This window comes from Flavobacterium chryseum, from assembly GCF_004362015.1.
Classification (GTDB): Bacteria; Bacteroidota; Bacteroidia; order Flavobacteriales; family Flavobacteriaceae; genus Flavobacterium.
This window is the reverse complement of record NZ_SNWW01000001.1, coordinates 346,028-403,698: the sequence shown is the minus strand read 5'-3', so window position 1 is coordinate 403,698 and position 57,671 is coordinate 346,028. Positions and strand designations below refer to the sequence as shown.

General features: G+C 32.3%; 50 protein-coding genes and 1 tRNA gene (2 of these 51 running past the window's edge). 24 read left to right on the top strand and 27 right to left on the bottom strand.

Annotated elements, in window-relative coordinates; genetic code table 11:
• The 5 genes from EV143_RS01745 to EV143_RS01725 form a co-directional block, all read right to left on the bottom strand.
• Positions 1-1,765: the 5' end (the start) of a PorP/SprF family type IX secretion system membrane protein gene (locus EV143_RS01745; protein ID WP_133506266.1), read on the bottom strand. Its footprint begins 3,275 nt before the window's first position; 1,765 of the gene's 5,040 nt are visible here — the first part of the coding sequence; the start codon lies at positions 1,763-1,765; its stop codon lies off the left edge, out of view.
• Position 1,766: 1 nt separating this feature from the next.
• Positions 1,767-3,233: a gliding motility protein SprC gene (gene sprC / locus EV143_RS01740; protein WP_133506265.1), complete on the bottom strand. Its 1,467-nt coding sequence runs from the start codon at positions 3,231-3,233 to the stop codon at positions 1,767-1,769.
• A complete protein-coding gene (locus EV143_RS01735) occupies positions 3,230-3,640 on the bottom strand; it encodes a hypothetical protein (RefSeq protein ID WP_133506264.1) in 411 nt (136 codons plus the stop codon). Before EV143_RS01735 ends, sprC begins: the two co-directional genes overlap by 4 nt.
• A 102-nt stretch (positions 3,641-3,742) precedes the next feature.
• The gene (locus EV143_RS01730) at positions 3,743-5,035 is read right to left on the bottom strand and encodes a hypothetical protein (protein WP_133506263.1); all 1,293 of its coding nucleotides are present in this window, start codon (positions 5,033-5,035) and stop codon (positions 3,743-3,745) included.
• 208 nt (positions 5,036-5,243) lie between these two features.
• Positions 5,244-5,696 (bottom strand): hypothetical protein, encoded by a 453-nt coding sequence (locus tag EV143_RS01725; protein WP_133506262.1) that lies wholly within the window; start codon positions 5,694-5,696, stop codon positions 5,244-5,246.
• A 436-nt stretch (positions 5,697-6,132) separates the two neighbouring features.
• Here EV143_RS01725 and EV143_RS01720 point away from each other — a divergent pair, with 436 nt between their 5' ends.
• From EV143_RS01720 to recA, 4 genes are all read left to right on the top strand, one after another.
• Positions 6,133-7,281, top strand: a complete 1,149-nt coding sequence (locus EV143_RS01720) for a DNA polymerase III subunit (protein WP_133506261.1) — start codon at positions 6,133-6,135, stop codon at positions 7,279-7,281.
• A 7-nt stretch (positions 7,282-7,288) separates the two neighbouring features.
• A complete protein-coding gene (locus EV143_RS01715; protein WP_133506260.1) occupies positions 7,289-7,672 on the top strand; it encodes a DoxX family protein in 384 nt (127 codons plus the stop codon).
• Positions 7,673-7,782: 110 nt separating this feature from the next.
• Positions 7,783-8,292, top strand: a complete 510-nt coding sequence (locus EV143_RS01710; protein WP_133506259.1) for an acyl-CoA thioesterase — start codon at positions 7,783-7,785, stop codon at positions 8,290-8,292.
• A 175-nt stretch (positions 8,293-8,467) separates the two neighbouring features.
• On the top strand, positions 8,468-9,475 hold the full coding sequence (recA, locus tag EV143_RS01705; protein ID WP_133506647.1) for a recombinase RecA: 1,008 nt from the start codon (positions 8,468-8,470) through the stop codon (positions 9,473-9,475).
• 550 nt (positions 9,476-10,025) lie between these two features.
• Here recA and EV143_RS01700 read toward each other — a convergent pair.
• The gene (locus EV143_RS01700) at positions 10,026-10,781 is read right to left on the bottom strand and encodes a lysophospholipid acyltransferase family protein (RefSeq protein WP_133506258.1); all 756 of its coding nucleotides are present in this window, start codon (positions 10,779-10,781) and stop codon (positions 10,026-10,028) included.
• A 187-nt stretch (positions 10,782-10,968) separates the two neighbouring features.
• Between EV143_RS01700 and trpS the strand changes: the two genes are divergently transcribed.
• A complete protein-coding gene (trpS, locus tag EV143_RS01695; protein ID WP_133506257.1) occupies positions 10,969-11,943 on the top strand; it encodes a tryptophan--tRNA ligase in 975 nt (324 codons plus the stop codon).
• A gap of 78 nt (positions 11,944-12,021) precedes the next feature.
• Here the strand turns inward: trpS and dprA are convergent, their stop codons facing one another.
• Positions 12,022-13,122, bottom strand: a complete 1,101-nt coding sequence (dprA, locus tag EV143_RS01690; protein ID WP_133506646.1) for a DNA-processing protein DprA — start codon at positions 13,120-13,122, stop codon at positions 12,022-12,024.
• A 255-nt stretch (positions 13,123-13,377) separates the two neighbouring features.
• On the opposite strand from dprA, the gene EV143_RS01685 reads away from it, so the two are divergent.
• Together EV143_RS01685 and EV143_RS01680 are read left to right on the top strand one after the other, a co-directional pair.
• Positions 13,378-14,346, top strand: a complete 969-nt coding sequence (locus EV143_RS01685; protein WP_133506256.1) for an HU domain-containing protein — start codon at positions 13,378-13,380, stop codon at positions 14,344-14,346.
• 129 nt (positions 14,347-14,475) lie between these two features.
• Positions 14,476-14,937, top strand: a complete 462-nt coding sequence (locus EV143_RS01680; RefSeq protein ID WP_133506255.1) for a hypothetical protein — start codon at positions 14,476-14,478, stop codon at positions 14,935-14,937.
• A 41-nt stretch (positions 14,938-14,978) separates the two neighbouring features.
• Here EV143_RS01680 and EV143_RS01675 read toward each other — a convergent pair whose 3' ends face one another.
• From EV143_RS01675 to EV143_RS01640, 8 genes are all read right to left on the bottom strand, one after another.
• The gene (locus EV143_RS01675) at positions 14,979-15,737 is read right to left on the bottom strand and encodes a hypothetical protein (RefSeq protein ID WP_133506254.1); all 759 of its coding nucleotides are present in this window, start codon (positions 15,735-15,737) and stop codon (positions 14,979-14,981) included.
• 110 nt (positions 15,738-15,847) lie between these two features.
• Positions 15,848-18,127 carry a helix-turn-helix domain-containing protein gene (locus EV143_RS01670; protein WP_133506253.1) on the bottom strand — a complete coding sequence of 760 codons (2,280 nt, stop codon included), beginning with the start codon at positions 18,125-18,127 and terminating at the stop codon, positions 15,848-15,850.
• Positions 18,128-18,229: 102 nt separating this feature from the next.
• Positions 18,230-18,808, bottom strand: a complete 579-nt coding sequence (locus EV143_RS01665) for an OmpH/Skp family outer membrane protein (RefSeq protein ID WP_133506252.1) — start codon at positions 18,806-18,808, stop codon at positions 18,230-18,232.
• A 247-nt stretch (positions 18,809-19,055) separates the two neighbouring features.
• The gene (locus EV143_RS01660) at positions 19,056-19,904 is read right to left on the bottom strand and encodes a class I SAM-dependent methyltransferase (RefSeq protein WP_133506251.1); all 849 of its coding nucleotides are present in this window, start codon (positions 19,902-19,904) and stop codon (positions 19,056-19,058) included.
• A gap of 97 nt (positions 19,905-20,001) precedes the next feature.
• Positions 20,002-20,466 carry a hypothetical protein gene (locus tag EV143_RS01655; protein WP_133506250.1) on the bottom strand — a complete coding sequence of 155 codons (465 nt, stop codon included), beginning with the start codon at positions 20,464-20,466 and terminating at the stop codon, positions 20,002-20,004.
• Between the two features lie 204 nt (positions 20,467-20,670).
• Positions 20,671-22,542, bottom strand: coding sequence for a tRNA uridine-5-carboxymethylaminomethyl(34) synthesis enzyme MnmG (gene mnmG, locus EV143_RS01650; protein ID WP_133506249.1), 1,872 nt, complete (start codon positions 22,540-22,542; stop codon positions 20,671-20,673).
• Positions 22,543-22,853: 311 nt separating this feature from the next.
• Positions 22,854-23,273, bottom strand: a complete 420-nt coding sequence (ybeY, locus tag EV143_RS01645) for an rRNA maturation RNase YbeY (RefSeq protein WP_133506248.1) — start codon at positions 23,271-23,273, stop codon at positions 22,854-22,856.
• On the bottom strand, positions 23,270-26,677 hold the full coding sequence (locus EV143_RS01640; protein WP_133506247.1) for a DUF4175 family protein: 3,408 nt from the start codon (positions 26,675-26,677) through the stop codon (positions 23,270-23,272). The genes ybeY and EV143_RS01640 overlap by 4 nt, the downstream gene beginning before the upstream one ends.
• A gap of 232 nt (positions 26,678-26,909) precedes the next feature.
• Between EV143_RS01640 and gltX the strand changes: the two genes are divergently transcribed.
• Positions 26,910-28,403: a glutamate--tRNA ligase gene (gltX, locus tag EV143_RS01635; RefSeq protein WP_133506246.1), complete on the top strand. Its 1,494-nt coding sequence runs from the start codon at positions 26,910-26,912 to the stop codon at positions 28,401-28,403.
• Between the two features lie 205 nt (positions 28,404-28,608).
• Positions 28,609-29,589 (top strand): SPFH domain-containing protein, encoded by a 981-nt coding sequence (locus tag EV143_RS01630; protein ID WP_133506245.1) that lies wholly within the window; start codon positions 28,609-28,611, stop codon positions 29,587-29,589.
• 22 nt (positions 29,590-29,611) lie between these two features.
• On the opposite strand, the gene EV143_RS01625 is transcribed toward EV143_RS01630, so the two are convergent.
• The 5 genes from EV143_RS01625 to EV143_RS01605 form a co-directional block, all read right to left on the bottom strand.
• Positions 29,612-29,866 carry a DUF6327 family protein gene (locus EV143_RS01625; RefSeq protein WP_133506244.1) on the bottom strand — a complete coding sequence of 85 codons (255 nt, stop codon included), beginning with the start codon at positions 29,864-29,866 and terminating at the stop codon, positions 29,612-29,614.
• Between the two features lie 3 nt (positions 29,867-29,869).
• Positions 29,870-30,220, bottom strand: coding sequence for a competence protein (locus EV143_RS01620; protein ID WP_133506243.1), 351 nt, complete (start codon positions 30,218-30,220; stop codon positions 29,870-29,872).
• Between the two features lie 75 nt (positions 30,221-30,295).
• Positions 30,296-30,622 (bottom strand): YtxH domain-containing protein, encoded by a 327-nt coding sequence (locus EV143_RS01615; RefSeq protein ID WP_133506242.1) that lies wholly within the window; start codon positions 30,620-30,622, stop codon positions 30,296-30,298.
• A gap of 91 nt (positions 30,623-30,713) precedes the next feature.
• The gene (locus tag EV143_RS01610) at positions 30,714-31,193 is read right to left on the bottom strand and encodes a hypothetical protein (protein ID WP_133506241.1); all 480 of its coding nucleotides are present in this window, start codon (positions 31,191-31,193) and stop codon (positions 30,714-30,716) included.
• 895 nt (positions 31,194-32,088) lie between these two features.
• The gene (locus EV143_RS01605) at positions 32,089-34,206 is read right to left on the bottom strand and encodes a glutamine--tRNA ligase/YqeY domain fusion protein (protein ID WP_133506240.1); all 2,118 of its coding nucleotides are present in this window, start codon (positions 34,204-34,206) and stop codon (positions 32,089-32,091) included.
• Between the two features lie 107 nt (positions 34,207-34,313).
• Here EV143_RS01605 and folB point away from each other — a divergent pair, with 107 nt between their 5' ends.
• Entirely contained in the window at positions 34,314-34,673 is a 360-nt protein-coding gene (gene folB, locus EV143_RS01600; RefSeq protein ID WP_133506239.1) for a dihydroneopterin aldolase, read from the top strand.
• 104 nt (positions 34,674-34,777) lie between these two features.
• A tRNA-Cys gene (locus EV143_RS21395) sits at positions 34,778-34,848 on the top strand.
• 389 nt (positions 34,849-35,237) lie between these two features.
• Here EV143_RS21395 and EV143_RS01595 read toward each other — a convergent pair.
• Genes EV143_RS01595 through rnr form a run of 3 tightly spaced genes read right to left on the bottom strand, consistent with a single transcriptional unit; the run spans position 35,238 to position 38,806 of the window.
• Positions 35,238-35,918 (bottom strand): LysE family translocator, encoded by a 681-nt coding sequence (locus tag EV143_RS01595; RefSeq protein WP_133506238.1) that lies wholly within the window; start codon positions 35,916-35,918, stop codon positions 35,238-35,240.
• Positions 35,919-35,933: 15 nt separating this feature from the next.
• Positions 35,934-36,602, bottom strand: a complete 669-nt coding sequence (locus EV143_RS01590; RefSeq protein ID WP_133506237.1) for a head GIN domain-containing protein — start codon at positions 36,600-36,602, stop codon at positions 35,934-35,936.
• Positions 36,603-36,625: 23 nt separating this feature from the next.
• On the bottom strand, positions 36,626-38,806 hold the full coding sequence (gene rnr, locus EV143_RS01585) for a ribonuclease R (RefSeq protein WP_133506236.1): 2,181 nt from the start codon (positions 38,804-38,806) through the stop codon (positions 36,626-36,628).
• 197 nt (positions 38,807-39,003) lie between these two features.
• Between rnr and EV143_RS01580 the strand changes: the two genes are divergently transcribed.
• Both EV143_RS01580 and rpiB read left to right on the top strand, forming a co-directional pair.
• A complete protein-coding gene (locus tag EV143_RS01580) occupies positions 39,004-39,237 on the top strand; it encodes a DUF2007 domain-containing protein (RefSeq protein ID WP_133506235.1) in 234 nt (77 codons plus the stop codon).
• Positions 39,238-40,035: 798 nt separating this feature from the next.
• A complete protein-coding gene (gene rpiB / locus EV143_RS01575; protein WP_133506234.1) occupies positions 40,036-40,467 on the top strand; it encodes a ribose 5-phosphate isomerase B in 432 nt (143 codons plus the stop codon).
• Positions 40,468-40,553: 86 nt separating this feature from the next.
• Here rpiB and EV143_RS01570 read toward each other — a convergent pair whose 3' ends face one another.
• Positions 40,554-40,823 carry a DUF1294 domain-containing protein gene (locus tag EV143_RS01570; protein ID WP_133506233.1) on the bottom strand — a complete coding sequence of 90 codons (270 nt, stop codon included), beginning with the start codon at positions 40,821-40,823 and terminating at the stop codon, positions 40,554-40,556.
• Between the two features lie 116 nt (positions 40,824-40,939).
• Between EV143_RS01570 and EV143_RS01565 the strand changes: the two genes are divergently transcribed.
• Positions 40,940-43,063 (top strand): Tex family protein, encoded by a 2,124-nt coding sequence (locus EV143_RS01565; protein ID WP_133506232.1) that lies wholly within the window; start codon positions 40,940-40,942, stop codon positions 43,061-43,063.
• 71 nt (positions 43,064-43,134) lie between these two features.
• Here the strand turns inward: EV143_RS01565 and EV143_RS01560 are convergent, their stop codons facing one another.
• Positions 43,135-44,529 carry a glycosyl hydrolase family 8 gene (locus tag EV143_RS01560; protein WP_133506231.1) on the bottom strand — a complete coding sequence of 465 codons (1,395 nt, stop codon included), beginning with the start codon at positions 44,527-44,529 and terminating at the stop codon, positions 43,135-43,137.
• A 116-nt stretch (positions 44,530-44,645) separates the two neighbouring features.
• A complete protein-coding gene (locus EV143_RS01555) occupies positions 44,646-44,828 on the bottom strand; it encodes a Sec-independent protein translocase subunit TatA/TatB (protein WP_059115465.1) in 183 nt (60 codons plus the stop codon).
• A 196-nt stretch (positions 44,829-45,024) separates the two neighbouring features.
• On the opposite strand from EV143_RS01555, the gene EV143_RS01550 reads away from it, so the two are divergent.
• The 7 genes from EV143_RS01550 (at position 45,025) to EV143_RS01520 (ending at position 53,497) form a co-directional block, all read left to right on the top strand.
• On the top strand, positions 45,025-45,528 hold the full coding sequence (locus tag EV143_RS01550; protein WP_133506230.1) for a peptidase: 504 nt from the start codon (positions 45,025-45,027) through the stop codon (positions 45,526-45,528).
• Positions 45,529-45,537: 9 nt separating this feature from the next.
• Positions 45,538-47,034 (top strand): GH3 auxin-responsive promoter family protein, encoded by a 1,497-nt coding sequence (locus EV143_RS01545; RefSeq protein WP_133506229.1) that lies wholly within the window; start codon positions 45,538-45,540, stop codon positions 47,032-47,034.
• A 101-nt stretch (positions 47,035-47,135) separates the two neighbouring features.
• Positions 47,136-48,815: a DUF6909 family protein gene (locus EV143_RS01540; protein WP_133506228.1), complete on the top strand. Its 1,680-nt coding sequence runs from the start codon at positions 47,136-47,138 to the stop codon at positions 48,813-48,815.
• A gap of 7 nt (positions 48,816-48,822) precedes the next feature.
• Positions 48,823-49,815, top strand: coding sequence for a hypothetical protein (locus tag EV143_RS01535; protein ID WP_133506227.1), 993 nt, complete (start codon positions 48,823-48,825; stop codon positions 49,813-49,815).
• A 26-nt stretch (positions 49,816-49,841) separates the two neighbouring features.
• On the top strand, positions 49,842-51,146 hold the full coding sequence (locus EV143_RS01530) for an MATE family efflux transporter (RefSeq protein ID WP_133506226.1): 1,305 nt from the start codon (positions 49,842-49,844) through the stop codon (positions 51,144-51,146).
• Positions 51,147-51,156: 10 nt separating this feature from the next.
• Positions 51,157-52,221, top strand: coding sequence for a hypothetical protein (locus EV143_RS01525; protein WP_133506225.1), 1,065 nt, complete (start codon positions 51,157-51,159; stop codon positions 52,219-52,221).
• A gap of 130 nt (positions 52,222-52,351) precedes the next feature.
• The gene (locus EV143_RS01520; RefSeq protein ID WP_243739774.1) at positions 52,352-53,497 is read left to right on the top strand and encodes an O-antigen ligase family protein; all 1,146 of its coding nucleotides are present in this window, start codon (positions 52,352-52,354) and stop codon (positions 53,495-53,497) included.
• On the opposite strand, the gene EV143_RS01515 is transcribed toward EV143_RS01520, so the two are convergent.
• Entirely contained in the window at positions 53,466-54,542 is a 1,077-nt protein-coding gene (locus tag EV143_RS01515; protein WP_133506223.1) for a glycosyltransferase, read from the bottom strand. The genes EV143_RS01520 and EV143_RS01515 overlap by 32 nt on opposite strands.
• A 172-nt stretch (positions 54,543-54,714) precedes the next feature.
• Here EV143_RS01515 and EV143_RS01510 point away from each other — a divergent pair, with 172 nt between their 5' ends.
• The 3 genes in view from EV143_RS01510 to EV143_RS01500 are tightly spaced (at most 18 nt apart) and all read left to right on the top strand, a layout consistent with a single transcriptional unit that may run on beyond the window.
• Entirely contained in the window at positions 54,715-55,698 is a 984-nt protein-coding gene (locus EV143_RS01510; protein ID WP_133506222.1) for a UDP-glucuronic acid decarboxylase family protein, read from the top strand.
• Between the two features lie 18 nt (positions 55,699-55,716).
• Positions 55,717-57,084: an undecaprenyl-phosphate glucose phosphotransferase gene (locus EV143_RS01505; RefSeq protein WP_133506221.1), complete on the top strand. Its 1,368-nt coding sequence runs from the start codon at positions 55,717-55,719 to the stop codon at positions 57,082-57,084.
• Positions 57,084-57,671, top strand: the 5' portion of a protein-coding gene (locus EV143_RS01500) for a glycosyltransferase family 2 protein (protein WP_133506220.1). 180 nt of this gene lie beyond the right edge of the window; the window shows 588 of its 768 coding nt (coding positions 1-588); its start codon is at positions 57,084-57,086; its stop codon lies off the right edge, out of view. The genes EV143_RS01505 and EV143_RS01500 overlap by 1 nt, the downstream gene beginning before the upstream one ends.

Genomic DNA, 57,671 nt, shown 5'->3' with positions numbered 1-57,671 from the left:
CAGCTGGTTTAGCAGTTGTTCCGGTTTTAGCTTTTGTAGCTTCGGCATCAGCTTTTGATTTATCCGCAGCTAATTTTAATTTTAAAGCTTCTGCATCTGCTTTTGATTTATCGGCAGCTAATTGTGCTGCTGTTTTTTGAGTTGCTGGAGTATTTGTTGCAGCAGCTTTTGCTTTTGCAGCAGCTTCAGCGTCGGCTCTTGATTTGTCAGCGGCTAATTGTGCTGCTGTTTTTTGAGTCGTAGTTGCTGGATTATTTGCAGCAGCTTTTGCTTTTGCAGCAGCTTCTGCATCTGCTCTTGATTTGTCAGCAGCTAATTGTGCTGGTGTTTTTTGTGCTGCTATTGCTGCTTTGTTTGCAGCGGCTGCTTGTGCTCTCGCAGCGGCAGCGGCATCTACTCTGGCTTTATTATCTGCAGCTAATTTTATTCTGCGGGCTTCAGCGTCGGCTCTGGCTTTATCTGCAGCTAATTGTGTTTGTGTTTTTTGTTCTGCGGCAACTGCTCTGTTTGTAGTTGCTGTTTGTGCTCTTGCGGCAGCTGCAGCATCTGCTTTAGCTTTAGCGTCGGCGGCTAATTTTAATTTTTGTGCTTCTGCAGCATCAACTTTTGCTTTATTATCAGCTAAGAGTTTTGCTTGTTTCGCTTCTGCATCTGCTTTCGCTTTTTCTGCGGCAGCTAATCTTGCTTCTTTAGCTTCTGCATCTGCTTTGGCTTTGGCTTCTGCAGCTAATTTTGCTTTTTCAGCTCCATCAACTCTGTTTACCGGAGTTGTAGATGTTGTCTTTTTAGCTAATACCGCTTTTGGTTTAGAAGGATCTATAAGCGAACCTTCTTCTTCATCTCCATAATAGTAATTTCTGTTTTTGAATTTGTAAGCAATTGCAAATTCATGAGAACCTCCCAAATTGGTGAAATTCCCCATTCCTCTTTCATAGTTGTATTCTATAGCAATACTTGGTGTAATATTAAAACCAAGTCCTGCTGAAACTCCATATAATGTATTATATCCGGCCTGTGCCCATACTCCTTTTGGAACAGAGATCATAGCAAGTCCTGAGATAACTGTTTTTTCAGATTTAATTTCTGTTTTTACTATGGCAGAAAATTTACTTTGTTCAAAAAAACCGTAGCTATCAATATATCCTGTATACATTGCGTGCAATTCGATAGCTCTTTCCGGATCGTCTTTTACTACTCCTGAACCAAAATTGTAAAGGATTAAGTTGTTTACAGATGCTCCGAAATCCAGAAAAGCAGTTCCGTAATTAATTCCGGGATTTACAGTAAGCATTGTGTTTGACGGATATTCACCAGTCAAAAGAGTTTCATCATCAGATATTATTTTTCCTTTGTCTAAACCACTTTGGTAGGCACCAACATTTAAACCAAAAGTTAAATTACTGTCTTGTTGTAAAACGATATTATGTGCAAAATTGGCAACTCCGCCAAAAACGGTCATTAGACCATAGTTTTGTTGGAATAGCCCAAAAGCAAAGGCTTCATTTTCTCTAAAACGACCTGAATAATTGAATAAATACGTATTTGGTGCGTCCTCAAACTGCACCCATTGTCTTTTATTATAAAAACTTAAATAAGCATTTTGCTCACGAACAAAACTAAATGCCGGGTTAATTAAATATCTATTAAACTTTAATGAATTTCTGATAGGTAACGAAAACGAAACAACTCCATTCTCAGTGTCCTGGGAATAGAGTAAATTTGAAAAACCGTAAAATAAAGTTATGAATAGTAAAATTTTCTTCATATTATCTTATCACAGTTATTGATCCTTTTTTCTCACCTGCATCACCTTTAATGACATAGTAATATACTGGATTTACATTTTTAAAATCTATTGTGGTCTGGGGCCAATCGCCTTGATAATCGACGACATCCAGAACCATATCACCATTTGAACTTATTATCATTACCTTGGTGTCTGCATTTTTGTATTCATTTGGGATATTCCAGTATGGATTTAAACCGCTTAAACTAATTATATTTGGAATTACTGTTGAAGTACCTGTTCCTCTAACTATAAAATTAAATTCTTTAGTCGCTATACATCCGGAAGCCTGAGAAATTTTCACTTTGTACTTACCTCTTACGGCTATCAGATACGTTTCTGATGTTGCACCAGCAATTAGATTATCATTCAAATACCATTCGAAAGTAGGAGCTGTAGCGTCTGTTGTTACGGAAACGTTTATAGTTTGTCCTTCAGCAATATCTGTCTCTTCATCAATGTCTATACTTGCGTTAAAACCATTACTACTAAGGTTTATATTTCCTGTCGCTTTACAACCGCCGAAATCAATATCAACTGTATAAAGTCCTGACTCATTTGTTGTGTAGCTGCGTGTTGTAACTCCATTAATTTCAGTTCCGTCTTTAAACCATTTATAGGAATTTCCTGAAGTTGCAGTTAAAACCGTTCCGGTTCCGTTAGAACAAAAGGGATTTCCTAAACTTGAAGTGATTGTACCTGAAGCTCCAGAGTTTGAACTAGTAACAGTAACACGGTTTGAACTAAAGTTTTCATCAAGACATCCACCGTAATCTATTTGTGCATAATAAACACCAGGAGCATTAACAACTAACGTTATACCACTTTGTCCTGCAATTACAACATCATCTTTAAACCATTTGTATTTTAGATTTGAAAAATCTCTGGGAGATGGCGACGTTGGGGTTGAATTATCAACTGAAAGACTCATACTTCCACCTGAACAAAAAGAAGCCGTCAGACTTTTATCATTAATTGTGAATGACTCAACATACGTCCTGTAATAAACAGGAAATTCTGTTACATTTTGAGAATTTCTAAACTTAGAACTAGGAGAAGCAGTTGCCAGACTACTTATTATGCGGACACTATGAGTGTCAGACCCCTTTAGATTAGTTGGAATAGCAAACTTTATAGTTTGTTGTTGCAAAGTTGGGTTATCTACAAACGAAATTTTTGTAGTACTCACAGGAGTAGTAAAACTTCCTAACTCATCTGAAAGTTGTACTTCAAAAGTAGTTCCAGCAGGAAAATTTACATAACTAAAGGTGGCATTATATTCGTTAAATGGAGCACCATTAACAATAAGACCAGCACAAATTCTAGGAAAAGAAAGTGTCTGTGGTACAATCGTTGGTGGTTGACCATACAAACTTGGTTCAGCAAGTAATAATATGCTAAATAAAAGTAAAAATTTAGTAAAACTTAGAGTAATTTTTTGAATCATATAGTGCGTTTACGGGCTAAATCTATATTTTCAAAAAACAAAATATCAATAAACGTTTCAGAAAAATCATATCTATAGTTCTCAATTATGTCCTTTGCAAGGGCAGAATAAGAACCAGCCAATGATGTTTCATCACATTCTGAAGTCGTCGTTTGATTGTTCAAACCAGCTGCCATAGCAAGGCTACCTTTGGGGATAGATAGCCCTACTATAAACTGATTAGAATTATCTAATTTGCTGATACGTTCATCAGCTATATCATTCTTTTGGTTAAGAATAGACGTAGTCGTTTCGCAGTTAGAGTTAACAGAAACTGTAGGCTTTACTGTGCTCTGTGCGTATAGACATGACGTTATAGGCGAAACCAAAAATATCGTATAAATAAAATATTTTTTTATTGGGGCCATTATATTTTGATCTTTATTTAGTCCGTTTTAGATACATAAATTGTGTCTGGGGACTTTATTAATAAAATTTACGCTCTGAAATAAAAATCTAAATCTATTTATCTATCTGTTTCCGCTAGATGCTGTAATTTTTCCTAACTGTAATCTGAAATCTGGTTTTTTAGGATTGTAGATGTCAATGAATGTTTCTTTGTTATCACTTTGTGACATAACATTGAAAAACACAGGGTTTCCGTACCAGCTCTCTAAATCTTCATTGTTAGAATTGTATTCTGTAAAGATATTTCCTTTACATAGGTTGAAATACATTTCTTCAATTTTGATTTTCTTAAGATTAGCATCGTTAATCTCTGTTTTACTGTCTAATAAAACAGCAGGATTAAATCCAGAGATTACACTACGTTTCATTTCTAGTGAAGCAGTTTCAGCAACATAAATTGCCTCTTTTACCAAACCAGCTTGAATATCTGCATTGATGTTTTCACTATCATTAAGCATTGTAATGTTTGTTGCAACAACTAAAGTAGTTTTTTTAGTAAAATCTGTTTCAGCTTTCTTTTCGTATGTTTTTACTTCCAGACAACGAGAGCCATCTTTGTTACTAGATAAGTAAGAAGATCTAACAGCTAAAGAGTTATATAAACGACATTGTACACCTTGTGTAAATTTGTAATCGTCGTTGATTGACTTGTAAGAAACTAATTTTGTAGCATTCAAATCACCACCAAAGAAAGCATATGAATCACCACCAGAGTAGCTTACCATAACATTTTCAAGTATTGTTTTGTTTCCAACACCACAAGCAGTTAATCCGTTAAAAGGTTCAAAACCTTTAACTTTTTTACCAGCAAATTCAATTCTAACATATCTTAAAATACCTGAATTTCCTGCAACATTGTCACCACCATAAGTAGTTAGTGTAGGATCAAGGTCGAAGTTGTAAGAACCAACATTACCAAATTTATTGATTGGAGCGTCACCTAAAAGTACAATTCCTCCCCAGTCACCAGCTTTTTTCTGGCTACGGTTAGAAGTAAATACAATTGGGTCAGTCTCTAAACCATCAGCAATAAGCTGTGCACCTTTTGTAACTACCAATGTTCCTTTAGTTTCAAAATCACCAATAATTAAAGTTCCCGGCTCGATTGTTAAAACAGCATTGTTTGTAACATAAACGTTTCCTTGCAAAACATAAATGTTTTTTTTCAGCAATTTAGTATTAACAGAAATGTTTCCTGCTAAAATTTGGTTTGCTTCACCATAATCGACTTTGTTAGGCTTAAACTCAGTCCAGTTGTTCAACCAGTTGTTGTAGCCCATAATTCCTTTTTCTTGTTGAGCACTCATACTTGTAACTGTCAAAAGAACGCAGATAATTTGAGTAAATTTTTTCATGATCAAGGGTGTTATTAGGTTAATAATAAATTTGGGTATGCGTATTTAGTATTTAGGTATGCGTAAAAGATAAAAACTCATCTCGATTTTCTGACTTATTCAGAGTATTTCGAGAACGAGTTGCTTTTTAAACCCTTTTTAAGATGTTCTTCAAAACGAATACATTTACGTAAACATCTTAAAAAAGGTTTTAAAATATTGTTATTTATTACATTTCGTTCAATTCATTGAACTCATGTAACGATTTTAGTGTGCCTTCGTAAAATAAAATAGCTGCAATTAAATTTCCTTTGTCAGAGTAAGGCATCATTTTTCTTTGAAATTCTACTGTAGTATCTAAGAATGTTGATGTACCAACTGCCTGATTGTCTAAAACTTTTTTGTGTTCAGAATCGTCCGGAATACCTAGGTCTGCCATCGTAACGCCAGGTTTTGTAACCAATGCAATGTAAGGAAGAGTTTTAACTAAAACTTTAATTCGCTCAATATACAATTCCAAAAGTTCTCCTTTTTGCATACCACTTAATTCTTTTTGATCATGGTATTTACGAATAAGAGCTGTTGTACTAATGATACTTCTAGGAGCATTTTTAGCCTGAGCAGAAGCTGCCGCAGTTGTCAAGATAAAAAATAAACTTAAAAAAATAATTTTCCCTTTCATAAATTCTTATTAAAAATTGGTTGTTGATGAAAACAAAAATATATAAATTATGTTAAATCGCAACTTTAATGTTTTCTTTTTTAAAAAAATCAATTTGAAATCACCTTAAAAAACAGTCGTAGGTCGAGAAAATATGCGTTTTGCCGAAGTTTTTGTTAATTTTGTTAAAATTTAATCTTGTAAGAATAGCTTTAACATATTAACATCTTTACGCATTATAGTACTTAAAAAAAAGAGAGATTTTAAAGATTTTTGCAAAAACTATTAACAAAAAAATCTTAATATCTATTCAAAACACCTCAGTATTGACAAAACTTAACGACAAAAAAACCAACAATTTTGTTAAAAACCATTTCACAAATACAAAAATGAACTACAGAAATTAAACTTTTTCGTGAAAATTTTTGACTACATCATTTTCTGCTATCTTTGCTTCATGCAATTTTCACAAATTTTAGGTCAGGATTACATCAAAAGCCACTTGATAAAAAGTGCATCTTCAGGACGAATTCCGCATGCACAATTATTTATTGGGCCTGAAGGAAGTGGCACATTATCAACAGCTATTGCCTATGCGCAGTACATATTGTGCAATAATACAGGAAACGAAAATTCAAACGGAAATGACGCCTGCAATCTGAAGTTTCAAAATATTTCTCATCCCGATTTACATTTTATTTATCCAACAGTAACTACCGAGGATGTTAAAACAAAACCAAAGAGTTTAGATTTTATTCAGGACTGGCGAACTTTTATTCAGGAAATGCCTTACGGCGGATTATTTGACTGGTATAAAATTTTAGGTGTTCAAAACAAGCAAGGTGAAATCAGGGTCGAAGATGCTCAGGAAGTTTTAAAATCTCTTTCGTTAAAATCTTACGAAGGCGGTTATAAAATCATGATTATCTGGATGGCCGATAAAATGAATATTGCGGCATCAAATAAATTATTAAAACTTCTTGAAGAACCATCAGATAAAACCATTTTTATTTTGATTTCTGAAAACGAAGAAGACATTATACAAACCATACGTTCTCGTTGTCAGGTCATTCACTTTAATGGATTACCTGAAAAAGTAATTGCCGAAGCTTTGATTTCTCAGGAAAATACAGATTCAAACTTAGCAAAAAAAATTGCGCATCAGGCTCAGGGAAATTTTAGTAAAGCCTTGTCTTTGTTGAAAGAAGACGATTCAGAATATTCGTTTGAGCAATGGTTTGTCAATTGGGTTCGAGCAGCTTTTAGGGCAAAAGGAAACGCTGCGGCCATTCAGGATTTAATTTCCTGGAGCGAAGAAATTGCGGGACTTGGCCGCGAAAGCCAGAAAAAATTTATTCAGTTTTGTATCGAAATGTTTCGACAGGCGCTTTTACTTAATTATGAAGCTCCAAGCTTAGTTTATATTGAACCAAAAGTTGATAAATTCAAATTAGAAAATTTCGCGCCCTTTGTAAACGGAAACAACATTCACGATATTTTTAAAGAACTTTCTGACGCAATGTATCACATTGAAAGAAATGGAAACGCAAAAATAATTCTTACAGATTTATCTATAAAACTGACTCGTTTAATTCATAAAAAATAATTTTCAAATGAATAATGTTGCCTCAATTTTAATATTAATTTTTTTAGCCTTAACGTTCTTACAATCCGGATATGAAAAAATATTTTACTGGAAAGATAATGTCGAATGGCTTACAGGACATTTTGCTAAAACACCCTTAAAAAATCAAGTGCCGCTCGCCTTGCTTCATCTTCTCATTTTAGAATTAATTTCGGGAGTTTTAAGTGTTGTTGGCGCTATACAATTAATAACAAACAGTGGTCGCGAGTTTGGTTTTTACGGAGCTATATTTTCATGTATCTCTTTGTTAATGATGCTTTTCGGACAACGATTAGCTAAAGATTATGATGGCGCAAGAACCATTGTTATCTATTTTATTCCAGCTGTAATGGCTGTTTATTGGTTGAATTAACGACCTAAATTATAAAAAAATAAGTTACAGATTTCACCTATTTTCTTAGATGAAAAAATCATTGAAATTCGTAAAATGTGTGGCTAAAAAATAAATTTTACATTAAAAAAATGAATCCAAAACATCCTTCAGAATCCCTAACTATTTTAACCGATTTAGTTTTACCAAGTGAAACAAATCCTTTAAATAACCTTTTTGGTGGCGAATTATTAGCTCGAATGGATCGCGCGGCAAGTATTGCAGCCAGAAGACATTCACGCCGAATTGTGGTTACCGCTTCTGTAAATCACGTCGCTTTTAACAGAGCTATTTCGCTGGGAAGTGTGGTTACTGTTGAAGCAAAAGTATCAAGATCTTTCAAAAGTTCTATGGAAGTTTTTATTGATGTTTGGGTTGAAGACCGCGAATCAGGAAACCGTACCAAAGCAAATGAAGCTATTTATACTTTTGTTGCCGTTGACGATACAGGAAGACCTGTTGAAGTGCCGGCAATTGTTCCGGAAACTGAACTTGAAACGCAGCGTTTTGAAGCGGCCTTGCGTCGTAAACAATTGAGTTTACTATTGGCCGGGAAAATAAAACCTTCTGAAGCCACAGAATTAAAGGCTTTGTTTTTGTAGCAAAATTTGTGACAATTTGGAACAATTTGAGATAATGAAACCTCAAAAAAAAGAACTAATTTTACAAAATTACATGCCCAGGAAAATCTAAATCAGGAACTAATTTCATTTCTGATTTATCTTTGAAAGAGAAAAAAATATAAAAATTTAGATGAAAGAAAAAGAAAAAAAAGAGATGAGTTCAGAAAAAGATGCCAAATTAAAAGCGCTACAACTTACGCTTGACAAACTAGATAAGACTTACGGAAAAGGAACCGTAATGAAAATGGGAGATAAAGCCATTGTAGAAGTTGAAACTATTTCTTCAGGTTCTCTTGGTGTTGATTTAGCCCTTGGAGTAAACGGTTACCCGAGAGGAAGAATTATCGAAATTTACGGACCAGAATCTTCTGGTAAAACAACATTAACGTTACACGCAATTGCCGAAGCTCAAAAAGCTGGTGGAATTGCTGCTTTTATAGATGCTGAGCACGCTTTTGATAGAAACTATGCTGAAAAATTAGGCGTAGATATCGAAAACCTGATCATTTCTCAACCAGACAATGGGGAACAAGCTCTGGAAATTGCCGAAAACTTAATTCGTTCCGGTGCAATTGATATTGTTGTAATTGACTCGGTTGCTGCATTGACTCCAAAAAGTGAAATTGAAGGTGAAATGGGAGATTCTAAAATGGGTCTTCATGCACGTTTGATGTCTCAGGCTTTGAGAAAATTAACGGGAACTATTAGTAAAACAAATTGTACTGTTTTCTTCATCAACCAGTTGAGAGAGAAAATTGGTGTTATGTTTGGAAATCCTGAAACTACAACGGGTGGTAACGCATTGAAATTCTACGCTTCAGTACGTTTAGATATTCGCCGTTCTTCTCAAATTAAAGATGGAGAAAATGTTATCGGAAACAGAACTAAAGTAAAAGTGGTTAAAAACAAAGTTGCTCCGCCTTTTAAAACTGCTGAATTCGACATTATGTACGGAGAAGGAGTTTCTAAAACAGGAGAAATTCTTGATTTAGCGGTTGAATTTGAGATCGTTAAAAAAGCAGGATCTTGGTTTAGCTACGGAGATACAAAATTAGGACAAGGTCGTGATGCTGTAAAGGCGTTAATTAAAGATAATCCTGAATTAGCTGATGAATTAGAAGTTAAAATAAAAGCACATATTAAAGAATTGGCTAACGCTTAAGGCTTTAAAAGTCTTTTTAAATCAAGACTTTATATTTCAAACCCGGCAAGTTTTAAAACTTGCCGGGTTTTTTATTTCAAAAAAATAAAAAATGACGCAACCTTTTTTTAAAATTTATATCTAGATAATAGACATAAGATTTTTGATATCGTATCGGCCATAAATACGAATATCAAAGGCTTTAGAATGAATTTGGTTGTTTGTTCGAGTAAAAACCCGTTAGTTAAGTTTTGGTACTAACGGGTTTTTTATTTTTTCTGAAAATTTTTTAATTACAACGCAACCTTTTTCATTTTTCATGCTCTTATAATTGTGACACTAGCTTGAGTTTTAATAAACTCATTATTATCAACCGTTAATGTTTTGAATCATGAAAGAGAAGATAGAACTGTTGTTGAATAAAAACCGGAAAAAGACCAAATTAAAAATTAAAAAAGTATTACGTTTCATTTCTGAAAAAATAATACACCGATAAATTTTGAATATAAAAGGGGTTTTAATTCAAAATAAAACCCGGCAATCTTTTAAAGTTTGCCGGGTTTTTAATTTTTTATTTTTTAGAGTCTTCTTTTTTAAATTCGAGTAATCCTTTGTAAATCAATTGCCTTGTTTCGTCTCTTAGATCTTTCCTGTTTTCACTTGTCAAGCCTTTTGTCTCTATAAATGGCAATATCTTTCCACGCATTTTTCCCGGGCTTCCACTTAAAAAAGTATACGAAAAGCGTTCTTTATTGTCAGCAAAAACGATGGGTACAATCGGAATTTGATGCTCTATTGCCAGTCGAAAAGCACCATCTTTAAATTCATCTAATAATATCGATTCATCGTCAGGAACTCCTCCTTCAGGAAAAATACAAATACTAAGTCCTTGATTAAGTCTGTCTTGCGCTCTTTTAAAAACTTCATTTTTACTTCTTGATGAACTTCTGTCTACTAAAATGCAGGTTCTCTTGTAGAAAAATCCAAACAAAGGAATTTTTGAAAGTTCTTTTTTTCCTACAAAAACAAACGGATTTTTAACAATTGCCAGCATCAGCATTATATCTGTCATTGAAGTATGATTGGCAACAATCATGTAACTTTTACCCTTCTCAAGTTTTTGCAAACGTTCGATTTTATAATAAAAACCCATTCCAAACAGAATGAATTTAGCCCAAATGCGGGCCATTTTGAAGAAATAGGGATATCCACTTTCGGTTATTATAGAAACTAGCAAAAATGGCAGCATAATCAATATTGGAATACCCATCACAACATAAAACCAAATGCGCCAAATGACCCAAAAAACAATTTTAATTCCTTTCATAGATTCAAATGTAATAAAACAGAAGTAAATTTAGATCATTAGATTTTTAGAATATTAGACTTAATGAGATATTCAGCTTTAAAATATTTCAGATGTTCAATAAACTTTGCAGACTTTGCGAAAAACTTCGCGAACTTTGCGGTTATAAAAAAACTTTACGAACTTCGCGGTTAAGAAAAAAACTAGAATGGCAAAAATACTTACTGGTGTTCAAAGTACAGGAACGCCACACTTGGGCAATTTATTGGGAGCAATTATTCCGGCAATCGAATTATCTAATAATCCGGCAAATGAATCATATTTGTTTATTGCTGATTTACATTCGATTACACAAATTAAAGACGGAAAAACATTAAGAGAAAATACTTATAGCACTGCAGCTGCCTGGCTAGCCTGTGGTTTAAATCCTGATAAAGTTACTTTTTACAGACAGTCTGATGTAACGCAAACGGCTGAACTGACTTGGTATTTAAGTTGCTTTTTTCCATTTCAACGTCTGACTTTGGCGCATTCTTTTAAAGATAAATCGGATCGTTTAGACGATGTTAATGCGGGACTTTTTACCTATCCGATGTTAATGGCTGCAGATATTTTGCTGTATGATGCTGAATTTGTTCCTGTTGGAAAAGATCAGTTGCAGCATTTGGAAATCACGCGAGATGTCGCTTCTCGTTTCAATCATCAAATGGGAGAAACTTTTGTAATTCCTGAAGCTAAAATTCAAGAAGACAGTATGTTGATTCCCGGAACAAATGGCGGAAAAATGAGTAAATCGGCCAACAATATTATCAACATTTTTCTGGATGATAAAACGCTTCGCAAACAGGTTATGAGCATCGAAACAGATAGTACTCCGCTTGAAGAACCAAAAAATCCGGATACTTGCAATGCTTTTGCTATTTATTCGTTACTGGCAAATGAAGCTCAAATTGCTGAAATGAGAGCAAATTATTTAGGCGGAAATTACGGTTACGGTCACGCGAAACAAGCTCTTTTTGAATTAATTACCGAAAAATTTAAAACGGAAAGAGAAAAATATAATTATTACATAAACAACCTGGAAGAAGTAGATGCACTTTTGAAAAAAGGTGCGGCAAAAGCTTCTGTTGTAGCTGATGGCGTTTTAGCGAAAGTTCGAGACATTCTTGGATTTGGAAAATAAAATATAAGCCACGAATTACACCAATTTTCACGAATTAAATTGGTGTTAATTCGTGAAATTCGTGGCAACTTCTTTTTTTTATATAGCCTCAAATAACTTCCCCGGCAAAGGCCGAATAACACCTTTAAGTTCCATATTTAGAAGTAATCCTGAGATTTTATAAATTGGGAAATCACATTGAAGTGCAATAATATCCATTAATTCTTTTCCGTTTTTTAATAGAAAATCATAGACTTTTTGTTCATCCAATTCTAGTTCTACAAACAACATTTTTTGCACGGGTTTCGCTTTATTTTCTATATCCCAATTCAGCATATAAATCAAGTCTGCAGCGCTCGAAAGTACGCTTGCTTTTTGAGTTTTGATTAAGTCATTACAACCCTGACTGTATTTGTCTGTCACTCTTCCGGGAACCGCAAAAACATCCCGATTGTAATCGTTTGCTAGATTGGCCGTAATAAGCGATCCTCCTTTATCTGCAGATTCTATAACAATGGTGGCCTCCGTCATGCCGGCAACGATACGGTTTCGGCGCACAAAATTTTCTTTATCAGGATTAGAAGAACTCCAAAATTCGGTTATGAATCCACCTTTTTCTTCCATTTTAGCCACATATTTTTTATGCGTTTTGGGATAAATTTGATTTAATCCATGCGCCAAAACGCCAATCGTTTGCAGATTATTTTCCATCGCAAACTGGTGAGCTACAATATCAACCCCATACGCAAAGCCGCTGACGATTACCGGATCTAAAGGCGCTAAATCTTCAATTAACTTTCTACAAAACTCGGTTCCGTAAGAAGTAATTTGTCGTGTGCCAACAATACTGATAATTCTTTTGTTTTTTAAATTTATATTTCCCGCTGTAAAAATCAAAACAGGCGAATCGATACAATGTTTAAGGCGATCAGGATAACTTTCATCCTGAAAAAATGAAACATTTATGTTGTTGGTTTTAATAAATTGAAGTTCCTGATTGGCTCTTTCAAAAACGGTTTGATCTTTCAAATTTTTAAGCAAAACAGTTCCCACGCCATCTATGGCAGCAATCTGATTGGATTTTGCTTTAAAAACAGCCTCGGCAGTACCAAAATGCGTGAGTAGTTTTTTGGCCATAATATCTCCTACTCCATCAATTTTTAATAAGGCTAATAAATAATATAAATCTTGATCTGACATTGTTTTGATTGTTGTTTTGATGTGGCGAATATTTTCCTGAAACGAATTATCGAGAAGATTTTCGAAACGGCAAATATATAAATTAGAAGTAAATTCTTTCAAAAAACAATGCTTTAATGATTTCTCATTTATTTTATAAAAACATTAATTATATTTAACTAATTGAAAATTAATTAACTAAAAAAATATGTGGATTGTTAATAAAAATTGTGAATAAAATTTTGATAACTATATTCGTTGCATAACTTTGTTACTATGAAAATCGAAACTTACATCGCGCAGTTATTGTATCGTTATCAGTGTATAACGGTTCCTGGATTTGGAGCATTTCTAACAGAAATTCACCCAACTCAGGTTAATGAAAGTACAAATTCTTTTTTTCCACCTAAAAAGACGATTTCATTTAATGGTCTATTGAAAAATAACGACGGACTGTTAGCAAACCATATTGCTCTTGCAGAAAATACTTCCTACGGTTTTGCTGTAAGTGCTATTGCTTTTGAAGTTTTAAACTGGAAAAAAACATTAGAAGAATTTGGTGTTTTAAATCTAAAAAATATTGGTAGTATTCGTTTGAATGCAGATCAAAACATGGTCTTTACGCCAAACGATCAACACAATTACCTTTCAAGTTCTTTCGGATTAAGTCCGTTTGTTTCTCCTTTGGTAAAAAGAGAAATTTTTCAGAAAAATCTTGAAGCACTTGAAGAAAGAGAAACTATCGATTTAAACGAAAATGAAGTAGAAGTTAGATCTTCTAAATCGTATTTAAGATATGCTGCTATTTTTGTTTTAGGTCTTGGAATTACAGGAAGTATTGGATATCCTTTATACCAAAATCAAATTGCAAACCAAACACTTATCGTTGAAAGTGCCGTTCAGAAAAAGGTAGAAAACAAGATACAGGAAGCAACATTTTTAATTCAAAATCCTTTGCCTGCGGTAACACTTTCTGTTGATTCTGCAAAAACGGAAGCTATTGAAGAAAAAACAATGCCTTACCATATCATGGCTGGAGCTTTTAGAAGTCAACAAAATGCTAAAAAAGCTTATGATCAGCTTATAAAAGATGGTTATAAAGCCCGAATGCTCGAAGAAACGAAACATGGTTTATTTCCGGTTATCTACGGAAGTTATCAAACTATGGCCGAAGCAGAAAAGGCACAGAAAGAAATTCAAAAAGGTGAAAATCCAACTGCCTGGATATTAATCGAATCTTTATAAAAACTTCAAAACCTACTTTAATCAAGTAGGTTTTTTTTTGGCTTATTTTATTTAATAAAAAACTCAAACAGTTACTCTTTATAACTCCAAACTTATATTTTTGTTACTCTCAAATAACAATAATATACTATGACTAAAACATTAAAACTACTAATTGTTTTGTTTCTTATCCTGAATACGCAACACTTTTATGCTCAGGAAATTACAACTACAAACAAAGCACAGATTGCAGCAGAAAAAAGAGCTGCAAGAGATGCTCAGAGATCAGCTGACGAATATCACAAAAAGCTCGATGACGATCAGGATAAACTGAAAGATGAGCAGGCAAAATTAAAAAAAGAACAAAAGAAGCTTGAAAAAAGTCAGAAAGAATTAAGGAATTCTGAAAAAGACATTAAAGACAATGAAAAGAAAATTGCGAAATTAGAATCTGAAAATCAAAAGATTGATGGAAAATTAAAATCGCTTTCTGAAGAAGACTCTCAAAAACAAAAGGTAAAAATAAAAGAGAATGAGCTTCAAATTCAAAAACTAAAATCAAAACAAGTCGATCAGCAAAAAAAGCTGGACAAACTTAGAGCTCAAGTATAAAACAAAAAAAATCCGATACGCTGGCGTATCGGATTTTTTGTTTATCGTGGAACAATTTTCGCGTTTTGGGAAAGGATTTCTTTTCCGCTTTGTGTTATAATCAATCTCGCGGGAGGCGAATTTTTTTCGCCCAAAACTATTATGTGACATTCATAAATATAATTGCCTTTTTTAAATTCAAAATGTTCATTTCCACCCGTTCCGTCCTGAAACCATTTTCCGTTAGTTATCACTAAATCAGGTTTTTCACTCATCGATTGTTTAAGAGACCAGGATGCATATCTGTAATTATCATTTCCTAAATCATCAATTCTAATCTTGAATTTAGAAGTTTCTAAAACATATTGAGGTTCTTTAAATTTGGCGATTGAAGGATGTAATTTTCCTTTCTCACTAGAAATTAATTTCTGTTTAAGCGCCGCTTCCGTTTTCGACTGATAGTTAATACTAATTAAACGGCCATCCTCATCTATCCAAATACTGCCTTGATTAAGCATAATTCCTCTCCAACCCATTTGTGACCAGTCTTTTGCCGGATTCGATTTAATGATTTCATTTTTCAGCGTAACATCAAAAATGTCATTATATCTCTTTAAGAAATCCGCTTTATTTTTAATCGCCGGAATTGGAGAATCTCGTTCTAAAGGATACTTAATGATATTGGCAACAGCCTCTTTCCTTCCATTCTTTACATTATCAATAAACGTTTTAATAAATTTTTGATATTCCGGTTTTAAATCCTGAGCAGCAAGATTTTGAACTGAAAAAACAAGCAGGGAAATGTATATTAACTTTCTCATCTTTTTCTATTTTACATAATGTTTTTTGGATAATTCCAAATTTTAAATTTCTTATTCCAGACCCAAGTTACAAAATCTAAAATCTAAAATCTAAAATCTAAAATCAATTATCAGTTTATGCTGGCTTTGAACATTTTGAGTTCATCCCAGGTAAATTCATCTCCGTGTTTTTCTTTTAAGCCGTTTAATGATTCTTCCTGATAGAATTGAAAAGCTTCTCGAAGCGCCAGGATTTTATCATAAGGCAAAACATCAGAAATCTCGACTTTCTTAGCCTGAATCAATTTAATCAAATGCGTTTCTATAGTTTGTGGTGTAAGTTTCCGAATTCTGGCAATATCCTGAATCGAATTTTTTTCGAGCCACAAATCGTGTGTTTCTTCGACAGTTGTTTTTTTAACGGATTTCGAATCGCTTTTATCCAGTTTTCTGGCCGTATATCGCACTACGGGATCTTCTGATTTGAAAATATCCGTATTGGTCATATTAAATTCCTCCCGAATCTTGTCAACCTTATCTAATTTGTAGTTTTTAATCGCTGTAGACGACAATTTCTCTTTACAGATGGTTTCGCCTGCCACGATAATTTCTATTAGCAATTTGGCCTTCATTAAGCGTAAAACAGCTTTAGTTTGCAAATCATCCAGAAAAGCCAACTCTTCGTAAAACTCTTTTACTTTTTTGAATTTCTGAATTTCAGCCATTTTATTCAAAAGATCTGTAACCAATTTGTCCATCGGTTTAAAGAAGTAATCATAAGCCGCTACTACCCTTTCCTGAACAAAAAACAAGTCAACAGTTTCTTTATTGAAAATTTTATTAAGCTGATGTACGAATTTCTGAGATGGATCTACAAGCGAATCTATTATCTCAAGACGTTTGTGCGCCCAAACGGCATGTTTGGCTTTTTCTGAGTTTACCGCATTTTCATTGTAACTAAAACGATGATTTCGCCATTCTTGTGCTAAATCTGCCCAATTAAAACTGTTAATCAAATAGTTATGAATAAAATTTTTGGTCTCAAAATGCAAAGAGTTTTTCAGAACATCCTCTGTTGCTTTGTTTAAAGCGTAATCCATAACATCCTGATCATTCGAAATGCCATTCATTTGCAGCGGAGAAAGCAAAATAAGCCCGTTTAAAGAAGTTAAACGTGACAATGCTACATATGCCTGTCCGGGTAAAAAAACCTGCGATACATCGAGCGCAGCTTTCTCAAAAGTTAAACCCTGGCTTTTATGAACCGTAATGGCCCAGGCTAACTTTAGCGGATAATGTGCAAATGTGCCCAAAACCTCTTCTTCTACTTCTTTGGTAAGATCGTTTACTTTGTAGCGAATATTTTTCCACTCGTATTTCTCGACTTCAATAGTTTTGTTCTCTTCAGGGAAATGAACAAAGATTTCTTCGGGCGAAAGCGATTTTACAACGCCCATTTTTCCGTTAAAGTATCTTTTTTCAAAAGATAAATCGTTTTTAACGAACATTACCTGTGCACCAACCTTCAGTTTTAGATTTTCTTCGACAGGAAATATTTTTTCGGGAAAATCGCCAACGACAAAAGGTTGAAATGAAAATTCATTTCCGGCTAAATCATTAATTGCCTGCTCGTTCATCGAATCGGCTTTGGCATTGTGCGTTGTAAGCGTTATATAACCTTTGTTGTTTTTTAAATCAAAATCAGGCTGCACATACTGGTTTAAAACCTGAATATCCTGCTGTGTAATCTGATTATTTCTAAGATTGTTTAAAACTGAAATAAAAGCATCATCGGTTTGTCGGTAAATTTTAGATAATTCGATGTAAAGTGGTGGATTTTGCTGAATTACATGCGAATGAAAAAAGAATTTCCCTTTGTAATAATTACGCAAGGTTCTCCATTCTTCATCCCTGATTACAGGCGGCAATTGTAATAAATCGCCAATAAAGAGTACCTGAACTCCTCCAAAAGCATGCGAATTTCTACGAACAGTCTGCATCATAAAGTCAATCGCATCAAGTAAATCAGCACGTAACATACTGACTTCATCAATAATCAAAAGCTCCATGTTTTTGATCACATTACGCTTTACATTGTTCATTTTGAAGTGTCTGCGTAGTGTTTCTTTGTTTTCAAATTTTACCGTTTCAGTAAACTGAGAGGCTTCATCGTACGTTGGAATAAAAGCCGAAAACGGCAATTGAAACATCGAGTGAATCGTTACCCCGCCGGCATTCAGCGCAGCAATTCCTGTTGGCGCCACCACAACTGTATTCTTATGTGTTGTAGCGATAATTTCACGTAAAAGTGTTGTTTTTCCTGTACCGGCCTTACCCGTAAGAAAGATAGATTTTTGCGTTTGATTGATAAATTGTAAGGTGTAAGCAGCAGCTTCTGAAACGTTTTGCATTATGAAATGTATTGAAAAACTAAAAGTATGGTGTTTTTATAAAAGAAAAAAACCTAAATCTGAGTAGATTTAGGTTTTTAAGTAGTTTAGTTAGTTTGGTAATTATTTTTTTGCCTCTTCACCTTCTTTAACTGCTTTTGTTTCTGTTTTTGGTTCAGCTTTGTATTTATCATTCAAAGCTTTAATGATGTCTTTTGTGATATCATATTTTTCTTCTGCATATAAAACAGTTGCAGCATCACCAGTTCCGTAGATATAAGAATAACCGTTTTTCTTACCGTATTCCTTGATGAATTTTTTAACTCCACTTACTAGAGAATCCATTTCAACACCACTTTCTTGTTGCAATTGCTGAGATAATTGTTGTTGAGCATAACCCAGTTGTTGTTCTCTTTTTTGCAACTCTGCACCTCTTTGTTGCGCCCATTGCTGGCCGTTAGCCTGTGCCTGACTTTGAAAATTAGCAGCGTCTTGTTTAAAACGAGTAATTTCCGCTTGCAGCTGTCTTCCTTTTTCTTCTGCTTGAGCTTTATATTTAGCTTCAAGGTCTTTTGCTTCAGTGTACTCTTTCATTAAAACTGAAGTATCAACGTAAGCTGTTTTTACTTCCTTAACTTCTGCTGTTTTACCACATGAAACAACCAAAATTGAAAGTGCGATAATTACTAATGCTTTTTTCATTTTCTAAATTTCTAATTTTTTTAAAGTAATAAAGACAAAAATATAAAAAAATAAATAGCATCAACATAAAGTTTAGAAAATGCTATAATTTTATGATATTGATTTTATTTATGGATCAAAAAATAACTATAAAACAACGCTATCAAAACCGGCTTTCATAGCTTTTATTAGAGAAGACTTCTTGAAAAAGACGATATTTCTCCTGCTTAAAACCGAAAAAGTCTTGGAAACACGCTTATTTTACGTTTTAGTTGTTTTTTAAGACATAAATGTGAGATGAATACTCTTTTGTCTTGCCGGCTTTTAAATTTGATCGTAAACCAACAAAAAAAGCGCTGATGTAATTCATTTTTCCAGTTTTATATTTTTCAGATAAAAGGCTCACGTAAAAAGAATCAAATTTCATTGGAAGTACTTTTTCCAACTTCATGTCAACTTTTTCAAAAAGCAACTGAATAGCTTTTTTCGAAAAATGCCAAAAATGAATCGGCACATCAAAAGCTGCCCAAAACTCATTATAATATTTTGCGTCGTAAGATTTAAAATTTGGAACCGCAACAATTAATGTTCCAGTTGGTTTTAGTAAACGCTTTAATTCCTGAATTTGTAATTCTAAATTTGGAACGTGTTCTAAAACGTGCCACATTGTAATCACATCAAAAGAATTATTTTCGAGAGTACTAATTTCATCCACAAAAGAAATTCCTTTTTGTGTTGCAATATTTTTTGCTCTTTCGCTTGGTTCAACTCCAATAGTTTCCCAACCGTCATTTTTCGCTGTCAATAAAAAATCTCCTGTTCCGGCACCAATGTCTAAAATTTTTCCTTTTTGAGATTGTTCACTGTTGATCAGATTCAATTTATTTTTGATCGCAATGTTTTTTACAAAATGATATGCTTTTTCAAATAACGAACGCTTGTTATCTGTGTGCGAAATATAATCTTCGCTTTCGTAATATCTTCCTAAATTTTCAAGATCCGGTTGCGGAGATGTAATCAACATATCTAAATTTTCGTCGTAATACAAATCGAAAATTTCTTTTGAAACAGAATGGTCTTTTACAGTAAGAAAATGTTTTTTATTTAAAACGTCCATTTTTTATTTTAAGTGTTTTGGTTTAATTTTATAGCAAACCCTAAAAGTGAAAATTATCATTTTTAGGGTTTATTTATTTTTATATTTTTTGTTATATTTATCTTTTCCAATTTATTTTTACTCCTGACATTTTTTCGTTTTCAATTCTTATTTCTGTCAAAATTGTAAAACCGTTTTTGATATAAAATGGCATTGGAGATTTATAAAAAGTTGCATTTTGCTTTTCTTCATTTTCATGATCAATAACCCAACCATTCAAACTTGCATTGTTCTTTTTTAATTCATTAATCAAAAGCGAACCATTTCCTTTTCCTTGTATTTGAGAATCTAGAATTATTGCAAACCAATCTTCCTCTTCTCTCAAAAAAGTAAAAGCCCAACCATTAATTCTATTCAAATCATCAAACAGTAAATAATGTTTTGTGTTTTGAAGACCATTCAAATACAATTCAAAATCTGCCATCGTTTTACAATTCAATCTTGCTGGATATTCTTCATTCCAAAGTTCGCGTAAAACTTCTTTTTCTTCTAATAGCAAAACCTCTTTTTGAACAATTCTCATACAATGAAATTTAGAATTAGTTTTTTGTCATTCCGAGGAACGATAATTATAATGCGTTATCTTAAATCCGTTTCACGTGGAACAAAATAATTTCCAGACTTAGATTTGATGATCCAGAATCAAATAGTTTCACGTGGAACAATCCAAATCAAAACAACAAATTATGCCTTCCACACAAACAATCTAAATCTAAAATCTAAAATTCTATCTTCCCATATAAATCAATAAAACCGAAATATCACTTGGTGATACTCCGCTTATTCTTGAAGCTTGAGAAATAGTTACAGGACGAATCTTGCTCAATTTTTGTTTTGCTTCAATCGACATTGATTTAATTTTATTATAATCGAAATTCTCCGGAATCTTTACTTCTTCTAAACGAGTTAGTTTGTCAGCGTTGTTTCTTTCCTTTTCGATATAACCTGAATATTTAACCTGAATTTCGGCTTGTTCTAAAATCTCCTGATCAACATCATTTGATTCTATGTATTCTTTTACTTTTTCAAATTTCATCATATCCTCCAAATCAATTTGTGGACGTGAGAATACTTTAAACATTTTATCACCTTGTGTAATCGGAGCTGTTTCTTTCGCTTCTAAAATAGGATTTGTTTCTGCTACCGAAACGCTAGTTTCTCTGAAAAATGCAACCATTTTTTCAGACTCGTTTAGTTTCTTTTCCATTCGGCGTAAACGCGCTTCAGATGCAAGACCAATTTCATGCGACATTGGCGTTAATCTAAAATCGGCATTATCCTGACGAAGCAAAGTTCTATACTCTGCTCTTGACGTAAACATTCTATATGGTTCTTCTGTCCCTTTTGTAATTAAATCATCGATCAAAACTCCGATATAAGCTTCATCACGTTTCAAAATTAACGGCGCTTTTTCATGCACTTTTAAATGCGCATTTATTCCGGCCATCAAACCTTGTGATGCTGCTTCTTCATATCCTGTAGTTCCATTAATTTGTCCGGCAAAATATAAACCTTCAACTAACTTTGTTTCCAAAGTATGTTTCAATTGCGTTGGCGGAAAGTAATCGTATTCGATTGCATAACCTGGACGAAAGAATTTCACTTTCTCAAATCCGGCAACAGAACTCAACGCTTTAAATTGAATGTCTTCCGGAAGCGAAGTTGAAAATCCGTTTACATAAACCTCACAAGTATTCCAACCTTCCGGTTCAACAAATAACTGGTGACGTTCTTTATCTGCAAAACGATTTATCTTATCTTCTATCGATGGACAATATCTTGGACCGAGACTTTTGATTCTTCCATTGAACATTGGCGAACGATCAAAACCTTCTCTCAAAATATCATGAACCTGCAATGACGTATAGGTCATATGACAAGATCTTTGATGCGTTAATGGAACCGTTAAATCCGAATAAGAAAACTTATCCGGTTTCGCATCTCCTTTTTCTTCGTTCATTTTCGAATAATCCAAAGAACGTCCGTCAACTCGTGGCGGCGTTCCTGTTTTCATTCTTCCTGATTCAAATCCAACTTTTACTAAATCTTCGGTAATTCCAGTTGCAGCACTTTCTCCTGCTCTTCCTCCTCCGAATTGTTTTTCTCCAATATGAATCAAACCATTCAAGAAAGTTCCATTTGTCAACACCACAGATTTAGAACGAATCTCAACTCCCAACGAAGTTCTGATTCCTTTAATCTTTCCATTCTCAATAATCAAACCTTTCACCATCTCTTGGTAGAAATCCAGATTTGGAGTTCCCTCCAACATCATTCTCCATTCTTCAGCAAAACGCATTCGATCACTTTGAACTCTCGGCGACCACATTGCTGGTCCTTTTGATTTGTTCAACATCTTGAATTGAATTGCAGTTCGGTCTGAAACAATTCCTGAGTATCCTCCGAGCGCATCAATCTCACGCACAATTTGTCCTTTTGCAATTCCACCCATCGCTGGGTTGCAAGACATCTGAGCAATGTTCTGCAAACTCATTGTAACCAATAAAGTTTTGGATCCTAAATTTGCGGCCGCTGCCGCGGCTTCAGAACCTGCATGACCTGCACCAACTACAATAACATCGTATTCTTCTAAAAACATCTTATTTTCTATTCTCTGGGAAACCGTTTAAGTCAGCTCTCAGAATTAACTTTATATTCTTTTGTTCCACGTGGAACAGCAACAACTATATGTAAATTCCAATTTGAAATTCCAAACTCCAAATTTGAAAACCAAGTGTTCCACGTGAAACACTTCGATACAAATTTTAAAATCTAAATTTTTCAATTCATGTGTTCCACGTGAAACAATTATTTCAAATCTAGATTTTTTGAAATGAAGTTCAAAAAATACAAACTAATGTTTCACGTGGAACATTTGGGATTTGAATTTTATAATTGAATTTATTTCTATTACTGTTCCACGTGAAACATTGCGATTTTCTCGTCTTCTTTCGAACGCATTAATTCAGCATCAGCATCTGTTTTGTCTTTGTATCCACAGTAATGTAATATCCCGTGAGCGAGAACTCGTTTTAATTCATCTTCAAAAGAAACATTAAAATCGTTTGCATTATCTTTTACTCTTTCAACAGAAACAAAAATATCGCCGTTTAATTCGTTTCCAACGGTGTAATCAAAACTGATAATATCTGTTAATGTATCGTGATTTAGATATTCTACATTTATCTTATGAAGATATTCATCGTCACAAAATATGTAATTTATGTCTCCTTCGTTTTTGTTTTCAGAAACAATCACAGCACTCAACCAATCAGAAAAGGCTTGTTCATTATCTAAAGTAAATTCGGTTTCGTAATTAAAGTCGATCATTTTGTATTGAAATATTCTTGAACCTTTTGATTAAAATTCGAGCGCAAAGGTAGTGATTGTCTATTTAAAATCTCCACACTGTTTAAATATTCCAATAACGAGCTTGGTAAAGCATTCGAACGATTGGTAAATTCAGATTTGTTAGTTTCAGATTCTCGCTTCGTATCCTGACCTTGTTGCTGAACTGCGTTGTTCAGTTTTAATAATTCTTGTTGAATATTAAGTATGCGTTGTAAGTTCTCATTTTTAAAACCTTTGTTTAAAAGTTGCTTTTCTGATTGTTTCATTTGTTCTAAAACAGATCTGCCCTGAGCATCCAATCCTTTTTTAGCTAACTCTTTTTGCAAAGCTTCACGAAGTTTTACTTGTTCTTTATAAATTTCCATTATCGCTTCAGCATCTCCTTCGCCATCATTTCCGTCTTTTCCATCATTTCCTTTTTCACCAGACTGGCCTCCTTTTCCGTCTTTACCCTGACCACTTTTACCTTGACCATTTCCTTGTCCTTCTTTTCCCTGACCTTGTTTCCCCTGTCCTTCTTTTCCATCTTTACCTTCTCCACTTTTACCACTTTGACCTTGGCCGGGTTTATCTCCTTCTTTCATTCCTTGCTTCATCTTCTCTCCTAAACCTTTTTGCTTTTGAATAATATCCGGTAATTGCATTCCTTGACCGTCACCAGGTTTTGGTTTTCCTTGTCCAGGTTTAGACATCGACATTTGCATATTGTTTAATAAATCACTTAAAAAATCGGCTAGCTTATTTGCAGATGAAGTTGCATATTGCTGATGCGAAACTCCCTTTGGAACCTGAACATCGGTTAGCGTTTCAATTGCTTTGTCAATATTATACTGAACATTTCCAATTTCTTTCGTTACATCTTCAGCCACTTTTGGATTACGCAATGACAATGCAAACAAACTATCATCAACGTGTTTGAACTGTTGTTTTAAATTCTGTTGAATTTTAATATTCTTAGTATAAGCCGAAGAACCTAATTTCATAGATTTAAATTGTTTCATCACATCTTCCTGAGACAATGAATAGGCTAAAAGGTTATCCAGAATCTGACGCAACATGGCAACGTCTTCTTCTAATTGTTCCTGATCGCCGCCTTCCATACTTGACTGCATTTGCTGTGCCATGCTTTTCATTTTCTTGGCTGCACTTTTTTGTTTTGGCTTAGCCGAAGAAGTATTCTTTTTACCTAATTCTTCAGAAGCTTTTTTAAAATCATCATCTAAATCTTTTTCTTTTGAAGCATCTGATGGAATATTTATAGGAGATTTTAATGTTTTATTTTCTTCTTTCAGGTCTTTTAAATCTTCCTGAATTTTATCAAAAGCTTTATTAATATCGTCTTGTTTCTCTTTGGTGTTTTCTTTCTCTTTATTCGAAAGCTGTTCTTGTTGTTCTGAAAGTTTATCTAATTTCTCGCCAACCTGCTCTGCCTTTTTCTCTACATAAAAACGTTTGGTTAGTTCAACCAATTGCTCCAGATTACGAGATTGGTTTTTGCTAATTTGTTTGAATTTTTCCATCTTATCAAACAACTCTTCGCTGTTCAATTTATCGTTTAAGTTTTTTAATTCATCCAATAACTTTTGGTTTTTCTCTAAATCTTTATCGGCATTCTCTAAACGTTTTTGTAAATCATCAGCTGTTTTATCTTTCTTTTCAGATTTGAATTTATCCAAATTCTGATTCATTTTCTTCGCAAATTGCTTCATCAATTCGTCTTGTTGTTTCTGACGTTTGATAAAATCATTGATTTTCTGTTGGTCTTTAAACTCTAAATTTTCTTTTTCTTTTCCGGTATTTTTAATTTTATCCATTTCAGAAAATTGCTTTTCCTGATTCTTTAAGGATTTAGACAAACTGTTTATATTGTTATTTTGTTGTTGTAATTCTAGATCCTGAACTTCATCTGTAGTTGAAACCCGATCTGAAAAAACAGAAGATTTTGTACTCTTAAAACCATGCGGCGCATCATTATCAAAAACTTCAAAATAGTATTCATAAGATACTCCTTCTTCCACAGGTAAATTACTCGGGAAAGAAAAAACGAACTGATCAAACACTGCTTGTTTTACAGGAATGGTTCCACGCTTGGCAGTGTTGGGTTTGTTGCGTTCGTAGAATATAACTTGCAATTTTGATAAACCATAATCATCACCTAACCTTCCCAAAACATAATTCTTATCTAACTTTAAACTGTCCGGAGCGGGGCTAACTGTTATCGATGGATGCTGATCTTTAATAACAGATAACTGATAATCTAGTTTCTCGTAGTTTTTAACCTTATTATTTGAAGTAAGGATTTGATATTCTGTATTCTGACTTATATTTTTAGCCAATTTAAACTCATTTTCTGCTTTATTGAACTTCAAAGTTGCATTTTCATCTTTCCAAACAATTTCCTGGGTCGATTGCGTATTCATTCTCCAGGTTACCAAAGTTCCTTCTGGCACAATTGCATTTCCTGTACCCTGAATTGTTTCTGATTTCTTTTTTAAATACGATGGAAAATTTAATACCATTTCGAAGTTGGCAATTGACGGAACAGTGATTACTTTCAATTCATATTCCTGAGATGAAACTGAATTTCCTTCGAAAGAAAATGAAACATTCTCTACCGGTTTTTCAATCTTGAATTCAAACTTTCCGGGTTGAGAAGATTCCATAAAATAACTTTCATCACCAATATGAATCATTACATTTTCTGGAACAATGTTTCCAATTGATTCCATTTTGATAACGAAATCTTTGTTCTGTTCTGTTTGTAAATTTTGATTTAGGACAACAAATTTGAAAGGAGCCGGAGGTAAAAACGTAGCATTAAAATGCACTACTCTATTCAAACTTTGAGAAATGATATTACTATTTCCCGAAATATAAAACACAGCAAAAAGCAAAATTGGAATTAAAGCCAATGGTAAATACTTTCTGTTTGAATTAAAGTTGATGGCATTTCCAAAAGGAATTGGCTGCAATGAATTTGCTTTTTGTTCGATTGAAGCTAACATCAACTCAGAACTTTCTGCTGAATTCTCAGAAGCTGAAAGCTGTAAAAAGTTAGTTAACTTATCACTTACTTCTGTAAAATGATTCCCGATAATTGCCGAAGCCTGATTATAATCAATTCCTTTTTGAAGTTTGAACAACTTAAAAAGTGGGAACAAAATTAATCGAAACAAAAGGAAAACTTCTACTCCAATAAACAACCAAAATAAAAGCGTTCTTCCTAATGGTTTTAACCAAAGAAAGTACTCAATGAAAAGCGTGAATAAAAAATAAATTAATCCAAAACCGGTAAAAAGAAGTATTCCTTTTATCAATTCGTTGGTATAATATTTTTTAATAAAAGTCTCTAACTTTTGATATATGGCAGATGTTGTTTTCAAGTTGAATCTGTTTTAATTATAACCCATAAAAGTAGTAATTATAACTATTCAAATTTCAAAAATCAATTGCAATGACAATGTCAATTGTAACTTCAAAAATCAATATCAATACAACTACCAATAATAGTATTTAATTACAAAATCTAAATTGTAAAATTTCAAATCAACAATCTAAAATCTAAAGTCTACAATCTTAAATCTGAATTGTATCTTTGCATCAAAATTTAAACAAATGTCAAAGCAAGTTCGTGTGCGTTTTGCACCAAGTCCAACAGGAGCATTACATATTGGCGGAGTTCGTACTGCCCTATTTAATTATTTATTTGCCAAAAAAAATAATGGTATTTTTTATTTAAGAGTTGAAGACACAGATCAGACTCGTTTTGTTCCCGGTGCCGAAGCTTATATTATGGAAGCATTGGAATGGTTGGGAATTTCTCCTGACGAAACTGTTGGGAAAAATGAAAAATTTGGTCCGTACAGACAAAGTGAACGTAAGGAATTATACCAAACCTATGCTGATCAACTGATCAATTCTGGTTGGGCCTATTATGCTTTTGATACTCCTGAAGCTTTAAAAAATTTAAGAAATGAACAAGAAGCTGAAGGAAAAACATTTATTTATAACCACACTATCCGTGAAAAATTAGATACATCTCTGGTAATTTCTGCTGAAGAAGTTACTAAAAGAATTGCAAATGGAGAACATTATGTGATTCGTTTTAAAACTCCGGTTGATGAAACTTTGCACTTAAAAGATATTATTCGTGGTGATGTAAAATTTGAAACTAGTTTGCTTGATGATAAAGTTTTATTTAAAAGTGACGGAATGCCAACTTACCATTTAGCGAATATTGTGGATGATCATTTGATGGAAACTTCTCATGTAATTCGTGGTGAAGAATGGTTGCCATCGATGCCACTTCACATTTTATTATACAGAGCTTTCGGCTGGGATGCTCCAGAATTTGCACATTTACCTTTGATTTTAAAACCAAATGGAAAAGGAAAACTATCTAAACGTGATGGTGAAATTGGTGGATTTCCAGTATTTCCATTAGATTGGAAAGAACTAAAAGGATTTAAAGGTGACGGATATTTACCAGATGCATTAATAAATTTTCTTTCTATGATTGGTTGGAATGATGGAACAGAAAAAGAATATTTTTCATTACAAGAGTTAGTTGAAGCTTTTGATTTAAGCAGAGTTCATAAAGCCGGAGCAAGATTTGATATTGAAAAAGCAAAATCTGTAAATCATCATTACTTATCAAATAAAAGTGATTCATTTTTAGCTGAAGTTTTTGAACCGGTTTTAGCATCAAAAGGAATTAAAATCAGTAAAGATCTTAATGAAAAAATAATGTCGTTGGTAAAAGAACGACTGGTTTTGACAACTAATATTTGGGATTTAACTGATTTCTTTTTTCAGGCTCCAACATCCTACGATGAAAAAGCCAGCAAAAACTGGAAGGAAGAAACTCCGGCTTTAATGCAGGAATTGATTTCGACTCTTGAATATATTGATGGTTTTGATTCAGCAAATATTGAAGCAATCGTAAAAGACTGGTTAACGAAAAACGAAATTGGAATGGGGAAAGTTATGCAGCCTTTCCGTTTGAGTTTGGTTGGAGCTTTAAAAGGTCCTCACCTATTTGACATTGTTGAAATCATAGGAAAAGAAGAAACTATTTCGAGAATTCAGAAAGCGATTTCAACATTATAATTTTTACCATTAAGATATTAAGATTATTAAGCCAAGCTTATGAACTTAATATCTTAATGGTGAAAAGAAAATTTAGAAATAATTCTAAATTTAATAAACGCTAAGAACATCACTAAAATGATCTTAGCGTTTTTTTATGTCTTAAAAATTTAATTAGGGAGAATTTTCGTAATTTACCAGATCAAAATCTAAAATCAATATCATCATGGGTACAGCATTTATTATCCTTCTGGTCTTCGCTTTCTTTATTTTAATGTCTTCCTTTTTTACAGTAAAACAACAATCATCTGTAGTAATCGAAAGATTTGGAAAATTTCACAGCGTAAGAAATTCAGGATTACAATTAAAAATTCCAATCGTCGACAGAGTGGCCGGACGTGTAAATTTGAAAATTCAACAGTTAGATGTTATCATCGAAACCAAAACCAAAGACAACGTTTTTATTAAAATGAAAGTTTCGGTTCAGTTTAAAGTTATTCAGGAAAAAGTATACGATGCTTTTTATAAACTGGAATATCCACACGATCAGATTACAGCTTATGTTTTTGATGTAGTTCGTGCCGAAGTTCCTAAACTAAAACTGGATGATGTTTTTGAAAGAAAAGATGATATCGCAATTGCAGTAAAAAGAGAATTGAACGAAGCAATGACGACTTACGGATATGATATTATTAATACTTTGGTAACAGATATTGATCCGGATATTCAGGTAAAAAATGCCATGAACAGAATTAATGCTGCCGACAGAGAAAAAACAGCAGCAGAATTTGAAGCTGAAAGTTCAAGAATTAGAATCGTTGCAAAAGCAAAAGCGGAAGCCGAAAGTAAACGTTTACAAGGTCAAGGTATTGCAGATCAGCGTCGTGAAATTGCGAGAGGTTTGGTAGAAAGTGTTGAAGTTTTGAACAATGTGGGAATCAATTCTCAAGAAGCTTCTGCCTTAATTGTAGTTACCCAACATTACGATACTTTGCAAGCGATTGGTGCTGATGCCAATTCGAATTTAATATTATTACCAAATTCGCCACAAGCCGGAAGTGATATGCTGAATAATATGGTTGCATCGTTTACAGCATCCAATCAGGTTGGTGAAATGATGAAGAAAAACAATAAAAAAATTGTGAAGCCAAAACCTATTGAACCCCAATCTGGTTATGAAGATGACATTCAACCGGAAGTAAAATAATTACAGTAAATAAAAAAGAGGCTTAATTGCCTCTTTTTTTATTGATAAACCAATTGATTACAAATGGTAAAATAGATTGTATTATTTTTGGATATGAATGAGAAAAGTAATCTCTGTAAGAATGCAAAAGTCCGCCAACAATATTTTGCGGTGTAATACTTTCTTTTGTTTTCTGATAACTTAAAACTAATTTCTGATAACTGATATCTTTTTCTAATTTCAGGATTTCTAAATCTCTTTCGATTTCAGCGTATGATGCGTATTTTTTTGCTTCCATATATTAGTCGTTAAAAAAGATTTCTGAAAATTTTTCTAATATAGGACCTTCTACAAATTTATCTTTTAGAAAGAAAAGTAATATTGTAAAAACAAGATAGATCCCTCCTACTGTCAAAAATCCAAGTGCATTGCTTTCAAATAAAGCTCCAAAAGCGTAAGCTGCAGCAAAAGATCCAAAAATCAAAACCATACTAAAACACAATAAGATCAAAGTAAACTTAAAAATTAAAGTCGTTGATTTCATTGCAACTTTAAAACCCCAAAGTTTATAATATGCCAGATGACTTTCCAGATAAACTTTAGTCTGATCCTGAATATTATCAACATTTTCTTTTAACTCTTCAAAAGCCATATTTGTTTATTTAAATTAAAAAAAGCACAAAAATCACTTATAAAATAAGTGATTCCTGTACTTTTTGAATTAGTATTATTTCTGAAGTTTAGCGTTCTGTACTTTTAAATCTGCTAGTTTAGATTCTAAAAACGAGATTACTTCTTCTGTTTTATGACTTACATTAGAAAGTAAATCATCAAAAGTTCCATCAAGATTTTTTGTTGCATTAGCAAATTTTTCACGAAGAACATCAGAACCTGCACCAAAAGAATCCTTTAGATTGTGCGTTGTGTCATCAAAACCTTCTTTAAGTTTAGCTCTAGTTTTTGAACCTTTATCCGGAGCTAATAAAATTCCGATTGCTGCGCCAATGGCAGCACCAGCTAAAATTGCCGCGATTGTATTTGAATTATTTGACATACTATTAAATTTAAATGATTAATAAAGATACTCAATTTTGAGATTATAAAATATTGGCTAAATATAATTTGATTAAAATTTAACAATACAATTAATACACGTAGGCAATTGCCTCATATTTTCCATCTGGTTTCTCAACAATACTCACAAAAGGATAACCGTTTGAAGCAGATTTAGTTTTGATTCTTAAAGCAGTTTGGTTTTCATTTGCAATTGGCGGTTCGCCTTTTGTCCTGGTAGAAACACCATAAAAATTAGCTGCCTGTTTTAAACCTATTGTTTTTTCCTGAGGTAAAACTTTAACTAATTTATAATCAGATTTTGAACCGACTACAATTTTATCAGATATTTTTTGAGTTTGTTTTGTTTGTTTATTCGTAATTTTTGAAACCGCGTATTTGCTAATTTTTTGTTCTTCAAAACTTCCGCTGAAAGAATAATGAATCAAATCATTTTCGTGTTTGATAAAATTAACATCCACCTCTTCCCCATTATGTTTTGTAATTTGATGTGTTTGAGAAATTGCAATATTGGCAAATAAAATAGCGAGCGTAAAAAATAAGTTTTTCATAAAATTAAATTTAAGGATTAAAAAATTTTAGTTCAACTGAAAATCAAAATTTAAGTAACCACAAACCAATTTCATGAGATTTTAAAATTATGAAATGCATCAAAAAATACTTCTCTGCGGGAGTATTATCAAAAACAAAATCACAATAAAAAATTGACCATAAAATCAATTTTCAGAATTCAGACTTAGAATAAATTCTAAAACACAAAATGGAATTTTGGAATTTTAGAAAAACTCAGATTCGATTCATAAAGTGTCCAATTAAAAATTATTTAGATTTCAATTTGACTACTCCATAAAAATATCAACTTTATAAACAATTGTATGTTAATAACCCGTTAAACTAAGAAAAATAGTGGCTATAATTAAAATAAAGCTCAAAAAACAACAATAATTCAAAAGATGAGTTAAGAGATGGAAGAAGTAAAAAATGAGCTTAAAACTAAGCTATGAAAGGTACTTTTAATTTATTAAATCTATAATTATAAGTAATTTGATAGATTTTAAAAATAATAGTTAATTACATTTAAATATTAAATATCAATAACTAAAATTGATGTTGTGTCTAAATCAAAATTTCAGAAATTAAATCAAATTTTTAGCTAAAATTATATCAGATTTTAAACACTAATCGATTTTTCAATGTTATAAACAATCCGTTGTTAATAAGCTCTAAACTGTCGTAAAATAAGAACTAAAATTAAAATAAGCCGTTCTGTTTAATTATCTTTTAAAAGATGATTAATGAGTCGAAAGAAGTAAAATAAAGTCTTAAAATTAAATTATGAAGGTCACTTTTAATTTAAAAAATCTATAAAATTAATATTTTTGATAGAATTTATAAATAATAAAAAAAGCGCTTATAAAAAGCGCTTTTCAATAGATTATATTTATTTTATTTCTTTACCATTTCTGCAAGAATTTCAATTTCTCTTTCAGAAGCATTTTTTGGAGGATTTGAAAAAGCTACCAAAATTTCATTCTCAAATTGATTTCTCAAACTTACATCTTCAATATCTCTTAAATTTAAAAGTGCTTTTGATCGTACATAAGTTGACTCACTTCTCAGAGACATTGTATATAATTTTTTAATATCGTCTTCTTCAAAATCAGAAGATTTCCAATTTGAATATTTCAAAATAAACTGAGCAAATAGTAATGATCCTTTATTATTGTTGATATTTTTCTTTAATGAATTCTGCAATAAAGAAAAACTAGAAATGTTTTTAATGCTCTCTCCTATTGCACTTTCAATCGCAATACGTTCCGGTTTAGATTCTACTTTAAAATATTTGTTGATATCCTTTAAAGAATTATTAATGCTGTTTTCTTCTTTTTTACCTTTTTCTTCCCAGGCATCTTTCAATCCAACAGTTTTGTTAAATACTAATTTTGAAGGAGTTGAATCTTTATCAACCGTAAAATAACCCAAACGTTGAAACTGAAATTTATCTTCATTTTGAGCTGTCGCCAAACTTGGTTCAACAAATCCGGTTACAATTTCTAACGAATTTGGATTTACAAAATCTAAGAAATTTTTCTCTTTATAACTGTCCGGAGCTTCATCTGTAAACAAACGATCGTACAGACGAACTTCTGCTTCAACTGCATGTTGAATTGAAACCCAATGCAAAGTTCCCGACACTTTTCTTTGACTTGCTTCTGTCCCACTTCCGCTTAAAGAATCCGTATCATAGGTTACATGAATTTCTGTAATATTGCCGCTAGCATCTTTTATAACACTTTCTCCTTTAATGATATACGCATTTTTAAGACGTACTTCTTTTCCTAAAGTCAAACGGAAATATTTTGCCGGAGCATCTTCTAAAAAGTCCTCTCTTTCAATATATAATTCACGGGAAAATGGTACTTTTCTAAAACCTGCACTTTCATCTTCCTGATTGTTTTCGGCTTCTAACCACTCTTCTTTTCCTTCCGGATAATTGGTAATGACCAATTTTACAGGATCTAAAACCGCCATTACACGAGGTGCAATTTTGTTCAAATCTTCACGAATACAGAATTCTAAAACCGAAACATTGATCAAATTATCACGTTTTGCAATACCAATTGTATTCGCAAAATTACGTAAAGATGCTGCTGTATAACCACGTCTTCTTAACCCGGAAATTGTTGACATTCTTGGATCATCCCAACCGTTAACATGCTTTTCCTTAACAAGTTGCTGTAATTTTCTTTTACTAACAACAGTATGTGAAAGGTTACGTCTTGCAAATTCTCTTTGCTTCGGACGTAGTTTATTATCTTCTAAAATCTGGTCTAAAAACCAATCGTATAATTCACGGTGAGGCAAAAATTCAAGCGTACAAAATGAATGTGAAATCTCTTCTAAATAATCGCTTTGTCCGTGTGCCCAATCGTACATTGGATAAATTTTCCAATCGTCTCCTGTTCTATGATGATGTCTGTGTAATATTCTGTACATGATAGGATCACGCATTAGCATATTCGTAGATTTCATGTCTATTTTTGCACGAAGAATATGAGTTCCAGCCTCAAATTCACCGTTTTTCATTCTTTCAAATAAATCTAAATTTTCTTCAACAGAACGATTTCTGTATGGGCTATCAGTTCCGGTTGTAGACGGGGTTCCTTTTTGAATCGCCATATCTTCAGAAGACTGACTATCAACATAGGCTTTATCTTTTTTAATTAATAAAACGGCCCAATCGTACAATTGTTGAAAATAATCTGATGCGTAACGTTCTTCTGCCCAGGTATATCCCAGCCATTCAACGTCTTTTTTAATTGCATCTACAAATTCCTGCTCTTCTTTTTCAGGGTTAGTGTCATCAAAACGTAAATTCACAGGAGATTGATAATCAATTCCTAAACCAAAATTTAATGCAATAGAACTTGCATGACCAATATGTAAATAACCATTTGGCTCCGGTGGAAAACGAAAATGAAGCTTAGTTTGTGAAAGACCTGATTTTAAATCTTCTTCTATGATTTGTTCAATAAAATTGAGTGATTTCTCTTCTGATGCCATTATTTTATAGTAATTTTAGCAAAGATAAAAAAAAGGTTTCAGGTTTCAGGTTTAAAGTTACTTAAGTGGCGTTAAACCTGAAACTTTCAACTTGAAACAATAAAAAAATGGGAGTTATAAAACTTAAAAACATCCGAACTTTTTCCTACCACGGTTGTTTAATCGAAGAAGGAAAAATTGGATCTGACTATACTGTCGATCTAAAAATTACCACTAATTTACAGAAATCAGCACAAACAGATCATCTTGCAGACACAGTTGATTATGTTCATTTGAACAAAATTGTTACCGAAGAAATGGCAATTCGTTCGCATTTATTAGAACATGTGGCAAAAAGAATCAATATTCGGGTTCTGGCAGAGATTGAAACGATACAAAAAACTACAGTTTGGGTTTCTAAGATAAATCCTCCTATTGGTGGTGATGTTGAATCAGTTACTATAAAAATGACAGAGATAAGAAGGTAATATTTTAAAATTTAATTCAGAATAAAAAGTAATTTTTCAAAATAGTTACTTTTAATCTTTTGAATTTTAAAGATTTTAGTTACTTTTGCCATCCGTTCAACTACGGCGTCGTGGCCGAGCGGCTAGGCTGGGCTCTGCAAAAGCTCCTACTCCGGTTCGAATCCGGACGATGCCTCTAAAACCTTCAAGGAAACTTGGAGGTTTTTTTTATGGTTAATTTTTTATAAAAATTAGATAAAGATTACGTTTGAATCCAGACGATACTTTTAAAAACTTCAAGGAAACTTAAGGTTTTTTTTATGTTTAATTTTAAAAAAAAATTAGATAAAGATTACGTTCGAATCCGGGTGATGCTTCTAAACTTTCAAGGAAAATTGAAGGTTTTTTTGTGTCCGATTTTTTCGCATTTTGTGTCATTTCGACGGAGGAGAAATCACATGACGGAATTCCAGTTCGTTGCTCTCTGGATGTGATTTCTCCTCCGTCGAAATGACACACTTAATGTTTGAATACAAAAAAACCTCTGAAATCCAGAGGTTTTATAATATAATTTTGAGTTATCAACTACTTCTTTTCAATTTTATCAAAAGCATTTTTAACCATTTCTTTTTCTCCTGGAAACCAACCCTGAGTTATTAGTACCAATCCAAAAATCATTAAAACAATACTAATTACTTTTTTAATTTTAAGAATATTTGTTGGTGTCAATTTAGATTTTAATTGTTTGGCTAATAATATTTTAATACAATCAACTAGTAAATAAGTAATAACAACAGATGTAAAAAAAGTTAACATTCTGGAGTTTTGCATTTCTAATTTTGGTCCTACAGAAATAATAACTGCTAACCAAAAACCTAATACTCCAATGTTGATAACGTTGAGTAAAAAGCCTTTTATAAACAAACTTCCATAGTTTCTTTTGATGATATCGCGATCAATTTCTTCATCGTCAATTTTTTCATTATTTTTTATTTTAACGAAGGAAATTATTCCGTAAGCCAGCATAATTATTCCACCAAAAATAAAAAGTGCAGGTTTATCTTTTAAACTCTGAATAAGCCTGTAACTTCCTAAATAAGCAATTCCTATAAAAAAAACATCACCTAATACTACACCAAGATCAAAGACAATTGCTGCCCTGAATCCTTTTGTAATACTGGTTTCCAGTAATATAAAAAATACTGGACCTACCATAAAACTTAAGAAAAGTCCCCATGGCAGTCCAGCTAAAATATCATTTATCATTCAAATACAATTTGATTATTTTATCTCTTCGATTTTACCTCCCAAAACCGTTTTTTGATTAATTTGTTTTGGTTTTCCGTAAATGTAAATAGAGCCACCTGCGCTAACTTTAGCATCAACAAGAGTAGAAGCATTCACATCTGCTTTTCCTCCGGCAGAAACGCTTACTTTAGTCTGAGCAGTATTTAATTTGCTTGCAAGAAGATATCCTCCCGCTCCTAAACTTGCATCCTGGTTTGAAGCTTTACCTGATAAAGTAATTTCTCCACCAGAAACAGAACTAACATTTAGTTTTTCAACATCTAAATCAATATTAATTTTACCGCCTTCTTGTGCGCTAACTTTAAAAGAAGTTGCTTTAATGGCTTCTTTACTTGAAACAATTGCTCCTTCGTTTACGTCGATAAGTTCTATATGTTTGTAATAAACCGTAATATCAAGATCATCTCCGGATAATAATTTAGGAAAAGGCATTCTTAATTTTAGTAAACCTTTCTTGTTAACAACTTCGACTTCTGATTCACGAGCTCCTTTGATAACAATTTTATTTTCAGACGCCTGAACTAGTTTTACACTTAATTTATCGAATACTTTTACGGAATCGAAATCGCCTAATTCTTTGGTTACCTGACCAAAAGATAACTGTGCAACTAATATTGCAGCTCCTATAATTAACTTTTTCATACTTTAATTTTTTAAATTTAATATTATTCTGCTCTTCTCAAAAAATGAAAATCAAGTTGTTTTTTAACTAAATCCGCATTTTTTACCTTAACGTAAATTTCATCTCCCAATTGTAATATACTGTTTGAAGTTGCTCCAACTAAAGCATATTGTTTTTCATCGAAAGTATAATAATCATCTTTTATTTCTCTGATTCTTACCATTCCTTCGCATTTGTTTGAAATAATCTCAACATAAATTCCCCATTCTGTAACACCGGAAATAACACCAAGAAATTCTTCGTCCTGATGATCCTGCATGTATTTAACCTGCATGTATTTAATACTATCACGTTCAGCATTTGTAGCTAAACTTTCCATATTCGAACAATGCAAACATTTTGTTTCGTAAACTTCTTCATCTACAGAAGCACCATTATCTAAATAATATTGTAGCAAACGATGTACCATAACGTCAGGATAACGACGAATTGGCGAAGTAAAATGACTGTAATAATCAAAAGCTAAACCGTAATGACCAATATTTTCTGTCGAATATTTGGCTTTACTCATAGTTCTAATGGCAAGAGTATCAATTAAATTTTGCTCTTTTTTACCGTTTACTTCTTCCATCAATGCATTCAAAGACTTAGAAATATCACCTTTGTTACGGAAATCTATTTTATAACCAAATTTAGCAATTACGGTTTGCATCGCAATTAATTTGTCTTCGTTTGGCTCATCGTGAATTCTGTAAACAAATGTTTTCTTCTGTTTTCCAATATATTCAGCCACTTTTCTATTGGCCAAAAGCATAAATTCTTCAATCAGATGATTCGCGTCTTTTGAAACTTTAAAATATACTCCTTCTGGTTCACCTTCAGCATCAAGATTAAATTTCACTTCGACTTTATCAAAAGAAATAGCACCATTTTGCATTCTTTTCTTTCTTAAAATCTTTGCTAATTCATCTAATTTTAAAGTAGCCTCAGTAATTTCATCGGAAACAACATAAGATTCTCCGGTAATTGAAATATCAACAGGAATTGTATTGTCTTTTGTTTCAATGATATATTGGGCTTCTTCATAAGCAAATCGCTGATCAGAATAAATTACAGTTCTTCCAAACCATTGGTTGATAACTTGTGCATTTTCTGAAACTTCAAAAATGGCAGAGAACGTATATTTCTCTTCATTCGGACGTAACGAACAGGCAAAATTAGACAACACTTCCGGAAGCATTGGCACTACTCGATCTACCAAATAAACCGAAGTTGCTCTTTGATATGCTTCATCATCTAAAATTGTTCCTTCTTCTAAATAATAAGAAACATCGGCAATATGAATTCCAATTTCATAATTTCCGTTCTCTAACTTTTTAAAAGACAATGCATCATCAAAATCTTTTGCATCTTTCGGATCTATCGTAAACGTAAGTGTATCACGCATATCACGACGTTTTGCAATTTCAGATTCCTGAATCGAAGTATCTATTTTTTGTGCATACACCTCTACTTCTACCGGAAAATCTGCCGGTAAACCGTATTCAGCTAAAATGGCATGAATCTCAGTATTGTGTTCTCCTGGTTTTCCTAAAACTTTAATTACAGATCCAAACGGACTATCGGCTCTTTTTGGCCAATCTTCTATTGTAACTAAAACAACATCTCCGTTTTCTGCTTCGCCAATTTTATCTTTTGGAATAAAAATATCAGTATACATTTTAGGGTTTGCTGTAGCTACAAAAGCAAAATTTGCCTGAATATCTATCACTCCAACAAATTCTGTTTTATTTCTTTCTACAACTTCAATTACTTCTCCTTCAGGTCTTTTACCTTTTCTTCTGTTATAAACGTAAACTTTTACTTTATCTTTATCTAACGCACGATTCAAATTATTTGTCGGGATAAAAACATCTTCACTAAAATCAGGACAAATAAAATATGCCGTTTTTCTGCTCGTCATATCAATTGTTCCTTCGTAATAATCCTGGCTTTCGGCTTTTACTAAATATTTACCAGGTTCAGACTCTATAATTTTTTTTGAAGCAGCCAGAATTTTTAAATCTTTTATAATCTGGTTTCTGCTATTTGTATCATCAAGTTCAAGCTTTGCTCCTATCTGTTTATAATTGAATGATTTATTAGGACTTTGCGATAAAATTTTTATTATTTTACTTGAGAAATCACTCTCTTTTTTTATCGGCTTTATAATTTTCTTACTCATATATCTTTTTCTTAAAAAGTTAAAATTACAAATAAGATATCAGATTATAGATTTTAACAAATAAATTATTAAAAATATAACTTTCAAAGGAAGCTATTTATTGATTTTCAGAGGTCATTTGTAATTCCCATATTTAAATTAGTGTCAGCAACAAATTTTAGTAACGCTCATTTCGTATCTTTATAAAAAGACACTTTATGGAAAGCTTTAAAACCATAGCCATATTCAATTATCTGCACGAAACCATAGTTCTCAAACACTTGCTGGAACAAGAAGACATTCCATATTATTTCGAAAACGAAATGACACTTTCTGTCGTTCCAATGTATACTTCTGCGCTCGGTGGAATCAAACTCAGAATTCATCCCAACGATTTCGAAAGAGTTCAGGAAATTCTGGACAATCTTAACAATCCTCTCAAAATCGTCTAAACTGATCTTTTTTTCAATTCTAAAAATTTTTTTTCTCTTTTCAATTTTAAAAGTTGTCAACATATATTAAATACAACAAAAAAGAAATTTTAAATTTAATTAATTTTTGATGGTTATTATAGCGTGTTAATATGTCGCATAAATTTATTTTTAAATGTATTGAAATGAAGTTTTACTTACTTATTGGGAGTTATCAACATACTTATATTTTGTTAAACGATTAGTTTTTAAGTCATTTTCAATTTTAATTAACAACGGTTAACAACCAAAAATGAATTCATTTTGTAGATAACTTCATAACTCGATTTTTGTTGAAAATGGCATTTTTGATATTGATAACTTATCTAAAAATTCATGAAAGTTTATTAGGTTTTTTCATCTGGGTTTTGGATTAGGTTTTTTTTCGACACAACCAAAAAAAACTTCTAATTTTCTATCTTTACTTATCAACAAATCATGTTAATTTAAAGTTAACTGAATATCAACGAATTAGGTTTTAGTATTAACATTCCAAAATTTTAACAATAACCTAAAACATTCTTAATTGATTTACAGATAATTACAGCTTTCATAAATTGTTAATAAGGTATAAGATTTTGATATGAAGTAAGTTATACGTAAACCATTTTTTGCCTCGAATTTCATGAATTTACACGAATTCTACTGATTTGTTAAATTGTGTTTTAAGAACTTAAAAAGAAAAAATTAGTGTAATTCACAGCTAACTTTTTTTTAAAAGATACAAACGTAAGAGATTCTTTGGCTAAATTTGCACTACACAACTTAATAGTATTTAAAATGAAAATTTCGATAGGAAACGACCACGCTGGACCAGATTACAAAAAAGCAATTGTTGCAATGCTAAAAGCAAAAGGGTATGAAGTAACTAATTACGGAACAGACTCAGAAGATTCTGTAGATTATCCTGATTTTGGACATCCGGTTGCGAATGATGTTTCTGAAGGAAAGGCTGATTTTGGAATCGTAATCTGCGGAAGCGGAAACGGAATTGCAATGACGGTTAACAAACACCCAAAAGTAAGAGCTGGTTTATGCTGGACTAAAGAAATTGCTTATTTAACCCGTTTACATAATGATGCCAATATTGTAAGCATTCCGGCGCGTTATACCTCGATTCCGCAAGCGGTAGAAATTGTTGAAACGTTTTTATCTACAGCTTTTGAAGGTGGAAGACACCAAAATAGAGTCAATAAAATTGCTTGTCAGTAAAGAGTCAAAAAAAATCGGGTGCTTCGCACCAAAAAAATAAAAGCAAGCCGGGCGGATTTTAGATTCATCCGGCTTTTTTCAAATATCTATATTTTATCAGTTAGTTTTAGATAAACCAAAACTGCCTGAATCAAAACAATTACTGAAAACTTTGCAATAAAAGACGCTTTGCTCGTTTTGTGTGTAAAGAGTAACATTGCTAATAATAAGCCAATAGAACTACCAACTGCAGCTAATGTAAAAAGTGTGTTTTCTGGAATTCTATATTTATGTTTTAGTGCTAAATATTTATCATATCCAGCTATGATGAAGGCGAGACCATTTACAATTAAAAAATACAACAATAAAATATTCATAAGCTTAAAATTAAAAACAAAGATATTATTTTAGCGGAATGATTTACAAACCTGGAGTTAAATTTTAACAAGTAAATTACACTATTTTATAAAAACGAAATTATTATATTTTAAATATGACTAATATTCAATTCATTGCCAAAACTGTTCAAACAGCCGCGATTAATATTCAAAAAACGGTACAGTTATTAGAAGAAGATTGTACAATTCCGTTTATTTCCCGTTACCGAAAAGACACAACTGGAAATCTTGATGAAGTTCAAATTGAGCAGATTGCCAAGCTTCAAAAAGAATACGAAACGATTGTAAAACGTAAAGAAGCCGTTCTTAAATCAATTGAAGAACAAAAATCGCTTACGCCGGAATTGAAACAAAAAATCGAGCAAAGTTTTGATTTACAAGAAATAGAAGATTTTTACCTTCCGTATAAAAAGAAGAAAAAAACAAAAGCCGACGTGGCGCGCGAATTTGGTTTAGAACCTTTGGCGAAAATCATCATGTCTGAAAATGATGTTGATGTCGATTTTATTTCGACTCAATATATTAATGAAAATGTCATTAACGAAGAAGCTGCCATGCAAGGCGCACGCGATATTGTTGCAGAATGGATCAACGAAAATATTTATGTTCGTAAACAGCTTCGAAGATTATTCCAAAGAAAAGCAATAATTGGTACCAAAGTCGTTAAAAAGAAAGCCGAAGAAGAAGGAGCGCAAAAATTCAGTCAGTATTTTGATTGGGAAGAGCCGTTGACAAAAGCACCATCGCACCGATTATTAGCAATGCTTCGTGCAGAAAACGAAGGATTTGTAAAAATGAAAGTGGATGTTGATATTGATGAAGCTTACGACGTTATTGATGAAATTATCATTAAAAAACAAAATAGTACTACAGCACATTTGCAATTAGCGATTGAAGATAGTTATAAAAGATTATTAAATCCGGCGATTGGAAATGAGACTCTGCAAGAAGCAAAAGCAAAAGCCGATGCCAATTCTATTCAGGTTTTTGCCAACAATTTAGGTCAGTTATTATTGGCGCCACCTTTGGGCGAAAAACGTATTTTGGCGATTGATCCAGGATTTAGAAGCGGTTGTAAAGTAGTTTGTTTAGATGAAAAAGGAGACTTATTGTACAACGAAACCATTTATCCGCACGCGCCACAAAATGAAGAAGCAATGGCGATCAAGAAAATCCGTTCGATGGTAAATGCATATCAAATTGATGCGATTTCTATTGGAAACGGAACTGCTTCAAGAGAAACCGAATTTTTCATAAAAAAAATCGCGTTCGACAAACCGCTGCAAGTTTTCATCGTTTCTGAGGCTGGAGCTTCGGTATATTCGGCTTCAAAAATTGCCAGAGAAGAATTCCCAAATTACGATGTTACCGTTCGTGGCTCGGTTTCAATCGGAAGACGACTTTCAGATCCTTTGGCCGAATTGGTAAAAATTGATCCAAAAGCAATCGGCGTAGGCCAATATCAACACGACGTTGATCAAACTAAACTAAAAGAAGAATTAGATAATACCGTAATTCGCTGCGTGAACTCGGTTGGAATTAACATTAACACGGCAAGTAAACATTTACTAAGTTATGTGAGTGGAATAGGAGAAAAGCTGGCTGAAAATATTGTTCAATACCGTTCAGAAAATGGTCCGTTTGAAGACCGAAAACAGCTAAAAAAAGTGCCTCGCCTAGGCGAGAAAGCGTATCAACAAGGCGCGGCTTTTATTCGAATTTCGAATGCAAAAAATCCGCTTGATAATTCGGCGGTACATCCGGAAGCTTATCCGGTTGTAGAGAAAATGGCGAAAGATTTAAAAATTTCGGTAAACGACTTAATTGCCAACAAAGAGAAAACAGCCCTAATTAAAGCTGAAAACTATATTACGCCTGAAATTGGTTTACTTACACTAAAAGATATCATAAAAGAGCTTGAAAAACCAGGATTAGACCCGAGAAAATCGGCCAAAGTTTTTGAATTTGATGCAAATGTAAAATCGATTAAAGATTTAAGAACGGGAATGATTTTACCAGGAATTGTAAACAACATTACCAATTTTGGCTGTTTTGTTGATATCGGAATCAAAGAAAGCGGATTAGTTCATATTTCCCAGTTAAAAGCCGGTTTTGTGAGCGATGTAAACGAAGTGGTAAAATTACACCAGCACGTTGATGTTAAAGTTACTGAGGTTGATGAGGACAGAAAAAGAATTCAGTTGACGATGGTACTTTAAAAATCTAAATTTCAAAAATAAAAAAAATCCCAAATTACAATTATAGTTTGGGATTTTTTATTTCTTATAAATTACTTTAAGATAACTTTCTTGGTTATACTTTTATTGTCATTTGTAATTTTTATCAAATACAAACCAGACGAATGATTGGCTAAATTTAGTTCAGTCGTTTCAGTCGTTGTTTTTTGTTCAGAAATTATTTTTCCTTGCGGAGAGATAACTGAAATCACAGATTCTTCGGGAGCAAAAACAGTAAACTTATCTGCACTCGGATTTGGATATAAAGTAACAGTAGATTTTTCAAGTTCAAAATCACCAGTTGATAAAGTAGCATTTACAGGCAAATAAAAATTTCCTGTTAATAACAGGGAATATAATGTTTTTAATGTTTGATTAAAATAACTGGTAGCATCGTTTAACTGATTTAAGTCCGCATACGAATCATTTAAATGGGCTTGATTTTCTCCCGCCATGGCTGCACACGCAAACGCTCCAACAAAAGTAGAATTGTGCCATTGCCCGATTAAAGAACCGTCCTGATTGTAACCATCTTTAATATTTGAAGTCCCGTTGAGGTTTACCCTCACAAAATCTGATGATTTTTTAGAATAGATTTTCGCGTCAGCATTTCCGTACCATAAATAATCTACAGCAATGCGCCACGGAGTTCTCGCGGCATCATAGTTATAGGTTTTTCCGCCATTTTTGTATCCTCCGGCAGCAGATGAATAAGCACCCGTGCCTGTACACCAGTCAGAAACTAAACCGCCAACAGCGTTATTTTGAGTTAAATTATTGTTGATAATAGTGTACGATTTTGCTGCAACCGAATTCCAAAAAGAGGCATCATTTGTAAAAGTTCCAAAAGCTCTGTAGTAAGCCGGAGAAAAATAAGAAGGATTGGTGATTGTGCTTCCGCCAAATTGATCGCCTGGTTTTAAAACAAAAGTATTCGCTTCAACTTCATGAGTTTTAATTGTGGTAATTAATGCTTTTGCTTCATTTTTATAATTAATGGCATCAGAACTTCCCCATTGATAATCGGCTACGATAAGAGCGAAAGCAGCATCAAGTTCCGCATCTGTTGCACCATTTGGGCCAATAGTTCCGGAACAACCATTTATTTGCCAGTTCATTACTTTGTTGCTATTCATATTGTCTTTATAATACAACCAAAGACCATCAAAAAGAAGCCTGTCTGCCATATATGCGGAAAGAAGCATTCCGTAGCCAATTCCTTCAGAAACAGTTTGAGAAGAATTGTCAAATTTTACTCTGTAACGTTGATTAGAACAAGCTTCTACAAAATTGGTTTTCCAGGTATTATAATTGTTTTGGGCATCAATATTATTTTTATTGGTTGCCATGATTCCATTTGTGTACACCTTATTGGCGGGAAATGGCTGGGTTTGTGCATAACTTTTGAGACACAAAAACGCAATACTAACGAAAAGTAGGTTTTTCATAATTATTATTTATTTGATTTAGGGACTCTAAAAGTAAGAATTTTTAGATATAAAAAAAACCCAAACTACAATTCACAAAAATTGTAGCTTGGGTTTTATTAATAAGTTGAAGTATATTATTTAATTTCTTCCTCTTCTTTTTTTACAGCAGGCGCAGTATGATCGTCTTTAGCAGCGTTTTTAAATTCCTTAATTCCGCTTCCTAAACCTTTCATTAATTCCGGAATTTTTTTACCTCCAAAAAGTAATAACACAATACCTACTATTACGAGGATTTCTGTAAGACCTAATCTTCCCATGATTGTATATTTAATGCCGAAGCAAATTAATTTCTAATTGTACCCACAAAGGTATATAGAATATACGAACAACAAGAGTATTTGGATTAAAATAAAGCGTTAAATATTTTATAAAATCATTAAATAAGTGTATTCCCTCATTTTTCTCGGGCATCAGCAAGACGATTTTATTATATTTGCGAGTATAATAACCAAAATGGCCAGGAAAAAACGTAATTTAAGAAAGAAATTATTCATCAAAAACCGCTTGGTAATTTTGAATGTGGATACGTTTGAAGAGATTTTCTCATTCAAACTTACCTTAATGAATGTCTTTGTGGTTTTTTCTTTAGGCGGCATATTCTTAATCGCAGTGACTACCTTTATCATTGCCTTCACACCATTAAGAGAATTTATTCCCGGATATTCTTCAACACAATTAAAAAAGAATGCAACAGAATTAGCAATAAAATCAGATTCCTTAGCTGTAGCGTTACAAAAAAATGAAGCTTATATAAAAGGTATTCAAAAAGTTTTAAATGGGCAGTTAGAATATGCAAAATTCAATAAAGATTCTATTTTATCCGAGACAGAAGAAACACCAGATCTTAATATGAAAACTTCTGAAGAAGAAATTAAATTAAGAGAAGAAGTTGCGAAGATAGAGAAGGAGTCAGGCGAGAATAAAGAAAAGAAGAAAACAAAAAGTGCCAAAAAATAACGTATAAAAATGTCAATTAAATCAGCAGCAGCAAAGATATTTGCCCGCAAAATATACAAACAAACACAAGAATGGGCCAATAAACCTGTTGAAACTCAATTGGCAGTTTTTAAAAGTTTAATCAATTCTGCAAAAAAAACAGAATTTGGAGTTGCTCATCAATTTGATAAAATAAAAACGGTTGAAGATTTTCAAAAAAATGTTCCAATTCGGGATTATGAAGATCTAAAAACATACATTGAAAAAGTTAAGTTAGGCGAAGAAAATATTCTCTGGAAAGGAAAACCACTTTATTTTGCAAAAACCTCTGGAACAACTTCGGGAGCAAAATATATTCCGTTGACCAAAGAATCTATGCCCACGCATATTAAAGCATCCCGAAACGCCATCTTACATTATATTCACGAAACCGGAAATGCTGATTTTGTAGATGGAAAAATGATTTTCCTGCAGGGAAGTCCAATTTTGACTGAAAAACACGGAATTAAATTTGGAAGACTTTCAGGAATTGCAGCGCATTTTGTTCCAAAATATTTACAAAAAAACCGAATGCCGTCTTGGGAAACCAATTGTATCGAAGACTGGGAAACTAAAGTAAATGCCATAGTTGGTGAAACAATCGATCAGGACATGAGCGTTATTTCCGGAATTCCATCGTGGGTTCAGATGTATTTTGAAAAATTACAGGAAAAAAGCGGCGGAAAAAAGATAAAGGAAATATTTAAAAACTTTAATCTCTTTATTTACGGAGGAGTAAATTATGAACCTTATCGTGCCAAGTTCGAAAACATGATTGGCAAAAAGGTAGATAGCATAGAGTTGTTCCCGGCTTCTGAAGGTTTTTTTGCATATCAGTCCCGAAATTTCGGGATCAAAAATGAAGAAGGAATGTTGTTGTTATTGAATTCAGGAATATTCTATGAGTTCATTAAAACAGATGAATTTTTTACAGAAAATCCAAAAAGATATACGATTGGCGAAGTAGAAATAGGCGTAAATTATGCTTTGATCGTTTCTACAAATGCCGGACTTTGGGGCTATAATATCGGTGATACCGTTCAGTTTACATCATTGTTTCCACATCGCGTTATTGTTTCGGGCCGAATTAAGCATTTTATTTCTGCTTTTGGAGAACACGTTATTGCTACCGAAGTAGAAACAGCAATGAAAGAAGCAACACAAGAAACCAATATCGTAATTAACGAATTTACTGTTGCACCACAAATAAATCCGTCAAGCGGATTACCGTTTCATGAATGGTTTATTGAATTTGAAAATGAACCAGAAAATATGGAAAATTTTGCAGAAGCAATTGATAATGCAATGCGAAAGAAAAACATTTATTATGACGATTTGATTACCGGAAATGTGTTAAGGAAAGTGGTCATAACCAAAGTTTCTAAAAACGGATTTCAGGATTATATGAAATCACAAGGAAAATTAGGCGGACAAAATAAAATACCGAGATTATCGAACAATAGAGATATTGCAGATAATTTGAAATAAGTAAACATTTAATTTTGAAGATTATAAATAATAAAATCATTTTCGTTTAATCGAAAATTCAAATCATCTTCTTTTTTAAGAAGATTTTTAAAATAAAAAGCATGAAAGAAACCAAACATATATCAAGATCAAGAGCGCAGGAATCATCTGCAGCAATCGAAAAAATGTACATTACAATGCGCCACTTATTCAACCGTGGTTTTTATAAACCAATGGGAGTTTCGGGCGATAGTTTACGCGAATCATTATTAGCATTACGTCCTGAAATTTACGGAAATATTGGCGAAGAAAAAGTAGAGTTAAACGGACTTTTATACGTTATAGAGCGTCTTCCAATAGGAATTGAACAATGTAGATTTATCAATTTAACTTCAGACGAAGGATATTCTAAATCGCATTTTCAGGCAATTGTTCCTCCAAAAAGAAGAAGAAATTGTTACCGAATTGACGAAGAACAAATGAATGTTGAAATCACGCGCGGGCGTTCAGACATTTATGATATTTTGACGCATTTGACTTTTATCTTCATCGAATCTCACAAAATAAAAAACCGAGTTTTATTAGATGATGGCGGCGAGGTTTCGCGCGATTGGATGAAATTGGAACAAGCTGTAACGCAAACCAAAAAATTATCTTTAATAGAAAAAGAAAAAGCAATCTCGCATGTTGCCAATATTTTAGCAAGAACATTTGAGGAAGTTTTAGATATCTATGACGCTTTCGGATCTGAAAATGCTCCGGACCGTTTTCTGCATGTAATTTACTGGTTAGGAAAACTAGCGATTGAAGAATTAATTGATAATAATAAACGTACCATAACTTTTAGCCCCGTTTTAAGAGAACGTCTGGGACACCATATTCACGGTGAAATTTGGGCAACCAACATCAAGGAAGTTTTAAAAGCGAATAATCTTTTAAAACGTCCAATTCACGTAATAAGTGCCAATATGCACAGTGTAATGAATTCTATTTTTGCAACGCCGTTGTTGAAAACAAAATTTAAAGACAAATCAGATTTCTTTATTTATGAAGAATTAAGTAAGTCCGGTGCGAAAGAAATTAGAAGTCATGTTGAAGATTTAGCTTTAAAAAACGGAATGATTTCATTACCGGACACATCCGGAACTAATATCGATGTGCAAATTTTTGATACTGCTCAAATCGATTGGAAAAAAACCGCTTTCGCGAATGTAGAACCAAGTGATGAAAAACCAGTTATCATTGTAATGGATTATGCGTTTGGAGAACAGGCTTATGAAACCATAGACGAACTTTTGAAACCCTATAAAAAAGACACGTTATTGAATGTTAAATCGGTTTCGATAATGGGAAAAGCCGGAATTTTGGAAGGTGGAAAAGGCGACATCATGATTCCGACAGCACATATAAATGAAGGAACGGCTGATAATTATTTCTTTGAAAATGAATTAACAGGCGCCATGTTTGAAGGAAATGACATTGCAGTTTTTGAAGGCGCGATGGTTACCGTTTTAGGAACATCATTACAAAACAGAGATTTATTGAAGTTCTTTCACGAATCAACCTGGGGTGTAATTGGTCTTGAAATGGAAGGTTCGTATTACCAAAAAGCAATTCAATCGGCCTCAAAAATTAGAAAAAGTGTACCGCACGATATCAAAGTTCGTTATGCTTATTATGCTTCAGATAATCCGTTAGAAACCGGAAGTACATTGGCCTCAGGCGGACTTGGAACTACGGGTGTAAAACCAACCTATTTGATTACTATTAAAATTTTGGAACAAATTTTCAACGTAAAATAAAACATAAATGAGTACAAAAGTACCCCAGAATAGTACAGATCAGGAAATTGATATTTTTCAACTTTCAAAAAGCATTGGTAATTTTTTCGATCGTATTAATAGTTCCGTTTTTCGATCAATTCAGTTTTTTGTTAAAAGTTGGATTGTTGTTTTAATTTTACTTGTACTCGGATTCGGGTTAGGATGGTATTTAGACAGCAATAAAAAATCATTTCAAAATCAGGTTATTGTCACACCAAATTTTGGAAGCGTTGATTATTTGTATTCTAAAATTGATTTAATACAAGCAAAAATTGCTTCTGGAGATACTATTTTCTTAAAAAATGTAGTTGGGATTTCACATCCAAAAGCAATTAAAAAAATCGAAATCAAACCAGTTGCAGACGTTTATAAATTTATCGAAGACAAAGAGCAAAACTTCGAACTTATAAAATTAATGGCTGAGGTTGGCGAAGTAAAAAAAGTTTTAGAAGATAACGTAACAAGTAAAAACTACACTTTTCATACTATTTCTTTTGTTTCGAACAAATTAACGAATGAAAAAGATGTAGTTGAACCATTATTGAAATATCTGAATAGTTCAGAATATTTTAATAAAATTCAAAAAATAGGTTACAAAAATATGGAGCAACAAATTGCTCAGAATGATACAATAATTGCTCAGATCGATAATGTTTTAAGCGGATTTTCAAAAAATGTAAAAAATGGACCAAAAAATGACAAACTGGTTTATTACAATGAGAATACACAACTCAACGATATCATTAAAACGAAACAATATTTAATTACTGACCAGGGAAAGAACAGATTGAAATTAGTGAGTTTTGATAAAACAATTAAAGAAATTAATGCAACATTAAACATAAATGACAACAAAATTACAAATGGAAATTTTAAATTTTTGTTTCCAATTTTGTTCGTTTTTATTTTTGTCCTAATTAGTTTATTTTCTAAGTTTTATAAAAAACAACATACACTTCATTATTCAAAAACAATTTAAAAGAGATTTCCTTAATAAAAAACCAATTGAAAACCAATAACATATTTGAAAAATTATCTCAAAATCCATTTTTAAAACAAAGCTTTACCACTTTGCTTTTGAGGATTTTTGGAGTTCTGTTGTTGTTTGGTTTTACTCTTTTTCTAACGAAATCATACAGCCCTAAATTAGTTGGACAATATGATTTTGCAAGATCATTTTTATTAGCAATAGGCAGTATTTGCCTGCTGGGTTTTGATCAGTCAATTTTATATTTCAAAGGCAAATTAGCAAGTAAAAATGCCCTCGAAGAGTTAAAAATAATTTACACAAAAATGGTTGCAATGCTATTTGTAACCTCAATTATAGCATTGTTGATCATAGCTATAATTAGTAGAGATATAATCAATAATTATTTTTCAGATCAGGAGGTATATTCGATTTTACTAAAAGGGGCAGCAGCCTTGTTTTTCTACGGAATAGCAACACTAAACACAGAAATTTTCAGGGCTCTGGATAAATTATATGTAGCAGAATTATTTAGGAATGTAATAAAATATATTCCTTTAATTATAGGTTCAGTAGTCTTGTTTTATTTTCACGAAGAAACGTATCTGGTTGATGTTTTTTTAGGCGGATTTGTTCTGCTTTCGATCATTACTACTGTTTATGTTTTCATTTATTTCCGAAAATTAACCGTCATAAAATCAGCCGAAAACTTTTCATATAAAGAAGTGTTTTTAAAATCATATCCAATCGCGATTAGTGGGATGGCGATGTTTTTATTAATGAGTTTTGATATTATGTTTTTAAAAAAATATCGAAATGATGAAACGGTAGCATTTTACTCTGTTGGAGTAAAAATCATGACAATAGTTTCGGTTATAATTTTAACCATAAACATTACGTTTTCGGCAAAAATTGCAGAATACTTTTCAAGCCATAACAAAGTAGAATTAATTAAGATTTTACGAAATAGTTCCCGCTTAATTTTTGGAATAACATTTCCTGTAATAGTTATAATCAGTATATTTTCTGAATATGTTTTGTCTTTTTTTGGACATCAATATGTTGCGGCTAAAGAAGCTTTTTTAATTTTAATTATCGGGCAGGGAATTTGTTCAGCATTTGGCTCGGCGCCAGTGTATCTAAATATGACCGGAAGACAGCATGTTTTTCAAATCATTTTGATTGTCACTGTAATTCTGAATTTTACTTTAAACCGATTTTTAATCCCTGAATATGGAATGATAGGGGCAGCAATTGCATTTGTTTCGAGTTCTTTTTTTTGGAATATAGTTTCAGCGATTATTATTTATAAGAAAGATAGAATTAAAATTTTTTTACATTAAAAGTCAAATAATGCAAAATACAATTAAAAAAAGCACGGCTACATTTTTACTTCTTTCGCTAGTCAATTTGATTGTAGCGTTTGCTGCTTTTTTTATTTTGCCTCCTAAATTTTTTTATGACGCAGCAATTATTGCGTATGATAAAGGAAACGAAATTGGATTTCATGGCAGTTATCCCATCACGATTTTACTTTACAAAATATCCGGTTTACGTTATTTACCCTGGCCCGTAATTGCCTTAATACAATTTCCTATTTTGATGTATATTTTATATAAAATAGGCATTCCGGATAACTTTGAAAAACTTAATGTCAAAAACATTTTGGTTTACATGGGAATCTTAATGATTGCTATTTTTATGTCGATGCCATCCAAAGAATTTATTACTTTTTTATATGTAAGTCCAATTGTTTTTATGTGTAAAAGCCATGAAATTTCATTAAAAAAAACAATTACCTACACGATTTTATTATTGTTGTTTTTTGGAGCGCTTTATCGTCCTTATATTGCTTTAATTCCTGTTATAGGTGGAGGAATGTATTTAGTTAGTTTGATAAGTTTTAAAAACAAAACGGTAACCACAATTTTTTATGGTTTATTGATTGCGTTTTTTCTATCATTCAGCCATGGTGTCATAAAAGGAAAATATCTTTCTGAGATTAGTCGGGAACTCGTAAACAATGATCGAATAGGTTCTGCAGATGCAAATTCTATGATTACTTCTCCAGTAAAAACAGATACTTGGTATGGAGAAATGGTTAGTGTTTTTTACGGATTTTTTACAGTTAATGTTCCTTTAAATGGTTTAAAACATATCTTTTCTCCTCAAATTATAATTTTTATAATCTGGCAGCTTTTATTGTTTTACATTTTATTGGTTCGGTTTTCAAAATGTTTGAAAGAAAGAAAAAAGTATCCAAAGGAACTTTTAGTACTATTAATTATTTTTTCTTTTTTTATTGTTCAAGGGGTTTTTGAGCCTGATTTAGGTACAGCTGTACGCCATAAAATTGGCATTTTTCCATTAATTTATTTTGCTTTGTATTATGAATATTTCCGAAAACAGATTCAATAAAATATTCCACGGGTTTTTATGTTTAATCGCCATTATGATGATTTTCAGAAAACCATGTTCGCTGCTTATAATTTTGTTTGGAGTATTTAGTTTAATTTTTGCCCGAAAACTCAGATTCACAAAAACCGCATTGATTTTAATAGCGTGTATTGCTTCACCACTTTTATTGGAATTATTACTTTTTTGGAACAACGATTCTTTTTCTAAAGGATTAAAAGCGATAGAAAAAAGCACTTCTTTACTTCTTTTTCCAATTTTTATTATTGGAAATTTTCAACGTGTAAAATTTTTAAAATTAATTCAGGTTTATAGTATTGCAACAACGGTTTTAATGTTGTTTTTCTTTGTCAGGTTTAACATTGTCAATCCGGAATTAATTACAAAATATCTTAACGGAATTGACTTATTTGAAATGGGATATCAATTTGCAGATAGTATTGGTATTCATGCACCGGCTTTAAACATGCATTTGGCATTTGTTTCAGTTTGTGCTTTGTATTTTGTTTTTTACAGTTTTCAAAAAAACGAAAAAACAAGCATCAAAATTCTTCGGCTTATTATTTTTCTTTTATCCTTTTTCTTTGTGCTTTTTGTAAATACCAGAATGGCATTAATGAGTGTTTTGATGGGATTTATTGTTGTTTTCTTTTTAGAGATAAAATACAAATTCAACTTAAAAAAAATTGTAATAATTTCAATAACCGTTTTGATTTTATTAAGTGGAATTTTGTTTTTATTCATTCAAAAAAATCCATACATGAAAGAAAAATATTCTACAGTAACTTTTGCTTATATGGATAAAGTGGGAAAATTAGATGAAATTGACCACCCGGAAATTTATGCTTTCAATTCTTTAGCGACAAGACTTTCAACCTGGAAATCTGCTTGGGAATTGTCTTTAAAAAATCTGCCTTTCGGAGTTGGAGCTTCTGACGGAAAACCGGAATTAATAAAATATTACAAACAAACGAATCAGCATTTTTTGGCTAAATATGAATTTGCAACACATAACCAATTTCTTGATTTTTTATTAAAGTTCGGAATTTTGGGCCCAATAGTAGGTTTTCTATATATGTTTACGATTGGATTTTTAGGTTACGATTTAAAAAATGCAATACTAATTTCTTTTTTTATACTATTTTTCACTTCAAACCTAACAGATGATTTTTTGCTTCGTTTTGATGGAATAGCCTTTAGTGGATTTTGGTCTTCAATTTTCGCCAGTTATTGGTTGCAGCAAAAACTTATTCCTTATAAAGATGCAGAAGCTGTTTAAAATTTTGATTTTTATCGAATAAATCCTGACATCTTTTTAATGCATTTTTTCCAAAAAGAGATCTTGTTTTCGGATCTTTTAGAATTTCAAAGTAAGAATCTAATTCTTCAATATTGTTAAATAAAAAGCCGGTTTGATTTTGTAAAACCACATCTTTATTGCCAATAATATTGGTTGCAATTACAGGTTTTTCTAATACCATAGCTTCTAGAACCGCGATAGGCAAACCTTCCCAAAGTGATGTTTGAAGGTAAATATCAATACTGTTTAACGCTTTAAAAACAGTGTTTTTATCTAAAATCCAACCTGTAATTTTAATGTTGGGAGCAGTAATCAAGGAATTTAATTCTCCGTCGCCAATCCACAAAAAATCAAAATCAGAAAATCGTAAAGCAATTTCATTAAACAATTCAGGATTTCTTGCAGCTGTAATTCTCCCAACAATCCCGATGGTTAATTTTGCATTTTGATGAGGTGAAAATCGTTGACGAATCTCTGGAATATCAACTCCATTTCTAATTAATTTTGAAGGTCCTATTTTTTTTGCAATCTCAAATTCGCTATCTCCACATGCGATTGTTGTTCCTCCAAATAAACGCTGAAAACTTTTCTCTATAGCAGAATATAATTTTCTGGAAGTTTTGGAAATGTCAGTTCTTAAAAAAGCATAACCGTGGGGCATATAAAAAATTTTCTTTTTTCTGAATAAGAAAAAACAAGCAATACGGCCTAAAACACCAGCTTTTGATGAATGAAGATGAATTATATCAGGATTAATTTTGCGTAGTTCTTTAATTAATTTAAAAATAGATTTTAAATCCTGAAAAGGAGAGATCTCCCGAACCATATTAATAGAAATCAAATTAACGCCATCTGAAAACTCAGAATTTACTTTTTTAGAACTAACTCCGTTTCTATTAGCGCTATAAATAATAGTTGTTTCAAAAGTTCTATTTATTTCTTCGTGACCAAAGAAAGTCGACAAATCTCTAAAATAAGTATAAACGCCGCCTTCTAGTGCTTCAACAACATGTACAACTTTCAAAACAAGTAAAATTTAGTTTCGTAAAAATAGAATAAAAGCTATTAATAATTAACAAAAAAACTAAATCTATATTTTAGTAATAATTTTTTCTCAATTTAAAAGGTCAGATATTTTATTACATTTGTGGCTATATATAATTATTAGCAAAAACAGAAGGTTCAATAAAAATACTATGAAAAGAATACTTATTACCGGAGCCGCAGGTTTTTTAGGATCACACTTGTGCGATCGGTTTATTAAAGAAGGTTATTTTGTTATCGGAATGGATAATTTGATTACAGGAGACCTTAAAAACATAGAGCATTTATTCAAATTAGAACACTTCGAGTTTTATCATCATGATATCACTAAATTCGTTCATATTCCAGGCGATTTAGATTATATATTGCATTTTGCTTCTCCGGCAAGTCCGATAGATTATTTAAAAATCCCGATTCAAACCTTAAAAGTGGGATCATTAGGAACACATAATTTATTAGGCTTAGCACGAGTTAAAAAAGCCAGGATTTTGATTGCTTCAACCTCAGAAGTTTATGGAGATCCATTGGTTCATCCACAAACAGAAGAATACTACGGAAACGTAAATACGATAGGACCTAGAGGTGTTTACGATGAAGCAAAACGTTTTCAGGAATCAATAACAATGGCGTATCATACATTTCATGGTGTAGAGACCAGAATCGTGCGTATTTTTAATACTTATGGTCCAAGAATGCGTTTGAATGACGGACGTGTAATTCCTGCATTTATTGGCCAGGCTTTGCGCGGTGAAGATTTAACGATTTTTGGAGATGGTATGCAAACCCGTTCTTTTTGCTATGTAGACGATCAGGTCGAAGGTATTTTCAGATTATTACATTCTGATTATGTGTTTCCTGTAAATATTGGAAATCCAGACGAAATCACGATCAAAGATTTTGCAGAAGAAATCATAAAGCTAACAGGAACAAATCAAAAAGTAGTATATCATCCTTTACCAATAAACGATCCGTTGCAACGTCAGCCAGACACAACAAAGGCAAAAGAATTGTTGGGTTGGGAAGCAAAAGTAAACCGATCTGAAGGAATGAAAATTACATACGATTATTTTAGATCGCTTTCTAAAGAAGAACTTTCTAAAGAAGAACATAAGGATTTTTCGAATTACATAAAATAGTATCAGAAAGAACAATTTATGACAGTGTTTCAAACAGGAAGATACTCAAAATATATCAGACCCATTAGTATTTTAATAGATCTGATGGTAATTGCTGTTTTGAGTTTTTTCGTGTTTAAAGAATTGGTTGCAAATCTTTTATCATTCGTTTTTTACGAATATTTAGGATGGGCTTTAATTGCCTTTTCTATAAAATTTTACGACATTTATAGATTTACGCCGCCAATTGTAATTGCTTCAAAAATATTCAGGCAGGCAATTTTGTTTCTTTTAATTGTAATTGCTTTTTTTCCATTTTCGAGACAATCAGTTTTCAGCGAAAATGCCATTGCAGTATTTGTATTTTCAGTAATAATAGTAGTAACTATTTTTAAGTTTTCATTATTTTTTTATTTAAAGAAATATAGAATAATAACAGGAAGTAATTACAGAGTTGCCGTAATTATTGGGTTTACACCCGAAGCAATTAGGTTAAAAGATCTTTTTGAAACAAGAAAAGATTATGGCTATCGTTTTCTGGGATATTTTTCGGATAAAAAAGAAAACCGAGAGATTACAGGAAAATTAGATGATTTAAAACCTTTTGTCCTTGCAAATTCGGTTGACGAAATTTATTGTTCATTGCATGAAGTATCAAACAAATATTTGAGAGACTTGATAGATTTTGCATATGAAAACAATAAAATAGTAAAATTTATTCCGGATACAAAAGAGATTTTTTCTAAAAATTTGAAAATAGATTATTACGATTTTTTCCCCGTACTTTCTTTGAAACAAACAATGCTGAACGAACCGGCAATTAAAATTTTAAAGCGATCTTTTGATATTTTATTCTCCATTTTTATAATTGTTTTTTTATTATCATGGCTGTGTCTATTATTAGCAATTTTAATAAAAATAGAATCTAAGGGGCCTGTTTTTTTCAGGCAAGGAAGACCAGGAATTGATGAAAAAGAATTTGTGTGTTATAAATTTCGTTCTATGAAAGTGAATAAAACCACAGAAAAAGAAGCCTCAAAAAATGATCCGCGCGTTACTTCAGTTGGCAAATTCATGAGAAAAACAAGTATTGATGAACTTCCACAATTTATCAATGTTTTATTAGGAGACATGTCTGTTGTTGGTCCCAGACCACATCTTTGGTCACAAAACAAAGAATACGGAAAGAAGTTAAAAAAATATATAATTCGCCATTCTGTTAAACCGGGAATTACTGGGTTAGCTCAAGTTAGCGGTTTTAGAGGAGAAATTACGACAGAAAGAGATATGGTAAACAGAGTAAAATTTGATGTTTTTTATATCGAAAACTGGTCTCTTATTTTAGATTTAAAAATAATTTCTCAAACGGTAATAAACATCTTCAAAGGCGATAAAAAAGCATATTAATGAATGAATTAGTTTCTATTATAACGCCAACATTTAACGCCGAAAAATACATCCGCGCAACATTACAATCTGTACTAGATCAAAGTTATCACAACTGGGAAATGATTTTGGTTGATGATGCATCAACAGATGACACCGTAAAAATTATTAAAGCTTTTGCTGAAAAAGATAATCGATTTAAACTTTTTAAATTAGATAAAAATTCCGGGAATGGTTTCGCCAGAAATGTAGCTTTAGAAAAAGCAACCGGAAAATATATAGCATATTTAGATGCCGATGATTTGTGGATTCCGACGAAATTAGAAAAGCAAATTCAGTTTTTAAAAGCAAACAATTTGCCGTTCACTTTTAGTTTTTATGATTGCATCGATGAAGATGGAAATTCTCTAAACAGAAGAGTTGAAGCTCCATTAAACTTAACGTACAATCAATTGTTTTTTTGCAATTATGTTGGGAATTTAACCGCTATTTACGACGCTGAATATTTCGGAAAAATTATAATCGAAGCCACAGAAAAAAGACAAGATTGGCGATTATGGCTCACTATTTTAAAACAGATTAAAGTAACAAAACCAGTTCCTGAACCT

Coding starts and splice junctions, on each gene's coding strand:
- EV143_RS01625 (WP_133506244.1), bottom strand. CDS start 29,866: ATGGAAGCAAAAAAATACGCATCATACGCTGAAATCGAAAGAGATTTA.
- rnr (WP_133506236.1), bottom strand. CDS start 38,806: ATGAGTAAGAAAATTATAAAGCCGATAAAAAAAGAGAGTGATTTCTCA.
- gltX (WP_133506246.1), top strand. CDS start 26,910: ATGTCAAAGCAAGTTCGTGTGCGTTTTGCACCAAGTCCAACAGGAGCA.
- EV143_RS01730 (WP_133506263.1), bottom strand. CDS start 5,035: ATGAAAAAATTTACTCAAATTATCTGCGTTCTTTTGACAGTTACAAGT.
- EV143_RS01550 (WP_133506230.1), top strand. CDS start 45,025: ATGGCCAGGAAAAAACGTAATTTAAGAAAGAAATTATTCATCAAAAAC.
- EV143_RS01735 (WP_133506264.1), bottom strand. CDS start 3,640: ATGGCCCCAATAAAAAAATATTTTATTTATACGATATTTTTGGTTTCG.
- EV143_RS01580 (WP_133506235.1), top strand. CDS start 39,004: ATGGAAAGCTTTAAAACCATAGCCATATTCAATTATCTGCACGAAACC.
- EV143_RS01620 (WP_133506243.1), bottom strand. CDS start 30,220: ATGGCTTTTGAAGAGTTAAAAGAAAATGTTGATAATATTCAGGATCAG.
- EV143_RS01680 (WP_133506255.1), top strand. CDS start 14,476: ATGACTAAAACATTAAAACTACTAATTGTTTTGTTTCTTATCCTGAAT.
- sprC (WP_133506265.1), bottom strand. CDS start 3,233: ATGATTCAAAAAATTACTCTAAGTTTTACTAAATTTTTACTTTTATTT.
- EV143_RS01525 (WP_133506225.1), top strand. CDS start 51,157: ATGCAAAATACAATTAAAAAAAGCACGGCTACATTTTTACTTCTTTCG.
- EV143_RS01700 (WP_133506258.1), bottom strand. CDS start 10,781: ATGAAAGGAATTAAAATTGTTTTTTGGGTCATTTGGCGCATTTGGTTT.
- rpiB (WP_133506234.1), top strand. CDS start 40,036: ATGAAAATTTCGATAGGAAACGACCACGCTGGACCAGATTACAAAAAA.
- EV143_RS01565 (WP_133506232.1), top strand. CDS start 40,940: ATGACTAATATTCAATTCATTGCCAAAACTGTTCAAACAGCCGCGATT.
- trpS (WP_133506257.1), top strand. CDS start 10,969: ATGGCAAAAATACTTACTGGTGTTCAAAGTACAGGAACGCCACACTTG.
- EV143_RS01605 (WP_133506240.1), bottom strand. CDS start 34,206: ATGGCATCAGAAGAGAAATCACTCAATTTTATTGAACAAATCATAGAA.
- recA (WP_133506647.1), top strand. CDS start 8,468: ATGAGTTCAGAAAAAGATGCCAAATTAAAAGCGCTACAACTTACGCTT.
- EV143_RS01685 (WP_133506256.1), top strand. CDS start 13,378: ATGAAAATCGAAACTTACATCGCGCAGTTATTGTATCGTTATCAGTGT.
- EV143_RS01630 (WP_133506245.1), top strand. CDS start 28,609: ATGGGTACAGCATTTATTATCCTTCTGGTCTTCGCTTTCTTTATTTTA.
- folB (WP_133506239.1), top strand. CDS start 34,314: ATGGGAGTTATAAAACTTAAAAACATCCGAACTTTTTCCTACCACGGT.
- EV143_RS01570 (WP_133506233.1), bottom strand. CDS start 40,823: ATGAATATTTTATTGTTGTATTTTTTAATTGTAAATGGTCTCGCCTTC.
- EV143_RS01555 (WP_059115465.1), bottom strand. CDS start 44,828: ATGGGAAGATTAGGTCTTACAGAAATCCTCGTAATAGTAGGTATTGTG.
- EV143_RS01535 (WP_133506227.1), top strand. CDS start 48,823: ATGAGTACAAAAGTACCCCAGAATAGTACAGATCAGGAAATTGATATT.
- EV143_RS01510 (WP_133506222.1), top strand. CDS start 54,715: ATGAAAAGAATACTTATTACCGGAGCCGCAGGTTTTTTAGGATCACAC.
- EV143_RS01615 (WP_133506242.1), bottom strand. CDS start 30,622: ATGTCAAATAATTCAAATACAATCGCGGCAATTTTAGCTGGTGCTGCC.
- EV143_RS01655 (WP_133506250.1), bottom strand. CDS start 20,466: ATGAGAATTGTTCAAAAAGAGGTTTTGCTATTAGAAGAAAAAGAAGTT.
- dprA (WP_133506646.1), bottom strand. CDS start 13,122: ATGTCAGATCAAGATTTATATTATTTATTAGCCTTATTAAAAATTGAT.
- EV143_RS01505 (WP_133506221.1), top strand. CDS start 55,717: ATGACAGTGTTTCAAACAGGAAGATACTCAAAATATATCAGACCCATT.
- EV143_RS01665 (WP_133506252.1), bottom strand. CDS start 18,808: ATGAAAAAAGCATTAGTAATTATCGCACTTTCAATTTTGGTTGTTTCA.
- EV143_RS01595 (WP_133506238.1), bottom strand. CDS start 35,918: ATGATAAATGATATTTTAGCTGGACTGCCATGGGGACTTTTCTTAAGT.
- EV143_RS01610 (WP_133506241.1), bottom strand. CDS start 31,193: ATGAAAAACTTATTTTTTACGCTCGCTATTTTATTTGCCAATATTGCA.
- EV143_RS01670 (WP_133506253.1), bottom strand. CDS start 18,127: ATGCAAAACGTTTCAGAAGCTGCTGCTTACACCTTACAATTTATCAAT.
- EV143_RS01545 (WP_133506229.1), top strand. CDS start 45,538: ATGTCAATTAAATCAGCAGCAGCAAAGATATTTGCCCGCAAAATATAC.
- EV143_RS01590 (WP_133506237.1), bottom strand. CDS start 36,602: ATGAAAAAGTTAATTATAGGAGCTGCAATATTAGTTGCACAGTTATCT.
- EV143_RS01560 (WP_133506231.1), bottom strand. CDS start 44,529: ATGAAAAACCTACTTTTCGTTAGTATTGCGTTTTTGTGTCTCAAAAGT.
- EV143_RS01540 (WP_133506228.1), top strand. CDS start 47,136: ATGAAAGAAACCAAACATATATCAAGATCAAGAGCGCAGGAATCATCT.
- EV143_RS01725 (WP_133506262.1), bottom strand. CDS start 5,696: ATGAAAGGGAAAATTATTTTTTTAAGTTTATTTTTTATCTTGACAACT.
- ybeY (WP_133506248.1), bottom strand. CDS start 23,273: ATGATCGACTTTAATTACGAAACCGAATTTACTTTAGATAATGAACAA.
- EV143_RS01720 (WP_133506261.1), top strand. CDS start 6,133: ATGCAATTTTCACAAATTTTAGGTCAGGATTACATCAAAAGCCACTTG.
- EV143_RS01675 (WP_133506254.1), bottom strand. CDS start 15,737: ATGAGAAAGTTAATATACATTTCCCTGCTTGTTTTTTCAGTTCAAAAT.
- EV143_RS01710 (WP_133506259.1), top strand. CDS start 7,783: ATGAATCCAAAACATCCTTCAGAATCCCTAACTATTTTAACCGATTTA.
- EV143_RS01660 (WP_133506251.1), bottom strand. CDS start 19,904: ATGGACGTTTTAAATAAAAAACATTTTCTTACTGTAAAAGACCATTCT.
- EV143_RS01715 (WP_133506260.1), top strand. CDS start 7,289: ATGAATAATGTTGCCTCAATTTTAATATTAATTTTTTTAGCCTTAACG.
- mnmG (WP_133506249.1), bottom strand. CDS start 22,542: ATGTTTTTAGAAGAATACGATGTTATTGTAGTTGGTGCAGGTCATGCA.